This window comes from Escherichia sp. MOD1-EC6162, from assembly GCF_002965125.1.
Classification (GTDB): domain Bacteria; phylum Pseudomonadota; class Gammaproteobacteria; order Enterobacterales; family Enterobacteriaceae; genus Escherichia; species Escherichia marmotae.
Window position 1 is genome coordinate 1 of sequence record NZ_PTSB01000027.1, and the last position, 57,671, is coordinate 57,671.

Genomic DNA, 57,671 nt, shown 5'->3' on the forward strand with positions numbered 1-57,671 from the left:
CCTCAGCGTCATTAATCCCCACGCGGGTCACCTGCACGGGCGTGTGGTGCAGTTCCCTGACCTGCTTTTCTAACTTTTTCATTTGCTGTTCAACCTGAGAGGCTAATTCGTCTCCTTCCTGCATCTGGCCCCGGCTGATAATGAGTGCGGCGTCGGGATTGCTGAGCCGCAACATATTAATGGTACTGTCCTGAATAATATTCCCGGTGAAAGTTATAACTGTCTCATTGAGGTAATATTCTGTCATAATGGCATGAGTCCTTTTTAATAAACGAATTATTTTTTGATGGGTTTTTATTTATTTTTTAGTCATGAAGGTGACGTCTATTGCCGTCTGAAGGGCTGTTTTCTCTAATGCTCCAGGCGGAGGTATATTTGCCGCTCTGTCATTCATGTTTAAATCAAGCTGCCCTGATTGTGTATTTATTTTTCCGTTCTCTGTTGCTGTAATATTAAAATTCTTACAGGTTATATTAAATATTCCGTCACTGGTCATTTGCAGGATAGTTTCTCCGCAGCTAAGAATAATGGAATCTCCCGCAGCAAGGCGTAAATTCTGCACTGTCTGAATTGTTTTATCCCCGCCGGCGAGAGAGATATCATCTGTCTGGACTGTTAGAGAACGTTTCTCACCAATAATCGCAGTTTCTGTTTTATCAATAACTTTAAGGCGATTATTGCCCACCCAATGGCTTTCATTATTATTTACTTCAATGCGTTGATCTTTCTCGGCATGCAACCAGACTTCTTCTCCGCCAGTTTTATCCTCAAAACGCAGGGCGTTAGCATTGGTTGGGCCGCCGCCGATGGTGTGGCTGTAAAACCCGCTTTGCGTCGCTGCGCCCGGTAGTCCCCACGGAGGCATGGTGTCCTGGTTGTATGTCCGCCCCACGATAATGGGTAAATCCGGGTCACCGTTTTTGAAATCCACTAGAACTTCCTGACCAATGCGCGGGATCTGAATGCCACCGAATCCTTTACCCGCCCACGGATAACTGACACGGATCCAGCAGGAGCTGTTTTCGTCATTCTTACCGTAACGATCCCAGCCAAACTGAACTTTCACCCGGCCATATTTATCCGTCCAGATTTCCTGCCCCGCCGGGCCAGTCACGATGGCGCTCTGCGGGCCTTTGGTATGGGGTTTGCTCAGAGTTCGCTGCGGACGGTAAACTTCATTGGTGGGATGCAACTCAAAGCTGGTTGAGTAAGAGAAGTGCTGCTCCTGGCCGCTGTGTTGCGCATTGTCCTGTATAAATAGTGTGGTCTGTGCCAGCAGATATTCCCGGTTCACTTCGGCTGTTGGATAGTTTTCCAGGATGAAGGTAAAACCTGTCATCAGGGTACGAATATTGCCACTGCCCTGTACCCGACTACCGGGGCTACGCTGTTCTTCCATGCGGATGCGTGTCAGCATTTCACCTTCACTCTTTGTGAAGTAGTCTCCCGGCCATTCGTAGTGCTCATATTCAGCAAGGCCGGTTTCACGTGGATTAGCCACGGTGCTCTTCAGCAGTGAACGCGGCTTCATAAAGTCGAAATCATTCAGCACCCACTGTCCGCTGCGCAGGCTTTCATTTGCTGTGATGGTATGGATAAACTCCTTGTCCAGTTTCAGCCCTTTCTGGTAATAACACACCAGCGGCGAATCTGCGCATGTCTTGTGGACATTAATGGCATCAGCCAGCACTAACGTGTGACTGTTCTCGCTGTGCTCAAACCACCAGTAGATACCCCACTCCTGCATCAGGCGCTGAATAAAATCAAAATCTGTTTCACCGTACTGCACCTGCCAGGTGCGAGTCGGATAATTTTCCACCAGTCGTTTTTCCACTGGCCAGGGGTACTCATCCAGTACCTCATCCAGGATGTCCACCACGTTTTTATTCTGAAACGCTTTGTAGTCACTCGTGTGGGTCAATATTTTTAACCACGGTTCGATCCGCAGTTCATACACCACCGAACGTCCTTGATGACCAGCCACGCGCGCCGCCGTCACCAGCCCGCTGATATACCGTTTTCCGCCGCCATCCAATTCGATATGGACGCACAGATCTTTGCCTACCATCGATTTGAGCTGCAGGTTGGCTGCGGGGGAAACATAGCCTATGTTCAGGGTGTCAGGAGTTTTTAATTTAATAGAATAAGTAAATAGTTCCCCTACTGTTTCTGTACCACCTAAGCTTGCGAACAGTAACATTCCATCAGGAACAGCGCTGCCGCTCAAAGTCACGTTATGCTTACCCGATCCAATTAGTGTGCCGGATGGGTAATCTGTAGCTGTAAAACTCATAATTAATCCTTTTAACTAGGAATGGCTAAGTGCTAATAAGAAATCTTACAGAGAAGAAAATATATAAAATATTCGTCGTTGGCATAAAACACCTCAATACTTATGAGTGCTACTGAAGGTACTATCAACCATATATACCATGAAGAATGCACAGTCATGTTACCCTGGCGAAAATATTCACCTGAAGCACATTAATAAAAGCAATGAAATTATTTAACTTGTCATTTGATATGATTATCATCAAGTCTTAAAATACGTCCCCCTGTTCTAATTATGCTAAAACCATAGTATTCTTTTTTACTTCCGGAAGAGAGCATATATTTTCCGATATAAATAACATCTGAAGATAGCTCATTTATGTCAATACATACGGGATCGAACTGACCAGTCACTCTTTTCAGTTTTATTGCATTACCATATTTACCTTCATATAAAATATAATTTGAAATCATATTCCCATCGTCTGGTTTTGAACAAACCCGTGCGTCTTGTAAATATATATTACCGGGCAACAATGGACGAACATAATCACCAACAGTGCATCCCGATAAAAAGAGCAACAAAAAGAATCTCTTCACATGACGCCCGCAGGAAATAAATTAAGCACCTTTTTGTATTTTTCCGATAGAGTATTCACTGGTTCAGTTGTATCTCCTGCATAGTTAACATTTGCCAAATCAGCTACCAACCCATAGTTAATCAATAGCCAATAATCAGCAACTATAGATGCTTGTTGTTCCATTGAATAAGAAGCAATTGAATGTAAATTAAGATCGTAATGATAATTTGCCGCCCAGGAAAACAAACCACGCAACTTAACTGAATACCCTTTCTGATATTGCCAAACATGCATCATTTCATGAATAAACAAGTGAGAAGCACCAGCTACTGTTTCACGATCGCCAGGCATTGCTTGCGATGAAAAATCTGAACTATAAACAGCATCAGGATAATACATTTCCCCGTTTGGGGTCATCGCTGTTCTTTCCCCTTGACCTGGCAAGTGTTTTTCATTGTGGATCCATACCTTGTTATAATCAATTGTATTCTCAAAAATCGATCTGGCTAATGTTAATTAACCAGATGTCATTCTCCTTAATGACATCTCATTCCTCCTGGGAATAATATTTTTCAGATAAAAAACAAACGCTCTTTTATTATTTATTAAATAGGGTTCTCTTTGATGTTCAACATTTCCACTTTATGCAGTGTTGATGACATCATCTTCATAGACAATGAAATCAAAGCAAGTTATCAAAGTTTCCCATTACGATTACTTAACATTAACTCTCAGTATCTTTGTTTATCTATCTTCAATATCAATAGTTGATACAAATGATTGCACGGATAACATAATCTTCATCAATTAATTAATATCTGTAAACGCTACCGCCCCACCCTGATATCATGATCTGCACGTGGCTATCTTAACGTGATGCTCCATACATTAGTAATGTAAATCATGAATTCGGAATATATCAAATTCACTTCATAAATTAATATCGAGAATGATATACATATTAAAATTATATTGAAGTAATGTTTTAAGAGTTGTATTCCCCTGAAACCAGTCATACGCCAGTCCCTCACTGTTCAGTGATAATCAGCGAAGGGATATGTTGGCGACCAACCACACTAGTGACCACTGAAACCACGGGCGTTCAGAGCGACGAACGAGGAACAAAAGATCTGGTCTGCAATCGAGTACCCTCAACGCAACAATAGTTGTATCAGTCATAATTTCACCAGATTGCTATTTTGTCGTCAGTCGCTTTTATACCCATACATTTAGAGCGGGATCATTTTGCATCGTTACACGATAACAGGTAGGATTCTGCGCCGACAGTTATACCCATAAAGAATAATGGTGAAGGCTGTCATTGCCACGGTGAATAAACAAACCATGTGGTGTCATATATAACCTTTTAGCGAGAAACTCAGGGAGCGCAATGAGTAAACACGACACAGATACTTCAGATCAACACGCCGCGAAACGCCGCTGGCTTAATGCCCACGAAGAGGGCTATCACAAAGCGATGGGTAATCGCCAGGTGCAGATGATCGCCATTGGTGGCGCGATTGGTACTGGTTTGTTTTTAGGCGCAGGTGCCCGACTACAAATGGCGGGACCAGCACTGGCACTGGTTTATTTAATCTGCGGCTTGTTTTCGTTTTTTATTTTGCGTGCGTTGGGTGAGTTGGTATTACATCGCCCTTCCAGTGGCAGTTTTGTCTCATATGCCCGTGAGTTTTTGGGTGAGAAAGCCGCTTATGTTGCTGGCTGGATGTACTTCATCAACTGGGCAATGACCGGGATTGTCGATATTACTGCAGTTGCACTGTATATGCATTACTGGGGCGCGTTTGGCGATATTCCACAATGGGTATTTGCGCTCGGGGCATTAACCATCGTCGGCACCATGAATATGATAGGTGTAAAATGGTTTGCAGAGATGGAGTTCTGGTTTGCGCTGATTAAAGTTCTCGCCATTGTTACCTTTCTGGTCGTGGGTACAGTGTTCCTCGGTAGCGGTCAGCCACTGGATGGCAACACCACAGGATTTCATTTAATTACCGATAATGGCGGTATCTTCCCCCACGGTTTATTGCCTGCACTGGTGTTGATTCAGGGCGTAGTATTTGCTTTCGCTTCCATTGAGATGGTGGGAACTGCCGCCGGAGAATGTAAAGATCCGCAGACCATGGTGCCTAAAGCCATTAACAGCGTGATTTGGCGTATTGGTCTGTTTTATGTCGGTTCCGTGTTGTTGCTGGTGATGTTATTGCCGTGGAGTGCGTATCAGGCGGGGCAAAGTCCGTTTGTGACGTTCTTCTCTAAACTTGGCGTGCCGTACATCGGCAGCATTATGAATATCGTGGTGCTGACCGCCGCACTCTCCAGCCTGAACTCTGGCCTGTACTGCACCGGACGTATTTTACGCTCAATGGCAATGGGCGGTTCTGCACCAAGTTTTATGGCGAAAATGAGTCGCCAGCATGTTCCGTATGCCGGGATTCTGGCGACGCTGGTCGTGTATGTTGTCGGCGTATTCCTCAATTATCTGGTGCCGTCGCGCGTTTTTGAGATTGTGTTGAACTTTGCGTCGCTGGGAATTATCGCTTCGTGGGCGTTTATCATTGTTTGCCAGATGCGCCTGCGTAAAGCGATTAAAGAAGGTAAAGCGCAGGAAGTCAGTTTTAAACTCCCCGGCGCGCCCTTCACTTCCTGGCTGACTTTACTGTTTTTGCTGTGCGTCCTGGTGCTGATGGCGTTCGATTATCCGAACGGGACTTATACCATCGCGGCACTGCCGGTTATCGGTATTCTGCTGGTTGTGGGTTGGTTTGGTGTGCGTAAACGCGTTGCCGAAGTTCACAGCACTGCGCCAGTCATCGAGGAAGATGAAGAAAAACAGGAAATTGTGTTTAAGCCTGAAACGGCGAGTTAATTGCAAAATTGCCCGGTTTAAAGCCGGATGCGGCGTAAATGCCTTATCCGGCTAACAAACTATAAATAAATCAAATAATTATGCGTGTTGTAGGCCTGGTAAGACGCGACAGCGTTGCATCAGGCATTGTGCTCCGCTTGCCGGATGCGGCGCTAGCGCCTTATCAGGCCTACGAAAGACAAACTCCCCTGTGTCGATTACAGCGCAATACGAATCACATCGTCCGGCTGGGTAGCTTCCTGCTGTTTAGTGGATTTTTGTTTAACACTGACATACAGCGTTTTGCCATCGGCAGACAGCGCCAGGCTGTTCGGATGGGTCGGCGTATCGAACGTTTTCACTACCTTGTAGGTTTTCGCGTCAATCACACTGACTTTACCTGCCTGACGATGTGTCACATAGGCTTCATTACGCGCCGGGTTAAACAGCACAGCCAGTGATTCCGGTGCCGCTACCTTCGCCAGAATATTGCCTTCACGAGTATCAACCACCAGCACTTCCGCAGCTTTGGAGTCGGTGATAAACGCACGCTGGTTGGCGGTATCGAGACTAATGTTGATAAAGAAGTGCTCTTTGCCATCATCCAGCAACTTTTTACGGCTCAAAATTTTGTTGTCGGTGGTGTCGATAGTAATCAATTCACCGTCAGCGTTGGTGGTATAGAGACGTTTGCCTTTGCTATCCAACGCCAGGCCAGTGCTCATTTTACCGGTGTTCTGGATGGCAGTTTTCAGTTTGATATTCTCACCGTCAATCACCCAGACCACGCTCTCCTTCCCAATACCGCTGATGTAAACGGTATTCGTGGCATCATCTGCTACCAGTTCACGCGGCTGCAGCGGGCGCACCTCTTCCGTGCGCTTACGATCATCCAGCACCAGACGCCCTTTCACTTCGCCCGTTTTGGCATCGATCGCCGTGACCGCGCTGTTTACGGTGTTACCAAACCACAACGTCTGGGTGGCATTGTTAATGGTGGCGCCAAACGGTTTGAGATCATTATGAATCACCTGAGTCACTTCCAGAGTGACCGGATCGAGACGATAAACCACCCCGCCTTTATCCAGTTTGCGGCTTTGCGATGTAGCGAGCCACAGCGCATTTTCCTGCTGGCTATAAGCCATTTCGTAAGCGCCTTTACCTACCGCTTTACGCAGCATTTCTTCCGCTGCCTGCGTGCTGAACGATGAAGCAACGAGCAATGAACCTAACAGTAATGAACCACGCAGACGCGATGAGAACAGATGACGTAAATGCATGACGACTCCCTTTGATGAACCGATATTTTTGCTGCTTCACAATGCTTCGCTGAGCGTAATCTTCGTTACACCCTTGTTATAAATGGGAATGGTAATCATTATTTTCTCAAATGTGGAGTATTTCTTGCTGTTACGACTACAATTTTCTCAATTGGTTAACGTATCGTGCCGTTTTGTTTTCTATAAATTTACAAATTTATTACCATAGCGATGTTTTTCCATTCTTAACCTGGCTTTTTTCATGAAGATTTTTTCCGTCCGACAGACTGTTTTATCTGCGCTGATTGTCCTTTCCCCATCCGTTTTTGCCGCTAATGAACAAACCATGATTGTGAGTGCCACACCACAGGTGGTTTCAGAGCTGGATACCCCAGCGGCGGTCAGTGTGGTTGATGGCGAAGAGATGCGCCTGGCAACACCGCGCATTAACTTGTCTGAATCACTGACCAGCGTGCCTGGTTTACAGGTACAAAACCGGCAGAACTATGCGCAGGATTTACAGTTGTCGATTCGTGGATTTGGTTCCCGCTCTACTTACGGGATCCGCGGGATTCGCCTGTATGTGGACGGCATTCCCGCCACCATGCCCGACGGGCAAGGACAAACGTCTAATATCGATTTAAGTAGCGTGCAAAACGTGGAAGTACTGCGTGGCCCCTTTTCCGCCCTCTATGGCAACGCTTCCGGTGGGGTGATGAATGTCACCACACAAACGGGGCAACAACCGTCAGGCATTGAAGCCAGCAGTTACTATGGCAGTTTTGGTAGCTGGCGTTACGGGTTGAAGGCAACGGGAGCAATGGGTGACGGCACACAGGCTGGCGATGTCGATTACACCGTTTCGACCACACGTTTTACGACCCACGGCTACCGTGACCATAGTGGTGCACAGAAAAATTTAGCCAATGCCAAATTGGGCGTACGTATTGATGATGCCAGCAAATTAAGCCTGATTTTTAATAGTGTGGATATCAAAGCAAACGACCCTGGTGGGTTGACCGAAGCAGAATGGAAAGCGGATCCGCAACAAGCTCCTCGCGCTGAACAGTACGATACACGGAAAACCATCAAGCAAACTCAGGCTGGAGTGCGTTATGAGCGTAGTCTTAGCGCCAGCGATGAGATGAGCGTGATGATGTACGCGGGTGAGCGTGAAACGACCCAGTACCAGTCAATCCCGATGGCACCACAACTTACCCCGTCACACGCAGGCGGCGTGATTACGCTGCAACGCCATTATCAGGGAATAGACAGTCGCTGGACACACCGCGGCGAACTGGGTGTTCCGTTCACTTTAACCACCGGTTTAAACTATGAAAACATGAGTGAAAACCGCAAGGGCTACAATAACTTCCGCTTGAATTACGGCATACCAGAATACGGGCAAAAAGGTGATTTGCGCCGCGACGAGCGTAATCTGATGTGGAACGTCGATCCCTATTTACAGACCCAGTGGCAACTGACTGACAAACTGTCACTGGATGCTGGCGTGCGCTATAGCTCAGTATGGTTTGATTCCAACGATTATTACATTACTCCCGGTAACGGCGATGACAGCGGAGATGCCAGTTATCACAAATGGCTGCCAGCCGGATCGTTAAAATACGCCATCACCGATGCCTGGAATATCTATCTGGCAGCGGGACGCGGCTTTGAAACGCCGACCATTAATGAACTTTCATACCGTGCCGATGGGCAAAGCGGGATGAACTTTGGTTTAAAACCGTCCACCAACGATACAATCGAAATCGGCAGTAAAACGCGTATTGGCGATGGTCTGTTTAGCCTCGCAGTGTTCCAGACCGATACTCATGATGAAATCGTTGTCGATAGCAGTAGCGGTGGGCGTACCACTTATAAAAATGCCGGGAAGACGCGTCGTCAGGGAGCCGAGCTGGCGTGGGATCAACGTTTCGCCGGAGATTTCCGCGTAAAAGCGTCGTGGACCTGGCTTGATGCAACATATCGCAGCAACGTTTGTAACGATCAGAACTGTAATGGTAACCGGATGCCAGGGATCGCCCGCAATATGGGCTTTGCGTCTTTAGGTTACGTACCAGAAGAAGGCTGGTATGCCGGTACAGAAGCGCGATATATGGGCGATATTATGGCTGATGACGAAAACACGGCAAAAGCGCCCTCTTATACTCTCGTTGGTTTGTTTACCGGCTATAAATATAATTACCGCAATATGACGGTGGATTTATTTGGTCGGGTCGATAATTTATTCGACAAAGAATATGTCGGATCGGTGATTGTTAATGAATCCAATGGCCGATATTACGAGCCAGCACCTGGACGGAATTATGGTATTGGCGTAAATCTCGCATGGCGGTTTGAATAATATTACGTGGTGGCGGTATAACACCGCCACCTGTTTTGTTAATTGTCATCCGCCACACGAATAACGACTTTGCCGAAGTTTTTACCTTCTAACAGGCCAATAAAAGTCTGTGGGGCATTTTCTAAACCGTCGGTCATTTGCTCGCGATAATGGATTTTCCCCTCTTTCACCCATTGCCCCATCTCCTGCTGGAACTCATGGATCCGGTGCCCATAATCCTGGCTGATAATAAAGCCTTGCAGACGAATACGTTTTTTCAGCACCGTGGCCATCAGCAACGGTAAACGATCCGGACCAGATGGCAATTCCGTCGCATTATAGCCGCTCACTAAGCCGCAGACAGGAATGCGCGCGGATGTATTGAGCAACGGCAACACGGCATCAAACACTTTACCGCCCACATTTTCATAATAGATATCAACACCTTTCGGACACGCCTTCGTCAGTTGCTCAGCAAAATCATCCGCATGGTGATCAAGGCAAACATCGAAACCCAGTACATCAGTAGCATGGCGGCATTTTTCAGCGCCACCGGCAACACCCACCACCCGACAGCCTTTCAGTTTGCCGATTTGCCCCACCGTTGCGCCAACAGGGCCGGTTGCAGCAGCAACCACCAGCGTTTCCCCCTTTTTAGGTTGACCGATATCCAGCAAGCCCATATAAGCGGTAAAACCAGGCATCCCCAGCACACCCAGCGACCACGAAGGGTTTTGTGGCTGATCGCCAAGTTTCACCAGTTCATCACCGCTGGATATGTCGTAGTCCTGCCAGCCGCTGTAGCCCAGCACCCAGTCGCCAGGCTGGTAGTCCGGATGATTTGATTCCACCACCCGGCTCACCGTGCCGCCAACCATCACGCCACCAATATCAACCGGTGGTGAATAGGATGGCTCATCGCTCATGCGCCCGCGCATATATGGGTCCAGCGACAGATAAACTGTGCGCAGTAACACCTGACCTTCACCTGGCGTGGCAACGTCATCTTCTTCCAGACGGAAATTCTCCGGAACCGGCGCTCCATGCGGACGCGAGGCCAGAACCCAACGGCGGTTACGCTGCTTTTGTTGCCCCATAATGATCTCCTGTGCTTTTGGCATGAATCCATCAATGGTAGCAGGCTCACGTGGTTAGATGTGTTTGTATGCATCACATTCGTCCAGCAACACACAATAATTTCATTATCGATTGCGTTGCTTCCGGCTGTTTTCGATAGTATTGATAGCATCATTACTATTCGATGTTTTATAGAGGCTCGACATGTCCATCCGTTTTGCCCGCAAAGCCGATTGTGCTGCAATTGCAGAAATTTATAACCACGCCGTGTTGTATACGGCGGCTATCTGGAACGACCAAACGGTGGATGCAGATAACCGAATCGCCTGGTTTGAAGCGCGAACATTATCCGGTTATCCGGTGCTGGTGAGCGAAGAAAATGGCGTTGTCACGGGGTATGCCTCATTTGGTGACTGGCGTAGTTTCGACGGTTTTCGCCATACAGTGGAACATTCGGTATATGTTCATCCGGATCATCAGGGCAAAGGTCTTGGGCGCAAATTGTTAAGCCGGTTGATTGATGAAGCGCGGGATTGCGGGAAGCATGTCATGGTTGCCGGGATCGAGTCGCAAAATCAGGCCTCGCTGCATCTACACCAGTCGCTGGGATTTGTCGTCACCGCACAAATGCCGCAGGTAGGCACTAAATTTGGTCGCTGGCTGGATCTCACCTTTATGCAGTTGCAACTCGACGAACGCAGTGAACCGGACGCTATCGGATGAATCAGTCGCTTACCCTTGCCTTTTTGATCGCCGCCGGGATTGGCCTGGTGGTGCAAAACACATTGATGGTGCGCATCACTCAGACCTCCTCCACCATTCTCATCGCCATGCTACTGAACTCACTGGTGGGAATTGTGCTGTTCGTGTCTATTTTGTGGTTTAAACAAGGGATGGCAGGGTTTGGCGAACTGGTGTCCAGCGTGCGTTGGTGGACTCTAATCCCTGGTTTGCTGGGATCATTTTTTGTCTTCGCCAGTATCAGCGGGTATCAAAATGTGGGGGCGGCAACGACCATTGCAGTACTGGTCGCCAGCCAACTTATTGGAGGTCTGGTACTGGATATTTTCCGCAGTCATGGCGTGCCACTTCGGGCGTTGATTGGTCCAATTTGCGGAGCGGTTTTATTGGTAGTTGGCGCCTGGTTGGTGGCCAGACGCACGTTTTAATCAGAGGATGGTGCCACCTTTCGTTAACTGTTCGTGGCGCGCTTCCATATCTTCTTTATGCTTGCGTCCGTGATGGGCGATTGCTGTGCGCAAACGCTGTTGCTGGGTGTAGCGATCTTCCCTGCTTAACTCTGCGTCATCGCTCAGGGCGATTAACAATTCGTTCATATGGGCAATGACGCTCTCCTCAATCGCGGCATCCACGCGCGCGATGACCTCATCCAGATGCGACATACTTTCTCCTTAGCCACTTGTGAAATTTATCGATTCACTCAAATGATATAAGTCTGCGTTGTGCCGTCAAGCCAGCGAGTAAGATTTAAAACAGTGAAAACAGTAGCGCCACTGGAAAACTCATCGGCCATGTGATCCCCACCAGAAAGGCGCTCAGAAAGCGAATGCTCTTCTTATCGTGGGAAAGAAACCAGGTAATAAGAAAGGCGATTACTGCCATAACAGCATAAAAAACAAGCAAACATTGAAAAAGAGACATGTACAGGCATCCAGCCAGGTGAATAAAACGCGCGCAAATATGCGTCATTTCTTGATGCGCATCAAGTTTTCAATCCATTTAAGATAAATTCAATAACCTACGGCATGCTCTTGTCCATCTTCAGAATGAGTATGATTGCGGATTTTCCCAACCCGTACTATACACATAGGGGCTATGACAAAAGGTGGCAAAAATGAACGTTTCCAGTAAAACTGTAGTGCTGATAAATCTCTTTGCTGCTGTTGGGTTGTTTACTCTTATCTCTATGAGATTTGGTTGGTTTATTTGATGTAGCGATATTGCACGCAGCACGTACTGTCAGAGAGAAATCAACTCTCTGACAGTAGGTTAGATCCTCTCACACTCTCCAGATTTACAACACTATCCTTAATGCTTAACCATTACGTGGCGTACTACGGTGTAATCTTCCAGCCCATAAAGTGACATATCTTTGCCATAACCTGAAAGTTTCTGCCCGCCGTGCGGCATTTCACTGACCAGCATGAAGTGGGTATTGACCCAGGTGCAGCCATATTGCAGACGAGCGCTCACACGATGCGCCCGACCGACATCTTTCGTCCACACCGAAGAGGCCAACCCGTACTGACTGTCATTCGCCCAGTTAACCACTTGCTCTTCGTTGTCGAAGGCCGTCACGCTCACTACCGGGCCAAATACCTCTCTTTGAACGATGGCATCTTCTTGTAACGCACCGGCCAGCAGTGTAGGCGCATAATAATAACCGTTACCCTGCCGTTTTTCACCGCCGGTGATCACCTTAATGTGTCCCGTCGCCTTCGCCTCTTCCACCGCCCTGCTGACGCGTTCGAGATGTGCCAGTGAGCTTAACGGCCCCAGCTCTGTGGCACCATCATCCGGTGCACCAGATTTTAACGTTGCCACTGCGGCACCGAGTTTTTCCACCAGCGCGTCGTAAATACCTTTTTGCGCGTAGATACGACAGGCAGCAGTGCAATCTTGTCCGGCATTGTAATAGCCAAAGGTGCGCACACCTTCGACCACTGCTTCAATATCTGCATCATCAAAGACAATCACTGGTGCTTTACCGCCCAGTTCCATGTGGGTGCGCTTTATGGATGGTGCTGTATGGCTGATGATGTGCTCACCGGTAGCGATAGACCCCGTCAGCGACACCATGCGCACTTTTGGATGTCCGGTCAGCGGATCACCCACCGTTTTACCTCTGCCAAACAGTACGTTGATCACGCCTGGCGGGAAGATATCTTTCGCCAGTTCTGCCAGTTTCAACGCAGTCAGCGGTGTAATTTCTGATGGTTTAAGCACTACGCAGTTCCCCGCCGCCAGCGCCGGAGCCAGTTTCCACGCTGCCATCATCAACGGGTAGTTCCAGGGGGCGATAGAGGCCACAACACCTAATGGATCGCGGCGAATCATTGATGTATGACCTTCAAGATATTCACCCGCCGCCAGACCATTCAGGCAGCGCGCAGCACCGGCGAAAAAGCGAAAGACATCGACAATCGCCGGAATCTCATCATTAAAAGCACTATGCAGCGGTTTGCCACAGTTACGGGACTCCAGTTCGGCAAAAACCTGACCGTTCTCTTCGATAACATCCGCCAGTTTCAGCAGGCATTCCGCACGCATTTTCGGCGTGGTTTGCCCCCACCCGACAAATGCGGCATCTGCCGCGCGAACAGCGGCATCAACCTGCTCTGCGGTTGCCTCGGCAATCTCCAGTAATACTTCTCCCGTTGCCGGATTATAGACAGGCTGTTTTTCCCCTTCGCCGCTGACCAGTTCTCCGTTAATCAGTAACTTATGTTGCATAGCATATTCCCATTTCAGTGGTTATTGACCCTTGTCGCCTTCACGGGTTAGCCACCAGGCCCCCAGGATCGGCAAGGTTGTTACCAACATAACCAGCAGTGCCACAACGTTGGTTACCGGTACATCACGCGGTCGCCCAAGCTGATTGAGCAACCACAGTGGTAACGTCCGTTCGTGACCCGCGGTAAAAGTCGTCACGATGATTTCATCGAACGACAAGGCAAACGCCAGCATTCCCCCCGCCAGTAACGCCGAACTGAGATTCGGCAACACCACGTAGCGGAAGGTTTGCCAGCCATTGGCTCCAAGATCCATTGACGCTTCCACCAGACTCCACGAGGTACGGCGAAAACGGGCGATGACATTGTTGAAGACGACCACCACGCAAAAAGTCGCATGACCAACCACGATAGTGAAAAAGCCTGGCTCCAGATTGATCGTTTTAAAGGCCGTTAATAGTGCGAGACCAGTGACAATGCCAGGCAATGCAATGGGTAACAGCAGTAACAGTGAAATGGCGCTTTTGCCGAAAAAGTCACGCCGCCAGAGCGCCGCGGCCGCCAGTGTTCCTAACACCAGCGCGATGAATGTCGCCAGCGTCGCCACTTTAAGTGACAGTGTCACAGCATCAAGAATATCGCTACGCTGTGCTGCTATGCTGAACCAGCGCAGCGTCAAGCCTTGTGGTGGAAAACTAAATGCGGCTTCCTCGGTGTTAAACGCATAGGCGGCGATAATCAAGATGGGAAAATGGAGAAAAAGCACGCCGCCCCAGGCCGCCAGTTTGAGGAACAACGGTGCGCGTTCAGAGTGCATCGAACGCCCCCATGCGTTTCACGAACGCCAGATACAGTGCGATAAGAACAATCGGCACCAGAGTGAAAGCTGCAGCCATCGGCATATTGCCAATCGCCCCTTGCTGGGAGTAGACCATGTTGCCGATAAAATACCCCGGCGGCCCCACCAATTGCGGAACGATAAAGTCGCCCAGCGTTAGCGAGAAGGTAAAGATAGAACCTGCGGCAATACCCGGGATCGCCAGCGGTAACACCACATAGCGGAAAGTTTGCCGTGGGCGCGCGCCGAGATCTGCCGATGCCTGCAGCAGTGACGGGGGTAAACGCTCCAGCGCTGCCTGCACAGGCAGGATCATGAACGGCAGCCAGATATAAAGAAACACCAGAAAACGCCCCAGCCCGGAAGTAGACAGTGTATTGCCGCCCACAGCCGGAAGTGTCAGGAACGCCGTCAGCAGTGGCTCCAGCCCCAGATGTTGCAAAAACCACTGCGCTACGCCATCTTTCGCCAGCAATAACGTCCAGGCATAGGCTTTAACAATGTAGCTCGCCCACATCGGTAACATCACCGCAATATAAAAAAACGCTTTCATTTTGCCGCTGGTGTAGCGCGCCATGTACCACGCCATCGGAAAGGCCAGAATAGCGCTGGCGATGGTCACCGCCACTGCCATCGTCAGTGTGCGGATGATGATGTCGTAATTAGCCGGGTTAAACAGTGCGCGTATATTCGCCAGCGTCAGTTCCGGCGTTACCGACATAGTGAAATCATCAAAGGTATAAAACCCCTGCCATAACAGTGTCAGCAGCGAGCCGAAATAGACGATGCCAAACCACATCAACGGGCCAAGCAGCAGTAAAAACAACCCAAGCCCCGGTTTACGCCAGAAAAAACCCGACATCTTCCCCATGCCGGGGCGCGCAGGTGACTGCAATACGTTCATCGCCATTCACCTCTCCTCAACCAGAGGCACCATCACATCGCGGGACCAGGAAACCATCACCTGTTGACCAGGCGTGAGCGTGGCGGGTAGTTCTTCGCCCGTCATGTTGCCCAGACTGACCAGCAGTTTTTCACCGCCACTAAGTTTCAGTTCAAAACGAGTCGTCGCCCCCTGATATTGCACCGCCTGGATCGTGCCATTGGCCTGCACTTCGCCAGGTGTATTGAGGCGGATATGTTCCGGGCGCAATGCAAAGCTCCCCATCATGCCGCAAAGTTTCTCCGCAATCAGCGGCGCAAAAACGTTGGATGTCCCGACAAATCCCGCGACAAATGGCGTACGCGGACGCATATAGAGATCGCGCGGTGAATCAACCTGCTCAATACGTCCATTATTGAAAACCGCCACGCGATCGGACATCGATAATGCTTCGCCCTGATCGTGGGTGACAAAGATAAAAGTGATTCCGAGGGATTGTTGCAGCTTTTTCAGCTCCAGTTGCATCTGCTCGCGCAGCTTAAGATCCAGTGCGCCGAGCGGCTCATCCAGTAGCAACACGCGCGGTTCGTTCACTAACGCTCTGGCGATGGCGACCCTCTGGCGTTGACCACCGGAAAGCTGTGACGGCTTACGTTGCAGCACGAAACCAAGCGCCACTTTTTCCAGCGCCTCTTGCGCCATGATGTAACGCTGTTTTTTATCAACGCCTTTGACCATCAACCCGTAGGCCACGTTATCGAGAATCGACATATGGGGAAACAGCGCGTAGTCCTGGAAAACGGTATTAACATCCCGCTCCCACGGTGGCAGATTGCTGGCGGGTTTACCAAAAATAGTAATTGCCCCGCCAGAAAGCTGTTCGAATCCAGCGATTAGCCGCAGACAGGTGGTTTTTCCGGAGCCGGACGGCCCCAGCATTGAAAAGAACTCACCATCTTTTATCGCAATACTGACGCCATCTACCGCGCGCACGTCACCGTACAACCGAGAAACGTTGTCAAACTCCACTGCGTACGTCATAAAACACCCCAGCGAAGTTAGCGGCCGCCCATAATGGCAATGTAATCCTGCGTCCAGCGGCTATATGGGACAAATTTTCCCCCTTCTGCGATGGGCGTTTTCCAGAAGGCGATTTTGTCGAAATAGTTAAATCCATTAGTTTCACAGCCTTTATCGCCCAGCAACGGACTGGCTTTACAGCCTTCCGGCACCACAGGCAGTGAGCCAAACCAGGCTGCCACATCACCCTGCACTTTTGGTGTTAATGACCAGTTCATCCATTTGTAGGCACAAACCGGATGTTTTGCTTCGCTATGCAGCATAGTGGTATCAGCCCAGCCGGTGACGCCCTCTTTAGGGAAGACGGTGGCGATCGGTTGTCCTTCGCCTTTCAATGCGTTGGCCTGATATGGCCATGCGCTGGAAGCTACCACGCCTTCATTTTTGAAATCGCTCATTTGTACAGAGGTGTCATGCCAGTAGCGATGGATCAAACCATGTTGATCGCGAAGTACTTTCAGCACCGCCTGATATTGATCTTCGGTCAGTTGGTACGGATCGCTGATGCCCAACTGCGGCTGAGTCGCTTTGACGAACAGCGCGGCATCGGCAATATAGATAGGGCCGTCATAAGCCTGTACGCGGCCTTTATTGCTCTTACCGTCCGGCAGTTCCTGTTCCACAAAGACAACCTGCCAGCTATCCGGTGGCGTCGGAAAGGTTTTGGTGTTGTACATCAGCAGGTTCGGCCCCCACTGATACGGCGTGCCATAAACTTTGCCGCCAACGTTAAACCAGTCGCCCTTTACTACGCGTGGGTCGAGTGTTTTCCAGTTGGGGATCAGTGCGGTATTAATCGGCTGCACACGTTTACCCATAATCAAACGCAGTGAAGCATCACCGGACGCCGTGACCAGATCGTAACCGCCTTTGGTCATCAGGCTGACCATTTCATCGGAAGTGGCGGCGGTTTTCACATTTACCGCGCAACCTGTTTCTTTTTCGAATTGCGTAACCCAGTCGTATTGTTTATCGGTTTGTCCACGTTCGATGTATCCCGGCCAGGCGATAATATCCAGTCGTCCTTCCGGTTTATCTAAATTAGTGAGGGGTTCGGCGGCGTGGGCGGTCATTAAAGTCATGGTTAGCGCACACAGGCTGCTGCGGGCAAATGTCTTGCTCATAGGTCTTACTCCTGTTGTCATTATTGTCAGCAGCCGTGCCGTAAAAATATCTCCCTGTTTAACCATAGACGGCGCATTGCAGGCGTACCCTCGCCCCTGAAAATATTTAGTCAGGTTGTGAGCTAACGCGCATTACGCAATTTTAGAGGCTATCTTCTGGAGTATAGACAAGGGGTTAAGGAATACTGGAGCTATTCGAATTTCCTATTGCTCAACCGGAGGGAAATTAAATTGGAATCTATTTCAACTGCTCTTGAATAAGTTTGCCTAATTGTTTTACCGCTTGTTCTTCGCGTTCTCCCCACTGCCATGCAGTATTAAAACGAAAAAAACGTGACCAGTTTTCGCCAGTAGAAAACATTTTACCAGGCGCAATACTGATGTGATGTGCCAGTGCCTGAACACTTAATTCTCCCGCATCTAACGGTTCGGGAAGTTCCAGCCAGAGAAAATAACCACTGTCGTTATGGTGTATTTTGACTTCCACAGGCAGATAACGCAGCAGCGCCTGCCAGGCGCGTTGTTTGCGTTCCGCAAGCTGTCGACGTAGACGACGCAGATGGGCATCGTAGCGGCGTGTCGAAAGGTAATCCACCAGCGCAAGTTGCATCGGTGAGCTGGTGGAAAGCGTACTCATCAATTGCAAGCGTTGGATTTTACGCGCATGTTTTCCTGCGGCGACCCAGCCGATACGAAAACCTGGCACCAGGCATTTAGAGAATGATGAGCAATGCAGCACACGATCATATTGATCCCAGGCTTTTGCAGGCAGCGGTTTTTCCCGCCCAAAGTACAACTCGCTGTAGACATCATCTTCAATCAGCATCACGTTGTACTGGTTGAGCAACTCTACCAACCGCGCTTTTTTCTGCGGCGTTAAGGTAAAACCGAGCGGATTCTGGCTGTTAGTCATTAACCAACACGCTTTCACCGGATACTCCTGTAACGCCAGTTCCAGCGCCTGAAGGTCAATCCCTTCGTTAACATCCGTCGCCACCGATAACGCTTTCAGCCGTAATCGTTCCAGCGCCTGCAACGCGCCGTAGAAACAAGGATTCTCTACTATCACCCAATCGCCCGGTTCTGTGACTGCTTGCAAACCGAGATTTAATGCCTCTAATGCACCGGCGGTAATGACGATTTCATCAGGCGAAATGGTGATACCCTGTAAGGCATAGCGGCGAGCAATAGCCTGGCGAAGCTCGGCATTCCCTGGCGGTAGGTTTTCGATCACGCTCATTGCCGTGGCGGTTTTGCTTACTTGCGCCAGCGAGCGGTTCAATTGTTGCAGTGGGAAAAGCCGCGGATCGGGAAAGGCTGAGGCAAACGGCACTACCGACGGATCGCGACTGGCCTGCAACATGTCAAAAATATAGGTATTAATATCGACAGCTTCATCACGTGTGACCGGAATGACTGGCGCTTTCTGCATTTTTATTGTCTGTGGCGCAACGTAATAACCCGACTGCGGCCGCGCAATAATATGTCCCTGACTTTCGAGCAACTGGTAGGCATGGCTGACGGTCATAAAGCTCACGCCAGAAAGCGCCACCTGTTCACGTAACGAAGGCAGACGATCGCCAGGCTGCCAGATGCCTGACGCAATTTGCTCGCGTAATTGTTCCGCCAGTTGCTGGTATTTTTTCATTTTTGAATCGTTATAGTGTGCAGGTGATCCGGCAGTCTATATCAGTTGTTAAAAATGACAACTTTGTGTTAACTGTAATTAAACCATCACCAGCGATAACTCTTTGCCAAGCGCCTTAGCCGCGAGCTGGACGGCGTCGATTTTTGTCGCATGGTGCAAATTAAATAGGCGAGTAATCTCCTGTTTAGGTTTGCCAATTCGTCTGGCTAACTCTTGCTGAGTGATTTCTGACTGTAAAAAAGCATTTAGCAGCAATACCTTAGAAGCAACACTTAAAGGTACTTCAATAAAGTGATCGTTGTTATTCAATGGCGAAGGTAACGGGATGAGTTCGTTATCTTCAAAATAAAAATCAAATGCGGTCAGTAAGGCATCTTTTGCTGCTTCCATCGCTTCAGCGACCGTTTCTCCCTGCGTCAACGCTTCGGGGATATCCACAAAAGAAACCATATAACCGCCTTCCGGCGCGGGTGTAAGAGTGACGGGATAACGCATAATTTCGACTGTCTCTCGCATGTCATTAACCTTTTTAATTGGCGATTAACTCAAACCGAGTTGTTTCAGAATTGCTTTACGCAATGGTTCTTTAATCTCTTCGCTGGGGTGACGCGGCATGACACTGCGCCTCCCGTGAAACCTGAGTTTTAAATGGTTGCTGCCATTCGCTACATCGACGCCCTGAGATTCGAGCCAACGTCTGAACTCGCTTTGTTTCACATCGCCTCCCTGCCGCTGAGTATATCAACAAAGTAAACATTATTGTTTACCTCCGTGTGTAATTTGCTCGAAAATAGCACTTAATCGCCGCAACGGCAGAATGCAATGCAAAATCAGGAAGGCAGATTCCAGAATTTCTTTGCGCTAATTTGCAAAACAGAATAATAACCTCAAGAAACTGTCGGCATCATAGCGGCAAAAGGTAAGAAAAAGGTGGCGGGATGTTTACGAAGGCGTTATCGGTAGTCTTATTAACCTGCGCGCTGTTCTCCGGGCAACTAATGGCAGGACACAAAGGACATGAGTTTTTATGGGTGAAAAATGTGGATCATCAACTGCGCCATGAAGCGGACAGCGATGAATTGCGCGCCGTTGCGGAAGAATCGGCAGAAGGCTTACGCGAGCATTTTTACTGGCAAAAATCACGTAAACCAGAAGCGGGTCAGAGTTGAGTCGTTTGTTGCCGGATGCGGCGTGAACGCCTTATCCGGCCAACAATATCATGCAGATTCAATGAGCTGTGAATAACCCTGAAAACTTGCGGTTTATCCTTTCCGCTTCGGCAATGTTTTCAGCAGATCATCCGGGCTTACGGATGCAACAACGCTTCCCGGTAACGGCATTTTCAGAATGTGATTTTTGATTTTGCCGATGACGTGCATCTCACATGGACGGCAATCAAACTTCAGCGTTAACACTTCATCGCCGTTAACCAGTTGCATTGGTGTTGCCTTCCAGCTTTTGATATTGCCTTTCGCCTGCTTCGGACACAGATTGAAAGCAAAGCGCAGACAATGCTTGGTGATCATCACCGGAACCTCGCCCTTCTCTTCATGTGCCTCATACGCCGCATCAATCAGTTGCACACCATAGCGATGATAAAATTCACGCGCTTTCTGGTTGTAAACATTCGCGAGGAAACTCAGATGCGTTTGCGGATAAACCGGCGCAGGATCAGCAACCGGTTTACGACTGCCGCGCTGGTAACTGGCAAGACGCGCGGCATCCAGCATTTCGGCGGCTTCACGACGGAACTGATTTAACAGGCTGTTTGGCACAAACAGCGCCCCCGGCAAGTTAATTTGTACATCACGAGCGTAATAGATAGTCTGCCCCAGCTTCGACAATCCCTCTTTCAGATTGGTGAGTGCTTTTTCGGCGTTATTCGCTTCGTCGAATTGCCCATCCAGGGTATGAGTGATGCTGACGCCCTCTTCGCTGGTTAACGTCAGAATGAGTTGTTCCTGCCAGCCGCCAAGTTCAATATCTACAGCGACCCGGCGCTCACTGGAGGTTTTGGTCAGCGCCTGTTGCCAGTTATGGTCAAGGTTACGGTTAAGCGGATGATGTGGACGAATTTTATGCAGCTCTGCTGGCATCTCATTTGGCCAGACGCGGTACTGGTTTTTCCCCGTTTTCTCTACCGTGTTGGCACGAAAGCCGACGACTTCACGTTTAATCATTACGTTCAGACCATCGCCGTTAGCCAGCGGTTCGGTGACCTCAACATCGAGATGATCTTTAGCAACGTTCAATACTTCACCCACTGGCAGGCCAATAAATTTCGGGGAATCGAACGCGCCAATGTCGCCTTTACGCGCGTTAACAAAGTAGTCTGTACTGCCACGATGGAAGGTTTTTTCCGTCGAAGGTACAAAAAAGTGCTCGGTACGACCAGATGAAGCACGTGCCAGATCGCCACGTTCTTCAATAATGGCATCCAACCTCTGGCGATAATGCGCGGTGATATTCTTCACGTAGCTCATATCTTTGTAACGCCCTTCAATCTTGAAGGAGCGCACACCTGCATCAATCAGAGCGCCAAGATTGGCAGTCTGATCATTATCTTTCATCGACAGCAGATGTTTTTCATAGGAAACCACCCGCCCCTGATCGTCTTTCAACGTGTATGGTAAACGGCACGCCTGTGAGCAATCGCCACGGTTGGCGCTACGCCCCGTTTGTGCATGAGAAATGTAGCACTGACCGGAATATGCCACGCACAGTGCACCATGAATAAAGAACTCAATGGTCGCGTCTGTGGCCTGATGAATCGCGCGGATCTGTTCCAGGTTAAGCTCACGCGCCAACACGATCTGCGTAAAGCCAACGTCAGAGAGGAACTTCGCTTTTTCCACCGTGCGAATATCACACTGCGTGCTGGCGTGCAGTTCAATCGGTGGAATATCAAGTTCCAGAATCCCCATATCCTGCACAATCAGTGCATCAACGCCGGTCTGATAAAGATCGGTAATCAACCGCTGCGCCGGTTCCAGTTCTTCGTCATGCAAAATGGTATTAAGGGTGACGAAAATTTTTGCGCCATAACGATGAGCAAATGGCACCAGTTCGGCAATATCTTTCAGGCTATTACTGGCGTTATGACGGGCACCAAAACCAGGGCCACCGATGTAAACAGCATCGGCACCGTGCAAAATAGCTTCGCGGGCAATGGCGGCATCGCGTGCCGGGCTTAACAGTTCAAGGCGATGAGAAGATACGGTCACTTTCTTATCCAGTAGCTGAAAAATGGCGGCTATTTTAGCCACAAGCGTGACGTTGCGAAATAGTTTTCCTGTTTAACTACGTGGGTAATGAATGAGGGAATGAAAATGCACGCTTTGCTCGTCACGGTTGCAATAGGCATGAGCGACATCGGCGGCAAAACGGATGCCTTCTCCACGATTAAGACTATGCCACGCGCCATCAACGCACAGTTCAAGCTGCCCTTCGATGACGACGACATGTTCAATCACCCCCTTTTCGTGTGGCGTCGATTCACTTATTGCGCCAGGAGCCATCAGGATCGAAAAGTGTTCAAAGCAGAGTTGTGGATCATAAGGAAACAACGAGGTGATCACCATCGCCTGCTGTTGTGGATCATAAACTGATGGTATAGCGTTCTGCGGCGGCGAAATAAACGTCGAAAACGGCACGTTCATTCCGGTGGCGATTTTCCATAATGTCGCGACCGTCGGGCTGGATTCATTACGTTCAATCTGCCCTAACATCGCTTTAGAAACGCCCGTAACTTCTGCCAGTCGAGAAAGACTCCAGCCTCGTTGCTGACGAAGATATTTAAGCGTGGCGGATAAATAGTGAGCGAGATTTTCCATGCGACTCCTCCTGCAAAACAGGAGTTTATCACTTGTGCGTTATAACGGACAAATGCTACGGTGCCTGTCCGCTATAACGCACGAGGTGATTATGCGTCTGTTTTCTGTTCCTCCACCTACATTACTGGCGGGATTTCTGGCGGTATTGATCGGCTACGCCAGTTCGGCGGCAATAATATGGCAGGCAGCGATTGTCGCGGGTGCCACCACTGCGCAAATCTCCGGTTGGATGACGGCACTGGGACTGGCAATGGGGTTCAGTACTCTTGCCCTGACATTGTGGTATCGCGTGCCGGTTCTGACCGCATGGTCAACGCCTGGCGCGGCTTTGTTAGTAACAGGATTGCAGGGACTCACGCTTAACGAAGCCATCGGCGTTTTTATGGTCACGAACGCGTTGATTGTCCTCTGTGGTGTGACGGGATTATTTGCCCGCCTGATGCGCATTATTCCGCATTCTCTTGCAGCAGCGATGCTGGCCGGGATTTTATTACGCTTTGGTTTACAGGCGTTTGCCAGCCTGGATGGTCAGTTTACGTTGTGCGGAAGTATGTTGCTGGTCTGGCTGGCGACGAAGGCTTTTGCGCCACGTTATGCCGTAATCGCGGCTATGGTTGTCGGAATTTTTGTGGTAATACTGCAAGGTGACATTGTCACAAAAAATGTTGTTTTTAAACCCGTTCTTCCTGCTTATATCGATCCAGAATTTTCGTTTTCTCACAGTTTAAGTGTTGCGCTACCACTTTTTCTGGTGACGATGGCGTCGCAAAACGCGCCGGGGATTGCAGCGATGAAAGCGGCTGGATATTCGGTTCCCGTTTCGCCGCTGATTGTCTTTACTGGACTACTGGCACTTCTATTTTCTCCGTTTGGCGTTTATTCCGTAGGGATTGCGGCAATTACTGCTGCTATTTGCCAAAGCCCGGAAGCGCACCCGGACAAAGATCACCGTTGGCTGGCCGCCGCCGCGGCTGGCGTCTTTTATTTACTGGCGGGTTTATTTGGCAGTGCCATTACGGGCATGATGGCTACCCTGCCCGTAAGTTGGATCCAGATGCTGGCGGGTCTGGCGCTGTTAAGTACCATTGGCGGCAGTTTGTATCAGGCGTTGCATAATGAACGTGAGCGCGACGCTGCTGTGGTAGCATTTCTGGTAACAGCGAGCGGACTGACATTGGTTGGGATTGGTTCAGCGTTTTGGGGATTAATTGCCGGTGGCGTCTGTTACGTGATGTTGAATTTAATGGCTGGTAGAAACCGATAATAAGAAGCGCCATCTTACGATGGCGCGACTGGTATTACTTTTTGTTAACGTCAAACATGGTGGCATCAGTCGCCATGTCATCAATAACTTGCTTAATGTTTTCGAAAGCCATTGGTGTACTTTCGTTATTCAGGTCTTTACCTTCGCCCTGGCGAACCACTTTAATCACCGGTTTGTTGGTAGCCGCGTCAATCAGCTCACCTTCAAAGTACAAGCGGGTATCCATGGTACGGTGGCCCGTCGCCATTTGCGTCCCCGCAACAACTAATGCGACAGGAACAACTTCATAGAACTGTAACCCTTCTTTGCTGGTATCAACACCGGTAATAGCACCACGGAAAATCAGACTACGTGGGCCAGCGGTAGTCACCAGTGGTTTACGCTGCGCAATCGCTTCTTTCATTTCGGTGTTGGTATAGCTCAAAATTTTATCCAGAACTTTCTGCCCTACCTGGGTAGAGGCTTTTGGCACTGGGTAATAGGTGATCGGATTCCAGACAATGCTGTCATATTTGCTTTGATCAAAATTTGGATCAACCCAGCGCAATACCGGTTTGCCCGTTGCTGACGTTGTTTCTTGAAGGTTGGAGTAATTGTTTAAAAAACCAGAATATTTATCCGGCTGGGTGATTTTAGAGGCACAACCAGACAGAGCCAACAAACCGCATAAAGCCGCAACTTTCGCAATCGATGTGGTACGCATGAATAATTTCCTGAGATAATTATATTACTTTTTAAGTTATAGCAAAAAGCGCCGCTTCGTGTTGTGGCAAAAAAAGTGTTGTTGAAAATAAATTTTCCAGCCCCTTTTCTGACAATATAGTCAATGACGAAAAGGGGGCTGAGTCAATCATCAGTTGTTAATCTTCAGGATGTTAAGCTAATAAAAAACTTCGCTTCTTGTGATTTATTTCACACCATATTGATAAAAAACATGCCTACCGAAAAGAACAGCCGTTAATCATCTCTACGCGAAGCATTTCCATACGCATTGTCCTTTTCTGATTATTTTTTGCGCGACAACATAGTAGCAAAACGTAGTTTAATACGATTACCGTTGGCGTCGGTTCGGTGTAGTTCACCAACGTCTTCATTGTATTTCAGCATCTCCCAGCCTTCGTAATATCGACGCAACTCCCCCTCTTTGAAGGCAAATGGGAAGCCGACAGTACATGGGAAATCAGCGGTATCCATTGCCGCCACAATCAGGTTGTAACCGCCGGGTTTTGTGCAGCGCTGCATATTCGCAATCAGCCCTGGGATGGTTTTCGCCTCCAGGAACATCAGCACCACAGTAGAAAGAATAAAATCGTACTGTCCATCAAACGTGAGGCTATTCAGATCGACAACCTGAGTACGTAAATTTTCCAGATTTTCAATGGTTTTAATGCGCTCAACGTTGGCAATGCTCATAGCATTTTTATCCCATGCGTCAACATCAAAACCATTAGCTGCAAGGTAAAGGCTATTACGACCATTGCCACAGCCCAGATCCAGCGTTTTACCCGGTTTAACCACTTTCACGGCTTCCAGAACTTCGGAATGTGTGCGGGTTAATTCATATTTATCAGTAAAGTAGTTTTCATCACGAATGATCATTCTTTGTCCTCGGATTTCATTAAAACGGCGCGCTCAGTTCTGATTAATAATTTCCCCTGCATCAGAAGCGCGAAAGTACGGATGAGCAGTAATGCGATAATAAAATTGGTAAAGATAAATAGCGGCACCGCCAGCGTATGGAAAAAACCATTATCGCTGCCGCTACCCAGATGCAAACCGGTGGTTGCCAACGCGGATACGCCGAACGAGAAACTCCAGAATGAGGCATTAAACGGTTGCGAGAGATACCACGGCATCAGGCGCAACATGAACAGTAGTTGCAGCAGCCCATAACCGAAAAGCATTTTCGCCAGTGTGTCACCCTCGCCACCGTTAACGCTTAACCAGGCGCTACAAGCGACCAGCGCAGGGGCAAGCTGAATACCGAGCGATGTCCGCAGCGCCGTGGGTAACTCACCCGAACTACGCAGCCGTTGAAGGATCACCGGTTCAAGACTCAACCAGGAGAAGACGCCAGCGCCTAAAAAAACCAGACCGGCATCAGTGTAACCTAACGCACCACAGGCCATTGCGCTGATAAAGTTATTGGCAACAGTCGGCAAATAAAGCCCCGGTGTCGTCGCTTCTTCAGGGTGAGAACCGCGCCATAATCCGGCAGTTTGCCAGGCGGCGTAAACCAGTTGAATCACTACGCCAACGCTGAACAGACACACTGCCAACGGGCGATACCACGGCACGAAACCAATTGCTACCAGCATCGTCGTTGCCGGAAACAAACTAACAAAACTGCTCATCACCGGATGGCGCACTTCTGCCAGCACACTGTGCGGAAAGCGCACCAGCCGGGTGATAAATGCCGTGGTCAGTAATCCCCAAATGATCATCGCCAGGATCACCAGACCATCACCTAACCAGTGACTGACCTGCCAAACCTGGCTGGCATAGCGCCAGGCAAACCCCATCCCTATCGTTCCCAACACAATGCCAAAGTAGCCAGCCGGTAAATTGAGCACTTTATCGCTCTGTATCTTCTTACTCATTTTGTTTAATTTATAAAGTATATTTTAAATGCATTTTATGGAAATTTCTCAAACATAGCCAGAGTCGCAGAATTTGCTACGGTTATAGTAAGTCACCTGCGGGAAAACGCTATGCGCAAATATCGTCTCAGTGAAGAACAGCGAGCCTTTAGTTATCAGGAAGATGGCGATAAAAAGAGTGTGTTATTACGGCAGATTATTGCCGTAGCCGATTTTAACGATGTGATAACGGGAACCGCTGGCGGCTGGATCGATAGCGAAACGGCGCTGGCACAGGAGGGAAATTGCTGGATTTACGACCAGAATACCATTGCTTTCGGCGGAACGGTTGTTTCCGGTAATACGCGTATCACCGGTAGTTGCGTGCTGCGGGGAGAGGTCTACGCAACGGATAACACCTGGATCGATAATAGTGAAATCAGCCAGGGTGCACATATAAGTGACAACGTCACGATTAAAGACTCATTAATATGTGGTCAGTGTAGAATTTTTGGTCATGCCTGTATCGATCAACATTCAATGATCGTCGCCACGCAAGGGCTAACGCCCGACCACCATCTTCTGCTGCAAATTTATGATCGCGCCAGGGTTAGCACCTCGCGAGTTGTCCATCAGGCGCAAATTTATGGCGATGCCGTCGTCCGGTATGCATTTATTGAGCATCGCGCCGAAGTTTTTGATTTTGCCCGTATTGAAGGCAATGAAGAAAACAACGTCTGGCTGTGCGACTGTGCGAAAGTCTACGGTCATGCACGTGTGATTGCCGGGACAGGAGAAGATGCCATTCCCACCCTTCACTACAGTTCCCAGGTAGCGGAACATGCCACGGTAGAAGGTAATTGTGTGTTAAAGCATCATGTTCTGGTTGGTGGTAACGCCATTGTGCGTGGTGGTCCGATTCTGCTCGACGAGCACGTTATCATACAAGGTGACAGTTGCATTACAGGCGCGGTAATGATTGAAAACCATGTGGAGATAACCGACCACGCCGTCGTCGAAGCCTTTGATGGCGACGCTATTCATGTACGTGGTCCAAAAGTTATTAACGGCGAGGAACGTATTACACGAACGCCTCTGGCGGGATTATTGTGAATCGATAATGCGCGCGTATATATTCACATCATCGTAAGCATCGTTAAGGAATTCAGCCTGTTTCAGACAACCTTCCAGTGTAAAACCATTACGCACGGCTACCTTGTTGCTTTGCGGATTGTCCACCCGACATTTGATCACGAAGCGTCGTAGCTCACCAATCCGGGCATAATGATGAATAAACGCCTGCAGCGCCTGAGAAATAATCCCCTGTCCCTGATGGGACTCGTCCAGCCAGTAGCCGATTTCCGCCGTTTTATTCAGCGGTTCTATACGATTAAATGAGATAACGCCGACGAGTTCATCTTCTTTGAAAATCATGAACATTTTGGCATAGCCGCGTTGATGCAACATCATATTGCCCTGCACCGTTTTTCGCGTGTCCTCTTCGCTGTGCACAAACTGCGGCCAGTTTAACGATTGTTGTAACCAGGTTTTGTTTTTACAGGTTAATTGATACAGCGGTGTGACGTGTCTTTCTTCAACGGCACGTAATTCAAGTGATTCACTCACTTTAATCGTCTCGGTCATAATCCTTACATCAGTTTAAAAAGCCGCCCTGCTGGCGGCTTAGAAAGTTTACATCTCTTTGACGCTTTCCTGCTGCAGGATTTTAAGCATCTCATCCTTTAACTGTAACTTTTGTTTTTTCATGCGAACCACTTCCGCATTGTACCCTCGACCGTCAGAACCTTCCTTTCTGGCAATTTCATGATCAAGTTTATTGTGTTTATCGAACAAGGACATAAAGCGAGGATTTTCGTTTTTCAGACGGGATATTAAATCTCGGTATTCTGGAAACATACGCACTCCCTGTTAGTGGCTGACAAGGTGTATCTGAAATACACACCATCAGATTACTCATTTAACGTAAGGAAAAATGCGATGTTTAACCAGACGGCACCCTCCGGAAGAAGGTGCCGAAGAAAAGACGATTAATTCATCACGCGATCGTCAACATACTGACGTTTATCCGGTGCTGGTGGGAAATATTGATACAGCCATGTTTCACTGATGGCATCGCCCTGACAACGTAGATACATCCGCATATCAACCGGTTCGGTAGAGTCCGAGGTCGGATACCAGTCAAACTGAATACGGTAACCATCTATTGGTTCAATGTAGAGAATTTCGATTTGCTTCGCTTCACCACTGGAAAGCGTGATGACCGGTTCAATCCCTTTCGGCGCTGCTGCTTTCAGATCACCACCGACAAAATCGACGGCGAAACGACGCGCCCATTTTTCCGGATAGTGTTCACCTGGTGCCCAGCCTTCCGGAAAACCACCCATGCCGGTACGCGTCGCCATAACTCGCGCTAATGGACAATGAACAGGAGGTTGCGCACTCCAGTACAGACGATACTGGAACGCCAGTTCGTCGCCCGCTTTAATTGCTTTCTCCGGTTGCCAGAAACAGACAATGTTATCCAGCGTTTCCCCAGTTGTCGGGATCTCCATCAAACCGATAGTGCCTTTCCCCCACTGGTTACGTGGCTCCACCCACAGACTTGGGCGTTTGTTGTACCAGCCCATGATGTCCTGATAATGGGAGAAGTCGCGATCCAGTTGCAATAAACCAAACCCTTTGGGGTTGTTGTCGGTATAGGCATTGAACTGCAATTTTTGCGGGTTATTCAGCGGACGGCAGATCCACTCACCATTGCCCCGCCACATGGAAAGACGGTCGGAGTCATGGATTTGCGGATGGATGGTGTCACACATCCGACGTTCGTTAGTACCACAACTGAACATGCTGGTCATCGGCGCAATGCCCAGTTGTTTAATGTCTTTGCGCGCATACAGGTGATTCTCAACATCCATAATCACCTGGCTCTTCTCACAATGGATGGTGAACTTATAGGCACCGGTAATGCTGGCACTATCGAGCAACGCATAAACGGTAAAGGTGGTTGCACCCGGTTTTACCGTATCGAACCAGAAAGCGGTAAAGTCGGGGAACTCTTCTTTGCTGTCGGTATAAGTGTCGATCGCAAGACCACGCGCCGACAAACCATATTGATAAGTGTCATCAACAGCACGGAAATAACTGGCACCGAGGAAAGAAACTACGTCGCGGCGCGCCAGTTCTGGCGCTTTAAACACTCGGAACCCCGCAAAGCCGAGATCGCTTTGCCCTTCCAGTTGTTTGGTATCGACACCCGCATCGTTGTATTTGAATAACTCCGGGCGGAAGTGAATTTCGCGCGCCAGATGAGTTGCCGGATCGACAGAGAACATGCGCACGCGGCGACGGAATCCCATTCCCATATGGAAGAACTGAGCGTCAAGCTGGCGATTTTCAACGTTATGCCATAACGATTTTTCGGCGTCGTATTGAATGCTGTTATAGGCCTGAGGCGTCATTGTCGCCAGCGTATCGGGTAACGGACGCGGCGCGCCTCGCCACGTTTTTTGCGCTAAATCATGCGCCATTGACTGTAAAATAGAGAAGTCAAAACGCTGAGTTTGCCCGTCGGCAATGTCCGATTCTGCTGCGAACGCAGCCTGAGAAAAAAGAGAAGCAATGCCGCTAGTCCCGCACACGGCGGCCATAGCCATTGAACCTTTAATAAATCGTCTACGATCCATACCTGAAAGTGAGTCCTTCTGGTGTAGTGAATGGTCCCGCGCTGGTCGTATTCAGCGGCAAGAAAATGCTTGTTTATAACCGCTCACTCTAGACAATATTTATTAATAATCCAATTGTTAGACACAGAGAATCTGCACAAATTGGCATTTTTTTTCTGTCGATGGGAAGAGCCTGATTCGTTTGTAAAATCAGGCAAATTTTTGCAAAGTCGGATGCACCGAATTTTAAAGCAAACCACAGCGACGTTTACTGCGTTCTTCCGCTTCCTGATAGAGCTGAAACTCATCAAACACCGGACACCCCAGCGCCTGTTCAAAAGCTTCCCGGCTGGCATTGCCGCGACTGCGCATTTGCGTTTCATTGCCCAGATTCGACTGGAAGATCCCCGCAGCACTAACCGGCAGAAAATCCTCATAAGTAATAGGTTGCGCTACGACCCAACCACGTTCGATCAAAGGTTGAGGATCATCACCGGGATGAATCGCCCGACGATGTGCCTCACCCGACGGCGTCAGGCGATAACGAAACCATGCCAATCCATGCTGTCGCATCAGAAATTCACTGTCCGGAAAGGCACTAAAGGTTTCCTGCAGATGAAGTTGGTGAGTGAGATTATCCTGTCCTGTTCCGGCATTACGCAGAAGTACATCATACAGTTGCCGTCCTTTCGGCGTTAACGCCACACCGCGTTGCTCTATCTCGCCAAAGCGCGCGGTATGCGTCCCCTGCTTTTGCCCTGCAAACATGACCGACTCTTCCAGCGCCTTAAAGCTGGTCTGGCGCAGTAAAATCGGCACCTCGCGGCGCGGCGGTCCTTCGATCAGAATTTTGGGTTCGATACCGCATTCGGGCATCATCGACTGAACTCTGTCGATATCCAGGGTACGTGGCGTCAGGTGGTTAATATGGCAGCCGTGAAAACAGACCACATCAGCAATTAGTCGATGTTCGTTATGCAATGCGCGATAGGTTTCTTCATCCACCGTTGCCGATTGATGCCAGCGAAACGTCTCCAGAGCTTCCTGCACAAACTCCCGTGCCTGTGCTTCGCTAAAGCCACCTTCCTGATCATATTCATCTAACAGTTGTCGACAACGCGGGGTAAAGATATCGCGCTGATGCAAAATCTCCGCCGCCCTCTGGCGCAAGGTTTCGTTTTCGATAAGCTCAAGGCGAAGTAATGAGGTAAAAACCCGGAAAGGATTACGCGCCAGCGAGGCATCATCGATAGGACGAAATGCCGTGGAATGTACCGGCACGCCCGCCTGCGAGAGATCGTAATAGCTCACCGGATACATCCCCATAATGGCGAATATCCGCCGTAATGTAGCAAGCTCCTGCGCAGTTCCCACACGTATCGCGCCATGACGTTCAACGTTAAGTCGCGCCAGCTCATCCGCATTAACCATTTTTTCATGCAGTTGGGGATTGTTTTCCAGCACAGCCAGATTTACATCAGCTACCAGTTCCAGCAACGTACCGTACTGTGGAACTTCTTGCTGATACATGGCAGACATTGCCTGCGAAAACTGTTCCCGAATCTCATCCGCCGTGATGCTGTTCGCCATAATATCTGCCTCCAGTGGTCGATAATCTGGAGTGTAGGTAACTGCATTCACTCTGGTGTGAAGAATTTACAAACTGTGATCTCCCCGCGAAATCAGCAAAGCTGGACATTCCAAGGTAACAAAATTGCTTTAAATGTTAATAATATTTTGCAATCAGGTTATCATAATTAAACAACTTCACTTGTCAGCGGCACCGCTTCGTTTTTAACATCGCTTATGGAAAAAAATAGTCTGTTTAGTCAGCGCATCCGTTTGCGCCACCTTCATACATTCGTAGCTGTCGCACAACAAGGAACTTTGGGGCGCGCGGCTGAAACCCTTAATCTGAGCCAACCTGCGCTCTCTAAGACACTGAATGAACTGGAGCAATTGACGGGCGCTCGCTTATTTGACCGTGGACGTCAGGGCGCACAACTTACCTTACCCGGCGAGCAATTTTTAACCCATGCAGTCAGAGTGCTTGACGCCATCAACACCGCTGGTCAGGCGCTTAATCGTAAAGAAGGACTTAACAATGATGTTGTAAGAGTTGGTGCATTACCTACTGCTGCGCTGGGGATCTTGCCTTCCGTTATCGGTCAGTTTCATCAACAACAAAAAGAGACCACTCTGCAAGTCGCCACCATGAGTAACACCATGATTCTGGCCGGATTAAAAACAGGAGAAATCGATATCGGTATTGGCCGGATGTCAGATCCTGAACTGATGACCGGGCTTAATTATGAATTGCTGTTTCTCGAATCACTGAAACTGGTTGTCCGGCCTAATCACCCACTCCTGCAGGAAAACGTGACGCTAAGTCGGGTACTGGAATGGCCTGTTGTCGTATCACCGGAAGGCACTGCACCACGCCAACATTCAGATGCGCTAGTACAGAGCCAGGGTTGTAAAATTCCTTCGGGTTGTATCGAAACGCTTTCAGCCTCTCTTTCACATCAGCTTACGGTTGAATATGACTATGTATGGTTTGTCCCTTCTGGCGCAGTAAAAGACGATCTGCGTCATGCCACGCTGGTGGCGCTGCCTGTTTCGGGACAGGGTGCTGGCGAACCTATTGGAATACTAACACGCGTAGATGCGACGCTCTCTTCCGGCTGTCAGCTAATGATTAACGCCATTCGGAAATCAATGCCGTTCTGAAAGGTAAAGGGATCTTGAGATCCCTCCTTTAATCTTTTCACGCCGTTACCAGACTAACTGAATCCCCCGCCACTCGTTGAGCTGCCGGCGCAGATTGTTTCGTCAGACGGAATACATCTACCGCTTCAGTTAATCGCGCCGCCTGCTCTTCAAGGGATACCGCCGCCGCAGAAGCCTCTTCCACCAGTGAGGCATTCTGTTGCGTCACTTTATCCATTTCAGAAATCGCCTGACTGACTTGCGTTATGCCCCTGCTTTGCTCATCCGACGCAGCAGCTATTTCCTGCATGATATGCGTGACGCTCGCCACAGCGTCCATTATGGCACTCATGGTTTTCCCTGCTGTCGTCACCTCATTAGCTCCTTGCCCAATTAATCTGACTGATTCACTGATCAGGCCTTCAATTTCTTTCGCTGCCTGAGCGCTACGGCTGGCGAGTGTACGCACTTCACTGGCAACGACAGCAAATCCGCGCCCTTGCTCACCGGCCCGCGCGGCTTCAACGGCTGCATTGAGCGCCAGAATATTTGTCTGGAAGGCAATACTGTTGATCACGGCGGTAATTTCGGAAATTTTCTTTGAACTGCTGGAGATATCCCCCATCGTTTTCACCACGCCGGAGACCGTCTGCCCACCATCGCTGGCTTTAATGGAAGCCTCTTGCGCCAGACGGCTTGCGTAGTGGGCATTATCCGCATTCTGTTTGACTGTCACAGTGAGTTGCTCCATGCTGGCAGCGGTTTGTTCAATCGCCGCGGCCTGTTCTTCAGTGCGCGAAGAAAGGTCGGCATTGCCAGCGGAAATTTCGCTGGTGCCGCGATAAATCTCCTCCGCCCCCTGACGTACCGTCCCGACAGTCATCACCAGCGAATGCTGCATTTGCTGCAAATGACGGCTTAAACGGCCAATTTCACTGCGCCCAGAAGGTTCGTCAGCCATTGTCAGATTGCCACTGGCAATTTGTTCAATGCGTTGCGCAGCATGCTGCAGAGGTCGAATCACTATCCGACGCAAAACCATAAAGGTCATCAGCGTCATGACCAGGGCAAGCACAAACGCACCAATCATAAACATCACCCCCAGTCGAGTGCGCTGATGCGCCTGCTCCGTCAGATGATTTGCTCTGGCGCTACGTATTTCAACAGCGTTGTTTAAAATCTGGCTATAAACATTATCCAGCGATCGGATCTGCTCACTTTCATGATTAATAATCGCTTCGAACATGCCATTTTTGGCATATTTCAACATGGGTTGCAGACCTGTTATATAAGCCTGAAAACGTTGATTTAATTCAGCATCCAGAACTTCATCATCACGTGTTTTCACACGGCGATTCTGGTAAGCGCGATAACCTTGCTGCGACTGTTTAATCTGCAATTCTGCTTGTGCAATATTTTTTTTCATCTCTTCCATTTCTGCGATCCGACTCGCCGCCCCGGCCTGAATCATATTGATTCGGGCTGAACGCAAAAAATCAGAGCTATTTGCTAACCCCGTGCGAATCTGGATCTCGGCGGTGACATCTCGCTGATCGCGGTCAGCCTGCCAGAGAAAATATCCAGCCAGGGCTGAACTCAAAGCAAAAAGAAATAATATGCCGCCAAGAATGCAGGCAAATAACGGAACCAATCTGATGTGATGTAAAAAGCCTGAGCGGTGTGAGGATGTTGTATTCATGACCGTGGTCTCTCTTCCAGGTTTACTCCCGATAGAGGGTCATCGGCAATTGACGGTAATTGCTTACTGCCAAAAACCTGTTCATATCACATTTTTACAACAATTATTGCGATGAGAGATTATTACCGCCGGAATGAAGAAACCGGGAATCAGAAGGACGAAGGCCCCGATCGATAATGCTATCAACCGAGGCCAACGAATGAACCACACAATTCGGATGTTAGCCTCTTACCCGCCATCCGGCAAAGAGAAAGGCTATGAAGCGCCCCCTGGTGGCGTGTCTGCTCATTATTTGTTTCACAATACTGGCATTCACACTCCTGACCCGACAAACGCTCTATGAACTGCGGTTCCGGGACGGTGAAAAGGAGGTGGCAGCCCTCATGGCCTGCACGTCCAGGTAAGGGCAGTCCAGGGAGTTTTCCCCGCGTATCTGGCTGGCAGGTTCATTTTCTCATGGCACCCCTTTTTACTTTTCAGTTAGTGCACGTTTTTTTCGATGCGCTGATAGAACCATCGTTACAGACAAATTTGCCGCCAGCAGTGCAGTGAGAGATCCCCCCTTTCGAACCGGAACAAGGTTTTCGCCCTGCATCAGCATAAAAAGACATCAGTAATCCTATCAGTAAAATAAATGACAACTTCTTCATATAACCTCCATGGTTTGCCGAATCTTATGTTCGGTACAAAAGTTATACGCCGGACAGTTTTTATTTCACTTAGGGAGATCAAAGATTGGATTGGAGGAAATTGAGTAACGCTCTTAATAGAAAGATAATTTGATTAAATATTGGCCAGGCAAACATATAAACACGAATTCTGGTTTTATTTGTCATACAAATAAATATAATAGGTGCTTCCGATGTAGACCCGTATTCTTCGCCTGTACCACGGGTCTGGTTTAGTACAGGCGTTTTCTTTTACTGTTGTCAGGAACGCTTACGCGGCATCATGCGCAGAAGCGTATTGTCCTTCCAGAAATAGTGGTGCGCCAATGCAGCAGCGGCATGCAACCCAATAACGAAATACCCCAGATTTGCCAGCGTTTCATGCCACGATTTTAAGGTATCTACCAGATCGAAATTGGCCTCTGATGCATGAGGCATCATCACACCAAACGCAAACCACGGATTGCCACGGTTATACATCATCACCATGCCAATTATCGGCAGTGCGATAAACAGCAAGTAAATGACCAGATGCCCGAGATGCGCAAGCCCCGTCATCATTGGCTTTGGTTTAGGCACAATTGGTGGCGTTGGATATTTCAGTCTTAGCACGAGACGAAGCACCATCAGTACGAAAATCGAAATGCCACAGGAAACATGGATCATGTTGATAACCGGTCGATCGGCTCGCGGGAAAAATCCACGAAACTCCATCGCACAGTAAGCTGCGATAACCAGTAAAAAGACCAGCCAGTGAATACCGATTTGTAACTTTGAGTATTTATTTTCCATAACATTTCCTGATTTAAAACAATTTATTGTTAACATAACCAGCTTTTCTCAAAATTTCATTAAATATTGTTCACCCATTTTCAGTAGGTTACGTTTCACTGCGAGAATGTAGATTGCTCATCCCACCATCCTGGTCTAAGCCTGGAAAGGATTAATTTTCACCCACGAGTTCCTGACAGGAGAAAACCATGAGTAAAGTTGGTATTAACGGTTTTGGTCGTATCGGTCGACTGGTATTGCGTCGATTACTGGAGGTCAAAAGCAATATAGATGTTGTCGCCATTAATGATCTCACATCCCCGAAAATTCTCGCCTACTTGCTAAAACACGATTCAAACTACGGCCCGTTCCCCTGGAGCGTTGATTTCACTGAAGATTCACTTATTGTCGATGGCAAAAGTATTGCGGTTTACGCCGAAAAAGAGGCGAAAAATATTCCGTGGAAAGCGAAAGGTGCAGAAATCATTGTTGAATGTACCGGCTTTTATACATCCGCAGAGAAATCGCAGGCACATCTGGATGCTGGCGCGAAGAAGGTGTTAATTTCCGCCCCTGCCGGTGAAATGAAAACCATCGTTTATAACGTCAATGACAACACGCTGGATGGCAACGACACCATTGTTTCCGTGGCGTCCTGCACCACCAACTGTCTTGCGCCGATGGCCAAAGCACTCCATGACAATTTTGGAATAGAAGTCGGCACGATGACGACGATTCATGCCTATACCGGCACCCAGTCACTGGTGGATGGTCCGCGTGGTAAAGATCTACGCGCTTCACGTGCGGCGGCAGAAAATATTATTCCCCATACAACGGGCGCAGCAAAAGCTATTGGTCTGGTGATCCCGGAACTGAGCGGTAAACTGAAAGGCCATGCACAGCGTGTACCGGTAAAAACGGGTTCTGTCACCGAGTTGGTGTCTATTCTCGGTAAAAAAGTGACTGCCGAAGAAGTGAACAATGCACTTAAAAAGGCGACAAACAATAACGAATCATTTGGTTATACCGATGAAGAAATAGTCTCTTCCGATATCATTGGTAGCCATTTTGGTTCGGTGTTTGATGCCACCCAAACGGAAATTACCGCCGTGGGCGATTTGCAACTGGTAAAAACAGTCGCCTGGTACGACAACGAATATGGCTTTGTCACCCAGCTTATTCGCACCCTGGAAAAATTCGCCAAACTCTGACAGATACAGGTGGAGGGAAATGCCTCCGCCTGTTTTACACATTACGACTGTAAATAAACGACCTGGGTTTGCAGGTATTCATGCAAACCATGTTTACCATCCGCACCGCCAATACCCGACTTACGCCATCCGGCGTGGAAACCTTGCATCGCTTCAAAGTTTTCACGATTGATGTAGGTTTCACCGAACTTCAACCCTTTGATGGCTTTCATCGCGACGTTCAGATTTTGAGTATAAATCGACGAGGTCAGGCCGTAATCGCTGTCGTTAGCCATGGCGATAGCGTGTTCCAGCGTATCGAAAGCGACAACAGGCAGCACCGGGCCAAAGGTTTCTTCGTGCATAATTGACATTTCCTGGCGAACATCCAGCAATATTGTCGGCGGATAATAGTACCCTTTCCCCGCTACCGCTTTGCCACCAAGCGCCACTCTCGCGCCCTCTTCTACAGCACGAGCCACTTTCTGCTCAACCTTTTCCAACGCCGCGGCGTTAATCAACGGCCCCATTGCAATGTCGTTGCGTTCAGAAGGATTGCCAAACTGCACCGCCTGCATCGCTTCACCAAGTCGGTTAACAAACTGATCATAAATGCCTTTCTGTACATAAACACGTTCAGCACAGTTGCACACTTGCCCACTATTAATGACTCGTGAATCAACGATGGCTTTGACTGCCAGTTCAATATCAGCGTCATCCATCACAATAGCGGGCGCTTTGCCGCCCAGTTCCAGACACACTTTGGTGATATTTTTCGCCGCAGTTGCCATGATTTTCTCCCCGGCGGCGACGCTGCCCGTCATACTGACCATTGCGACCTTCGGGTTACCCGCCAGTTCCTGACCCACTGTTTCACCGCGCCCCAGCACAAGGTTAAACACGCCGCGTGGAAGGCCAATTTCATCGACGATTTTGGCGAAAGCAATTGCGTTATTTGGTGTAAATTCGCTCGGTTTAATGACGATGGTATTGCCGGTGAGCAGAGCGGGTGCCATTTTGCGGGCAATCAGGAAGAACGGGAAATTCCACGGCAGAATACCGGTGGTCACGCCAAGCGCACGTTTAAAAAGAAGAATATTCTCTCCCGGGCGATCGCTTTGAATAATCTCACCCTCGTAGCGCCGCGCCCACTCCGCCATATAATCAATATAGTCCGCCGTGAAAGCCACTTCGACTTCAGCCAGTTGCTGGACTTTGCCCCCTTCCTCGACAATCAGTGCACTGATTTCACTGGCGCGTTCACGGATCCCGGCAGCGATTTTGCGTAACCAACTGGCGCGCTCAATGGCAGGCAATGCTTCCCATTCTGGTTGGGCACGTTCTGCAGCATCGATTGCCTTACGGGCATCCTCAGCCTGACCATCAGGAATACGGGAAATAACCGTCTCTGTTGCAGGGTTTACAACATCAATCCATGCATCTCCATGCCAGGTAACAAACTGTCCATCGATATACATAGGATGTTGAACGGGTACTGACATGGGCGACTCCTGTGATTATTGTGTTTTTATTTAGTGAATATATTGTTAATAAACATCAATCATTGCGGAAACGGCATCGTGGAAGGACGAATCTGTGAAGGGCTTCATAAAAACAGGTGTGAAAGGAATAAAAGGCAGAAGTAAAAGTAAAGAATCATGCCCGTTTGCCAACGGTTTTTCACAAACGGGCAATTTTTAACGTAGCGAACGACTTTCCATCGCTTCAATAAGTACAGCGTCGTGTTTCAGCGTCTGCCATGCCTGGGCGACTTCTGCAGGAAAATCAACGTGAACGATAAAATCACGTCCGCGGGGGCCATAACCGTCGCTATCATCACGCAAACGTGGTAGCTCACCAGTAAGTAGCGATAAATAACGTTCAACTGGCCATAATCCTTCCAGTTGATTAACAAATGTGACACTGTCTGCGTTATTCCCCACTTGTGGTACGAATCCTGGATAACTTAACCAGCGAGGTGCATCGGGATTATCAGCAGTAATACGGCGGAACGTCGCCATCGTGCGCCGCTGCATGGTGGGATCCTGCACAACGATAGCCGTGTGAATGCGCTCTGTGGCCTGATTCAATAACGCGACGCTGAAGCGGGCGTTTTCACCGCAGTTCGTTGACTGGTCTTCAATCCAGATTTTTTCATGGGGAATATGCCAGAACTGATGGGCAATATCTGCAAGGATGGTGGCTTCTGCCCTGCCCGTGGTACGAATGATGTTGTAATGTGGATGCTGTGCGACAGCACTATATAAAAAGGTTGTCGAGTGACCGATACCACCGCTGATCAGTAATGGAATTTGCTGATCGCGGGCAATCTTGCATGCAGCGTCGATAGTGGGAATAACAGCGTTACCTGCGAGGATCACGCAATCAGCCTGATACGGCATCTCACCAGAGAAATCATCCTGCGCCAGCCATCGACCAATAACGTTTATGGCATCTATAGTTGTCGCTGAAAGCGTCGGAAACGGGTTAATGTTCATGGTCCCTCCTTCTCGTTCCCTTAAGAATACTGCGTGAGATAATAATGAGAAGCGGAGCACTCTGAAAGGAAGACGTTGTATTTTCTCTATCCTCCTTCGTAAGCCTGATATTTGTTTTACTCATACTGTATTTGAGGAAAGACTGTTGATAAAAATTCAGCAAAATCGTTCAATGTTGCGATAGAGTGAATCCTTCAGATCTTATAAAAAAAAAACCGGCAGCACACGCTTACCGGGTTTTAGATTCATCAGCCAAATAACAGCCGTTAACCGCTAATCTGCTCCATCGCCTGCAAAATACGTTTATCCGATATCGGATACGGCGTACCAAGTTGTTGGGCGAAGTAACTGACGCGCAGTTCTTCAATCATCCAACGGATCTCTTTCACGTCTTCATCCTCACGACGCGCTGGCGGCAGTTTGTTGAACCATTGTTGCCATGCCTGCTGGACGTTTTCGACTTTCAGCATTTGGGCACGGTCGCGATGCGGATCAACCGCCAGTTTTTCCAGGCGTTTTTCAATCGCCTGCAAATAGCGCAGCGTATCGCCCAGCCGTTTGAAGCCGTTACTGGTGACAAAACCGCGATACACCAGACCGCCCATTTGTGCTTTGATGTCAGAAAGCCCCAGCGCCATCGTCATATCAACACGCCCTTTCAGACGTTTGTTGATGTTGAACACTGCCGTGAGGATTTGCTCGACCTGCTTCGCAATATCCACCACGGTATCGTTCAGTTCGGCACGCACTTTTTCATGTAGCGCAGTAAAACCCTCTTCCGTCCAGACCGGGCCACCGTTGGCGTCGATTAATTTATCCACACCGCAGGAGATACAGTCATCGATCAGCTCCAGCACTTTGCCATACGGGTTAAAGTACAGCCCCAGCTTGGCTTTATTCGGCAACTTCTCATGCAGATATTTGATCGGTGAAGGAATATTCAGCAACAGTAGACGGCGCAGACCGTTCCACATTGCTTGCTTCTGCTCCAGTGGATTATCAAACAATTTGATCGCCACGCTGTCACGTTCATCCACCAGCGCAGGCCACGCTTTCACTTTGTAATTGCCGCGCTTCTGCTCGTAGCTTTCCGGCAATTGACCAAAGCTCCAGATATGCAGGCCGCTCTGCTCGATACCGTCATCAGCGACCGCAGACAGTGTTTCCTGCACTTTGCCTTTCAGCGCCTCTTTCAGTTCCTGTAATGAGCGCCCTTCTTTCAACTTCTTGTTTTTGTCGTCCACCACGCGGAAAGTAATTTTCAGGTGATCGGGCACCTGATCCCAGTGCCAGTCTTCGCGGTCAACGGTAACGCCGGTCATGCGGCGCAATTCACGTTCAAGACTGTCGAGCAACGGTAGTTCCAGTGGCGTCACGCGGCCTAAAAACGCTTCGGCGTAGTTTGGCGCAGGCACAAAATTACGACGTACCGGTTTTGGCAGCGATTTAATCAGCGCAATCACCAGTTCACGACGTAATCCAGGAATTTGCCATTCAAAGCCGCGCTCTTCCACCTGGTTGAGCAACGGCAGCGGAATATGCACGGTCACGCCATCAGCGTCCGCACCTGGCTCAAACTGATAACTTAAACGCAGCTTGAGATTGCCCTGATGCCAGAAGTTCGGGTAATCCAGCTTGCTGATTTTTTCCGCACCTTCTTTGATCAACATGCTCTTTTCAAAGTTGAGCAAATCAGGCGTTTCGCGGCTAACCTTTTTCCACCAGTTGTCGAAGTGGCGCGAAGAGATCACATCATGGCTAATGCGCTGGTCGTAAAATTCAAACAGCGTCTCGTCATCTACCAGAATATCGCGACGACGTGATTTGTGTTCCAGCTCTTCCACTTCTGCCCGCAGTTTCAGGTTTTCACGGAAGAAAGCGTGACGTGTCTGCCAGTCACCTTCTACAAGTGCATGGCGGATAAAGAGTTCACGGCACAACGCAGGATCAATCTGGCTGTAGTTAACCTTACGCGCGGCGACAATCGGCAACCCATAAACGGTGACTTTTTCCGTCGCCATCACTGCGCCCTGCGCCCGTTCCCAGTGCGGTTCACTGTAGGTGCGTTTGATCAAATGTTGGGCAACCGGCTCTACCCATTCCGGATCGATGCGTGCCGCAATGCGCCCCCACAGGCGGCTGGTTTCTACCAGTTCCGCCACCATCACCCACTTTGGCGGCTTTTTGAATAAACCAGAACCAGGGAAGATAGAGAAACGCGCGTTACGTGCGCCGGTATATTCCTGTTTATCCGCATCTTTCATGCCGATATGTGAAAGCAAACCGGTCAGTAATGCGATATGAATTTCGCGATACTCCGCCGGTTCACTGTTTACCGGAATGCCGAGTTCTTTCACCACCTGGCGCAACTGAGTGTAGATGTCCTGCCATTCGCGCACGCGCAGATAGTTGAGATATTCAGTGCGGCACAAGCGACGGAAGGCGTTTGAAGAGAGCGCCTTTTGCTGCTCACCGAGATAATTCCACAAATTCACAAACGCCAGGAAGTCGGACTCTTTATCGTGGAAACGACGATGTTTTTCATCCGATGCCTGTTGTTTGTCCATCGGGCGTTCACGAGGGTCCTGAATGGAGAGCGCGGAAGTGATAATCATCGCTTCCCTTACACAGCCATGTTTCTGCGCTTCCAGCACCATGCGTGCCAGACGCGGGTCAACCGGTAACTGTGATAACTGACGACCAAGTGGTGTCAGTTTATATGCGGTTTGCTGTTCGTCGGTGGTGATTGCACCTAACTCCTCCAGCAGGCGCACACCATCCTGAATATTGCGTTTATCCGGCGCTTCAACAAACGGAAACGCAGCGATATCGCCCAGCCCCAGTGCGGTCATCTGTAAGATAACCGACGCCAGGTTGGTACGCAGAATTTCCGGATCGGTAAACTCCGGACGAGAAAGGAAATCGTCTTCCGAATAAAGACGAATACAGATCCCTTCTGATACGCGTCCGCAACGGCCTTTACGCTGATTGGCTGAAGCCTGCGAAATTGGCTCAATCGGTAGACGCTGCACTTTGGTGCGATAGCTGTAGCGGCTGATGCGCGCCGTACCTGGGTCGATCACGTATTTAATACCCGGCACAGTCAGCGAGGTTTCCGCGACGTTAGTCGCCAGCACAATGCGCCGCCCGCTGTGTGACTGGAAGACGCGATTTTGTTCGCTGTTTGAAAGCCGCGCATAAAGCGGCAATATTTCCGTATGGCGTAAGTTCAGCTTGTTCAGCGCATCGGCGGTATCGCGAATTTCCCGCTCGCCGCTCATAAAGATCAAAATGTCGCCGGGGCTTTCCTGGCTCAATTCGTCTACGGCATCGAAAATCGCCTGTAACTGGTCGCGCTCGGTATCATCCGCTTCTTCAACTATTGGTCGATAACGCACTTCTACCGGATAAGTTCGACCCGAAACTTCGATAATCGGCGCATTGTTAAAGTGGCGAGAGAAGCGTTCCGGATCGATGGTCGCGGAAGTGATGATGACTTTCAGATCCGGGCGACGTGGCAACAGCTCTTTCAAATAACCGAGCAGGAAATCAATGTTCAGGCTGCGTTCGTGCGCTTCGTCAATGATGATGGTGTCGTACTGCATCAGCAGGCGATCCTGCTGGATTTCCGCCAGCAGAATACCGTCGGTCATCAGCTTGACCATCGTGTTATCACTGACGTGATCGCTGAAACGGACTTTATAACCGATGCAACCACCCGGTTCGGTCTGCAACTCTTCCGCAATACGGTTCGCCACGGTACGGGCTGCCAGTCGACGAGGCTGGGTATGGCCAATCAGCCCTTTAATCCCGCGCCCCAGTTCCATACAGATTTTCGGCAACTGCGTCGTTTTACCGGAACCTGTTTCTCCGGCGACAATCACCACCTGGTGGTCACGGATCGCTTCGAGAATGTCCTGTTTTTTCTGGCTAACCGGCAAATTGTCCGGATAAGTAATCTCCGGACGCGCCGCTTCACGTAGCAGGACTTTCCCTGCCGCCTGGTCAATTTCTTTTGCCATCTCCTGGAAAATGGCCTGTTGTGCATCAGGATTTTTAACCTTCTTCACCCCATGCAGACGGCGGGAAAAACGCAGTCTGTCACGCAGCATTAACGAATCCAACCGCTGCTGTAAGGCGTTAAAGGTCAATTTTTGTTGTTCTGTCATAACGTTAAAGGGCAGCGTTGTGCCTGATTAATTTTCTTTTAAATGATAGATATAGAGTACCACATCGCGGCTTTTTATGTGTTGTTCAATAAATTCGAACATAGACTTCGATATATTGCGCTATCTCTGTGGCAGGATTGTGAATAAAGTGTCAACAAGCAACAGGGCATCGCCCATTCAAACATCTATAAGGAAACACCATGAGCAAGGTATTAGTTCTTAAATCCAGCATCCTGGCAGGGTACTCTCAGTCTGGTCAGTTGTCTGATTATTTTGTTGAACAATGGCGTGAAAAGCACACTGCTGATGAAATCACCGTCCGCGACCTGGCTGCAAATCCGGTTCCGGTGCTGGATGGCGAACTGGTTGGTGCTCTGCGTCCGAGTGACGCGCCGCTGACTCCGCGCCAGCAGGAAGCCCTGACACTGTCTGATGAACTGATTGCCGAGTTGAAAGCGCATGACGTTATCGTGATTGCCGCACCGATGTACAACTTCAACATCTCTACTCAGTTGAAAAACTATTTTGACCTGGTTGCGCGTGCAGGCGTTACTTTCCGCTACACCGAGAACGGTCCTGAAGGTCTGGTAACCGGTAAAAAAGCCATTGTTATTACCAGCCGTGGCGGTATCCATAAGGATGGGCCTACAGACCTGGTGACCCCGTATCTTTCTACGTTCCTTGGCTTTATCGGCATTACTGACGTGAACTTTGTCTTTGCTGAAGGTATCGCTTACGGGCCGGAAATGGCAGCAAAAGCGCAGGCAGACGCTAAAGCGGCAATTGACGCAATTGTTGCAGCATAAGTTTTAAGAAGCCTACCGCGAGTGCGGGAGGCTTTTTTACTTAACTCGCCTTTTTCGCAATACTGTCCAGCGTTGCCAACACATCATCAGGTAGCGCTAATTCCCCCACTGCCATATTCTCCCGTAAATGCGCAACGGAAGACGTTCCCGGGATCAGCAAAATATTCGGTGAACGTTGCAACAGCCACGCCAGCGCCACCTGCATCGGTGTCGCATTAAGACTTGCTGCGACATCAGAGAGCGTGGAGGATTGCAGTGGCGTAAAGCCCCCGAGCGGGAAGAACGGCACATATGCAATGCCATCGCGAGCCAAAGAATCAATTAATTCGTCATCCGCACGATGGGCAATGTTGTATTCGTTTTGCACGCAAACAATTTCTGTAATCTTGCGCGCCTCTGCAACCTGCGTTGGTGTTACGTTGCTCAGGCCAATATGTTTTACCAGCCCTTGTTGTTGCATCTCAGCCAGCACGATCAGGCTGGCTTCAATCGACCCTTCCGCCGGGCCATGTCCATCGTCAGGCATCACCCGCAGGTTCACCACATCCAGCACGTCCACCCCCAGATTTCGCAGGTTATCGTGCACCGCTTTTTTCAGTTCTGCTGGAGAGAATGCCGGCAACCAGGAGGCGTCCTCACCGCGGCGAGCGCCAATTTTGGTGACGATAGTCAGGTCATCGGAATAAGGATGTAACGCTTCGCGGATAATCTGATTGGTAACGTGTGGACCATAAAAGTCGCTGGTATCAATGTGATTGACGCCCAATGCCAGTGCCTCACGCAGCACGGTAATCGCGACATGGCGATCTTTCGGTGGGCCGAATACACCAGGTCCTGCCAGTTGCATCGCGCCGTAACCGAGACGGTTAACGGATTTTGTACCGAGAGTAAATGTGTTGCTGCTCATAACACCCTGCCCTGTAATAAAGCGGATTAAGAAAAATCAGTATAGAAATGAACGGAAAGTGAATAAATGACTATTGAATGCGGATGCGTAAAAACGAGCGCCAACAAGCAAAAACAGCGCCGCAATCAATCTGGCGGAGGTCTGTAGGTATAATTTGTACCGTTTTGAACGGTAACTGATCTTTCTGAATACGAAATTAATTACCGCTGCTTTACGTTTTTTATTTTTGCAGCCATTTCCCATTAATCCCCTGCACATATTCTCCCGGTTTAGCGCGAGCGACCAGTTTCTGCCCTGCCAGTTTTGCAATCTCCTCAGTTGAGACATTATTTTGTCTGGCCAGTTGCTGATAACTCAGCGCACGAGCTTTATTAATATCGTTTACCAATGCCTGCGTTTCGTCATCCGTTTTCAGTGCCATCAGATAACCATTAAATGTTTCGCCTACCCGCCCCTGACTTCTGGCTTCATTCAGGGTTAACGCCATCGCACTGCTGCTCATCAGGCAAACAGTCCACACCATTATCAGTAATGCTCTTTTCATCATTACCTCAAAAAAGATCGCTACGGGTTTTGAGCAAGTCTTCAACGTCCTTATCTGCTTTGATGATGATCTCATGCTCAATTTTAACGTTCATATTAATGGTGATTGGCTCTTTCGGCGCAGCCACTTCAATGCGCGGCGTGCAACCAAGCAACATAAAAGAGGACGCGAACGCGGTTATCATTATTTTCATTATTTTTCCTCACACTCATTTCCTGATGGGCAACCCGTTTTCGGGAGTCGGGCATTCTGTTCCAGCCACGCCTGGAGATTATCGCCAAAGCGTAAGCTGCGCCATAACGTAAAAATATTCTCTTCGTGGCTGTAATTAAGATTCACCGTGCCCGTTTTACCATCAACCCGGCTATTACCGCTGATCGTTGCCTGCATGGTTAACACACCGAGATTATCCAGATTAATTTTTGTCGATGAACGGCTAATTTCCATATAGCGCAACCAGTTGATTGCAGTCCCTGCGGTCATATTGTCTTTTGCTACTGCATCCGCCGTGTCTTTATCCAGGCGCAAGGTCATGGGGCCTGCGTTTGCCAGCCAGCCATCTTTCACAATCCATTTTTCATTATTAAGCCATAGCGGCAATGCCCCACTGAATGCCCCTGACATAGCGAATTGCTTTGGATTGATGGCGCTAACCAGTTCACTGGAAGAGAGATTATTCAGCCGTAACAGCGCCGGATCGTGCTGCGGCATACGTAATTGTTTCATTAGCACGTTACCACCTAAAACATCAACACTCACATCAGTCAGTAGCAAGGGTTCGTATTCGGTCCACGGATAACGCCCCTGAAGATCGGCAGTAATATTTTTTGCCGTCACCAGGTTAACCACTTCAGCAATACGTAATGACACAGGTCGCCGCGTTCCCAGGTGCCACGCACCGTCGGCAAAACGGAACGGTAGTACAAAGTCGACACCGTTGACCTGGTTATCTGGCATCCACGCGCTGCCACCTTTCAACACGCCATGCCCCCCTGCACGGAAGCCCTGCTCAGGCGCGGCAGAAAACGCCACCTGGGCATACAGTTCACCATCGCGTAGATTCATCTTCCAGTCTGGCGGGATCAGCGGCTGGAATACGGTCAGCGATTGTTTAGGCCACCAGGCATTGCCGCGCAGGCGAATACCGTCCCAGCGGCCATTCACCCGTACCGGGCCAATCTCACCAGCATGTAAATCCCCTTTGAAGAGGAAATACGTCGGATCGCGTCCATCGACACTAAATTTTAAGGTTGATGGCGGTAACACACTACCGCCTGTGAAAAGCGTTTGTCCTGCATCCAGCGAAAGCGCACCACTAAAAGACGGATTCTGGGCGTCACGCACCCAGATAACGGGTTTATCAAGAATTAAGCGCGGCGTTTCTACTGTCATCGTGCCATATTGCAACTGATCGAACCCGGTCGAGAGGTCGGTAAGCGTAATCGTGCTGTTATGCCACTCACCTTTTCCTGCGACATCCCAGGTGGCATTCATCGGGGTAAAACTGCCTTTGCCCCAGTAACGCCACTGCCAACGCCCTGCATCCGGGAGAAAATCATTCGCCTGACCATCCATATGCAGCACAAAGTCGCCCAGTTCATTTTCATGGGCCTGCAAAATGGCCTGCAAGCGACCGTCAACACCACGTTGAGTGACTTTTACCCCCGCTAAAGGCCAGCGAATTTCATCGATGTCCAGTGAATCGATGATTCTTCCCTTTGAACGTAATAACGCGCCTGGTTCAAAGGCCAGCGTTGGGTCAGTCAGACTTCCGCTTAGCTGTGCCGGTAAGCGGGCATACAGAATGAGATCAGCCTGTTTTGCTTCACCGGTCAGTTGCAGTGGCATCTGACTGTTATCCATGCTCAATTTTCCTGGGCCAAAATTAAGCACCGCATTGCCTTTCCCTGCTTGCCCCTGGGTCAGCACACTCAGGCGTCCACTGACCAACGCGTTCTCAAGCCCGGCCTGCCAGTTCTCGACTTTAACACCCAATCGCCCACTCAGGGGAAAACCTTCATACGGCCAGCTCCAGCGACCATCGCTGACCGTCAATTGCTGACGGGTAATTTGCCACGGCAAATCGAGCAATGGATCGCCGTTATCCCGTGTCATCACAAGCAATTGCCCGCTATTTTCCTGCCACTCCAGTTCAGCATCCACCAGTGACGGTTCCTGTGGCAAGTTCAAGGTCGCGGTAGCATGGCCACTGACAGGAAGCCCATCCGGCACCAGCGGCATGGTAAATTCCCCTACCAGTTTTACCGGCGGCTGATTTTCAAACGCGGCGACATCCAGTTCGCTGACTGTAAGTTGTTGCCCTTTAAGCTGGCCTTGAAATTTAACTTTTTCGCCCTGATAACGCAGTTGCTGGATATCAGAGGTCAACGAGAGAGAGAGTTTTCCCTGCCATTCCTGCCAGGGCGAAAGGATCAGTTTATCAATATTGATCCAGGTGTTAGGCAGCATGGATTGCCACTGCGCAAGGGTTTTCGGCGCTGCCGGAGAGGGCTCTTCCTGTGGCAATTTTGCCAGGCAAGCAGAGTCAAGCTCCACTGTGCCAACGTTCAATAACCAGCGGCTGGGATGTGAAAGGCTGGCGTTGGTGATATGCGCCAACTGGCAATCCGCCACCAGATAACGGAGATCGGGAATAATTAAACCTTTACGCGTGATGCGCGGGCTTTCATCTAATGCAATGCGTGTACCGAGCGGCAGCCAGATACCCGCCAGCGTAGGAACCCACAGCCCGAGCGTCATCAGCAGCGTTAAGGGCACAAGAATAATCAGTAATAACAGCGCGAGAACGGCTTTATATTTACCCAACATGGGTAGTTAATATCCTGATTTAGCGAAAAATTAAGCATTCAATACCGGTATTGTGGCATGTTTAACCGTTCAGTTGAAGGTTGCGCCTACACTAAGCATAGTTGTTGATGGATTTTTCAATATCACCACAGCTTTCAATTATATTTTAATTTTTGTAAAATATTTTTAGTAGCTTAAACGTGATTCAACATCACTGGAGAAAGTCTTATGAAACTCGCCGTATATAGCACAAAACAGTACGACAAGAAGTACCTGCAACAGGTGAACGAGTCCTTTGGCTTTGAGCTGGAATTTTTTGACTTTCTGCTGACAGAAAAAACCGCCAAAACCGCCAATGGCTGCGAAGCGGTATGTATTTTCGTAAATGATGACGGCAGCCGCCCGGTGCTGGAAGAACTGAAAAAGCACGGCGTTAAATATATCGCCCTGCGCTGTGCCGGTTTCAACAACGTTGACCTCGACGCGGCAAAAGAGCTGGGGCTGAAAGTAGTCCGTGTTCCAGCCTACGATCCGGAAGCCGTCGCTGAACACGCTATCGGTATGATGATGACGTTGAACCGCCGTATTCACCGCGCGTATCAGCGTACCCGTGACGCCAACTTCTCTCTGGAAGGCCTGACTGGCTTTACCATGTATGGCAAAACGGCAGGTGTTATCGGCACCGGTAAAATCGGCGTAGCGATGCTGCGTATTCTGAAAGGTTTCGGTATGCGTCTGCTGGCGTTCGATCCATACCCAAGTGCGGCGGCGCTGGAGCTCGGCGTGGAATATGTCGATCTGCCGACCCTGTTCTCTGAATCAGACGTTATCTCCCTGCACTGCCCGCTGACGCCGGAGAACTACCACCTGCTGAATGAGGCGGCGTTTGATCAGATGAAAAACGGCGTAATGATCGTCAACACCAGTCGTGGCGCATTGATTGATTCCCAGGCGGCAATTGAAGCGCTGAAAAACCAGAAAATTGGCTCGCTGGGGATGGACGTGTATGAGAACGAACGCGATCTGTTCTTTGAAGATAAATCCAACGATGTGATTCAGGATGACGTGTTCCGTCGTCTGTCTGCCTGCCATAACGTACTGTTTACCGGGCACCAGGCTTTCCTGACGGCAGAAGCTCTGACCAGTATTTCCCAGACTACGCTGCAAAACTTGAGCAATCTGGAAAAAGGCGAATCCTGCCCGAACGAACTGGTTTAAACATGCAGCTCCCCTGCAAATCAGGGGAGCTTATTCAGATAATCCCCAAAGATCTTTCATCCGCTATTCTTACAATAAGTTCTGTTGAACGGATAAGACGCCCCAGCGTTGCATCCGGCAATCAGCACCTGATTTATACCTTAAGTTGAGAACTAAAATGAAGAAAGTTGCCGCGCTAGTCGCACTAAGCCTGCTGATGGCGGGATGTGTAAGTAATGACAAAATTGCTGTAACGCCAGAACAGTTACAGCATCACCGGTTTGTACTGGAAAGTGTTAACGGTCAACCTGTTGCCAGCGATAAAAACCCGCCAGAAATCAGCTTTGGGGAAAAGATGATGATTTCCGGCAACATGTGTAACCGCTTTAGCGGAGAGGGTAAACTTTCGGGCGGAGAACTGAAAGTTAAAGGACTGGCAATGACCCGCATGATGTGTGCCAACCCACAGCTTAACGAACTCGATCACACCATCAGCGAAATGCTGAAAGAAGGTGCGCAGGTAGATCTGACCGCCAACCAGTTGACGCTGGCAACCGCGAAACAGACATTAACTTATAAACTGGCAGATTTGGTCAATTAGTAGCTGCCACAGCGTCCGGCGGCAAGCGACTGTTCGCTGCAGCGTTTGCCGTTAGGTAATGCACACATCCCAATAGCCGTTCCGTCAAGTTGACGGGCAACGGATAGCGAACCACCAATCATTGCGCAATTTGCTTCACCGCTACTGGACATGGACGCTTTTAAACCAGGCGCCACATGCGCCGCGGTTGCCTGCTGAACAGGTTCACTACTACACGCAGACAACAATAAAGCGGCACACCCTACCCACAACGCTGCTCGCATCTTTACTTCCTCTAATCTTTAAGCCAAACGACACCGCCCTAAATAATAGGCAGCCCAGGCGGTTACGTCGAGAACTACTATGTGTGTTGCAACGCATTGTTACTTTTTTATCGCTATTTTTTGCCCGGTGCTTGATCGAAACATTCATTATGCGGATATGGGGGACACAAAAGCGAAAATGCAACAGAAAGCCATTTGCTAAAATTGAGAGATAACTACTGGGCGCGCAGCTTTTTCGTGTGCCCCTCATTTGCGCAATGTAAGGGTGTCGTATGATCACAATTGACGGTAATGGCGCGGTAGCTTCGGTGGCATTTCGCACCAGTGAAGTTATCGCCATCTACCCTATTACCCCGAGTTCCACGATGGCAGAACAGGCTGATGCCTGGGCCGGAAACGGCTTGAAAAACGTGTGGGGAGATACACCTCGCGTAGTTGAAATGCAGTCCGAAGCTGGTGCTATCGCGACTGTGCATGGCGCTTTGCAAACGGGCGCACTCTCTACATCGTTTACATCATCGCAGGGTTTGTTGCTGATGATTCCGACATTGTACAAACTGGCGGGCGAACTGACACCGTTTGTACTGCATGTGGCGGCGCGAACCGTCGCTACTCATGCGCTCTCTATTTTTGGCGATCATTCAGATGTGATGGCGGTGCGCCAGACCGGTTGCGCCATGTTGTGTGCGGCAAACGTTCAGGAAGCGCAAGATTTCGCCCTCATTTCGCAAATCGCGACACTAAAAAGCCGTGTGCCATTTATTCATTTCTTTGATGGTTTCCGTACTTCCCACGAGATCAACAAAATCGTTCCACTGGCCGACGACACTATTCTTGAACTGATACCGCAGGCAGAAATTGATGCTCATCGCGCCCGTGCGCTGAATCCGGAACATCCGGTGATCCGCGGTACATCCGCCAATCCTGACACTTACTTCCAGTCTCGTGAAGCAACTAACCCATGGTACAACGCAGTTTACGACCATGTTGAACAGGCAATGAATGATTTCGCCGCCGCTACGGGTCGTCAGTATCAGCCTTTTGAGTATTACGGTCATCCACAGGCAGAACGGGTGATAATCCTGATGGGTTCTGCTATTGGCACCTGTGAAGAAGTGGTAGACGAATTGCTGACCCGTGGCGAAAAAGTTGGGGTGCTGAAAGTTCGACTATATCGTCCGTTTTCCGCCAAACACTTACTACAAGCACTACCGGAGTCCGTACGCAGCGTAGCGGTGTTGGATCGCACCAAAGAGCCGGGTGCCCAGGCAGAACCACTCTATTTGGATGTGATGACCGCGCTGGCAGAAGCCTTTAATAATGGCGAGCGTGAGGCATTGCCTCGCGTCATTGGTGGGCGCTATGGTCTGTCTTCCAAAGAGTTTGGCCCGGACTGTGTGCTGGCAGTATTTGCCGAACTTAACACAGCCAAACCAAAACCACGATTTACCGTGGGTATTTATGATGATGTGACCAATCTGTCACTGCCATTGCCAGAAAATACCCTGCCAAACTCCGCGAAGCTGGAAGCCCTGTTTTACGGTCTGGGCAGTGACGGCAGCGTTTCCGCGACCAAAAACAATATCAAGATTATCGGTAATTCCACCCCGTGGTATGCACAGGGGTATTTTGTATACGATTCCAAAAAGGCCGGTGGTCTGACAGTTTCTCACCTGCGTGTGAGCGAGCATCCAATTCGATCCGCGTATCTGATTTCACAAGCTGACTTTGTTGGCTGCCACCAGTTGCAGTTTATCGACAAATATCAGATGGCAGAACGCCTGAAACCTGGCGGTATTTTCCTGCTTAATACTCCGTACAGTGCCGAAGAAGTCTGGTCGCGGCTGCCGCAAGAAGTTCAGGCGGTGTTGAATCAGAAGAAAGCTCGCTTTTATGTGATTAATGCAGCGAAAATTGCCCGTGAATGTGGACTGGCAGCGCGCATTAACACCGTAATGCAGATGGCCTTTTTCCACCTGACGCAAATTCTGCCTGGCGACAGTGCCCTGGCTGAATTGCAGGGCGCAATTGCCAAAAGCTACAGCAGCAAAGGTCAGGATCTGGTGGAACGCAACTGGCAGGCACTGGCGCTGGCGCGTGAATCCGTGGAAGAAGTCCCGTTGCAACCGGTAAATCCGCACAGTGCGAATCGGCCACCGGTGGTTTCCGATGCAGCGCCTGATTTCGTTAAAACCGTCACCGCTGCAATGCTCGCCGGACTTGGCGATGCCCTCCCCGTTTCGGCGCTACCACCAGACGGCACATGGCCAATGGGCACAACGCGTTGGGAAAAACGCAATATTGCCGAAGAGATCCCCATCTGGAAAGAGGAACTCTGTACCCAATGTAACCACTGTGTCGCCGCCTGCCCACACTCCGCTATTCGCGCAAAAGTGGTTCCGCCGGAAGCAATGGAAAACGCCCCTGCCAGCCTGCATTCGCTGGATGTGAAATCGCGCGATATGCGCGGGCAGAAATATGTGTTGCAGGTCGCACCGGAAGATTGCACCGGCTGTAATCTGTGCGTTGAAGTTTGCCCGGCGAAAGACCGTCAGGATCCTGATATCAAAGCCATCAATATGATGTCGCGTCTGGAGCATGTGGAAGAAGAGAAAATCAATTATGACTTCTTCCTCAACTTACCAGAAATCGACCGCAGTAAACTGGAACGTATTGATATTCGTACATCGCAATTGATCACACCGCTGTTTGAATATTCTGGTGCTTGTTCCGGTTGTGGCGAGACGCCGTATATCAAATTGCTTACTCAGCTCTATGGCGATCGAATGTTGATCGCTAACGCCACCGGATGTTCGTCGATTTATGGCGGTAACCTGCCATCCACACCGTATACCACTGATGCAAACGGTCGTGGTCCGGCCTGGGCGAACTCACTGTTTGAAGATAATGCCGAATTTGGCCTGGGCTTCCGCCTGACGGTCGATCAGCATCGTGTCCGTGTTTTGCGTCTGCTGGATCAGTTTGCCGATAAAATCCCGGCGGAGTTACTGGCAGCGTTGAAATCAGATGCCACGCCAGAGGTTCGTCGCGAACAGGTTGCCGCGTTGCGCCAGCAACTAAAGGATATCGCTGAAGCTCATGAACTGCTGCGCGACGCTGATGCGCTGGTGGAAAAATCAATATGGCTGATTGGTGGCGACGGCTGGGCTTACGATATCGGCTTCGGTGGTTTGGATCATGTATTAAGTCTGACGGAAAACGTCAACATTCTGGTACTGGATACGCAATGCTATTCCAATACCGGCGGTCAGGCGTCGAAAGCAACCCCTCTTGGTGCAGTAACGAAGTTTGGTGAACACGGCAAACGCAAAGCGCGTAAAGACCTCGGCGTCAGTATGATGATGTACGGTCATGTTTATGTGGCGCAGATTTCTCTCGGTGCGCAACTGAACCAGACAGTGAAAGCGATTCAGGAAGCGGAAGCGTATCCAGGGCCGTCACTGATCATTGCTTACAGTCCATGTGAAGAGCACGGTTATGACCTGGCATTGAGTCACGACCAGATGCGCCAACTCACCGCAACCGGCTTCTGGCCGCTGTATCGCTTTGATCCACGTCGTGCCGATGAAGGCAAACTGCCACTGGCGCTGGATTCACGTCCACCATCAGAGGCTCTGGAAGAAACATTGCTCCATGAACAACGTTTCCGCCGTCTGAATTCGCAACAGCCAGAAGTGGCGAAACAGTTATGGAAAGATGCCGCAGCCGATCTGCAAAAACGCTATGATTTCCTCGCGCAAATGGCGGGGAAAACGGATAAAAGTGGCACCGAGTAGAGTAACAGGGTAAGGATTATCCTGAACAAAAAAAAGCCCGAATGAAAGTTCGGGCTTGTCTTTTTATTTGTTGGGAAATAAGTAATCGTAGCAATGCCCCAACAGAAAATAATATCTGTGACAATAAAGGCATATAACCCGCGCAGAATAACGCATCACTTTTTAAATGTATAATTTTTATTTTATATATATCACCACTAAAACATTCATCAAACTTATTGTCATTTCTCAAGAATTATTTGATTAAGGTTTTACTTAAGACGTAACAAATGACACTTATCGGCTAATGGAACTTTTCCTTTAGGATGTTTTCACTTCCCGAACAGGGAAAGAAAGGCAAATAAAATAACTAAAGGATTTTTTCAATGAAAAGCAAAGTACTGGCACTCTTAATTCCTGCCCTGCTCTCCGCAGGAGCTGCTCATGCGGCAGAAATTTATAATAAAGACGGCAATAAATTGGATCTTTATGGCAAAGTTGATGGTCTACATTATTTTTCTGATAGTTCAGCGAAAGATGGCGATCAGAGCTATGCACGTCTTGGTTTTAAAGGCGAAACACAAATTAACGATCAACTCACTGGTTATGGTCAGTGGGAATACAATATTCAGGCAAACAATACTGAATCCTCAAAAAATCAATCCTGGACTCGTCTGGCATTCGCCGGGTTGAAATTTGCTGATTACGGTTCTTTCGATTACGGACGTAATTACGGCGTAATGTACGATATAGAAGGCTGGACCGATATGCTGCCAGAATTTGGCGGTGACTCCTACACGAATGCGGACAACTTTATGACCGGTCGTGCTAATGGCGTAGCAACTTATCGTAATTCTGATTTCTTCGGTCTGGTTAATGGACTGAACTTCGCTTTGCAATATCAGGGTAACAACGAAGGCGCGAGCAATGGTCAGGAAGGTACGAATAACGGACGTGATGTTCGTCATGAAAATGGCGACGGCTGGGGTCTTTCCACAACCTACGATTTAGGTATGGGCTTTAGTGCGGGTGCAGCATACACCTCCTCAGACCGCACCAATGATCAGGTTAATCATACTGTGGCGGGTGGCGATAAAGCCGATGCGTGGACTGCCGGGTTAAAATATGATGCTAACAACATCTACCTGGCAACTATGTATTCCGAAACACGTAATATGACGCCATTTGGCAACAGTGATTACGCCGTTGCGAACAAGACCCAGAACTTTGAAGTCACCGCCCAATATCAGTTTGACTTTGGCCTGCGTCCGGCAGTGTCTTTCCTGATGTCTAAAGGGCGTGACCTGAACGCTGCTGGTGGTGTTGATAATCCAGCCGGTGTTGACGATAAAGATCTGGTCAAATACGCAGATGTTGGCGCGACATATTATTTCAACAAAAATATGTCAACCTATGTTGACTATAAAATTAACCTGTTGGATGAAGATGACAGCTTCTACGCTGCCAACGGTATCTCTACCGATGATATTGTCGCTTTAGGTCTGGTTTATCAGTTCTAATCCTGCCTGCCCGCCTCTCTGGCGGGCTTTTTCTACTTATTGAATCCTGCTTAATCTAAATTAAAAATGTGAACTCCGTCATTACACAAAAAGTGTCATCTGGCGTTACACTTTATGCGGATACTAAAACAGGAGGTTTTATGAACAGAACGATTCTTGTCCCTATCGATATTTCCGACTCAGAATTAACTCAACGCGTGATTAGTCACGTTGAAGCCGAGGCAAAAATTGATGATGCAGAGGTTCATTTCCTGACGGTAATACCTTCGCTGCCCTACTATGCCTCTCTGGGTTTAGCGTATTCCGCAGAGTTACCGGCAATGGATGACCTGAAAGCGGAAGCCAAATCGCAACTGGAAGAAGTCATTAAAAAATTCAAACTGCCGACTGACAGAGTGCATATCCATGTTGAAGAAGGTTCGCCAAAAGACCGCATTCTGGAAATGGCGAAAAAGATCCCTGCTCATATGATCATCATTGCCTCCCATCGACCGGATATTACCACCTACCTGCTCGGCTCTAACGCCGCTGCCGTAGTACGTCATGCAGAGTGTTCAGTGCTGGTCGTGCGCTAATAACTAACGCCCGCACGTCGCTGCGGGCTTTTTGATTCATTTCGCAAATGTGCTGACATTTTCCCCTCTAATCCGTACCATACACGCCACTGTTTTTATATCAGACTTCTGCTGTCGGATATCCCGGCATGATGCATACTCTTCTGATGCCATATAATGAATTG

The 57,671-nt window shown here is 49.2% G+C and carries 54 protein-coding genes; 18 read left to right on the forward strand and 36 right to left on the reverse strand.

What is annotated here, in order from left to right; all coding sequences use genetic code 11:
- The 4 genes from A9587_RS18790 to A9587_RS18805 all read right to left on the reverse strand — a co-directional run.
- A partial coding sequence (locus A9587_RS18790) for a DcrB-related protein (protein ID WP_123057719.1) occupies positions 1-247 on the reverse strand: 247 nt, incomplete at its 3' end.
- 51 nt (positions 248-298) lie between these two features.
- Positions 299-2,293, reverse strand: coding sequence for a type VI secretion system Vgr family protein (locus A9587_RS18795; RefSeq protein ID WP_001516408.1), 1,995 nt, complete (start codon positions 2,291-2,293; stop codon positions 299-301).
- 221 nt (positions 2,294-2,514) lie between these two features.
- Positions 2,515-2,871 (reverse strand): hypothetical protein, encoded by a 357-nt coding sequence (locus tag A9587_RS18800; protein ID WP_000819261.1) that lies wholly within the window; start codon positions 2,869-2,871, stop codon positions 2,515-2,517.
- Positions 2,868-3,350, reverse strand: coding sequence for a type IV secretion protein Rhs (locus tag A9587_RS18805; protein WP_236942002.1), 483 nt, complete (start codon positions 3,348-3,350; stop codon positions 2,868-2,870). The genes A9587_RS18800 and A9587_RS18805 overlap by 4 nt, the downstream gene beginning before the upstream one ends.
- Positions 3,351-4,242: 892 nt before the next feature.
- Here A9587_RS18805 and ansP point away from each other — a divergent pair.
- Positions 4,243-5,742: an L-asparagine permease gene (gene ansP, locus A9587_RS18815; RefSeq protein WP_001516412.1), complete on the forward strand. Its 1,500-nt coding sequence runs from the start codon at positions 4,243-4,245 to the stop codon at positions 5,740-5,742.
- A gap of 197 nt (positions 5,743-5,939) precedes the next feature.
- On the opposite strand, the gene yncE is transcribed toward ansP, so the two are convergent.
- Positions 5,940-7,001 (reverse strand): 7-bladed beta-propeller protein YncE, encoded by a 1,062-nt coding sequence (gene yncE / locus A9587_RS18820; protein ID WP_038355804.1) that lies wholly within the window; start codon positions 6,999-7,001, stop codon positions 5,940-5,942.
- 241 nt (positions 7,002-7,242) lie between these two features.
- On the opposite strand from yncE, the gene pqqU reads away from it, so the two are divergent.
- Complete coding sequence (pqqU, locus tag A9587_RS18830; protein ID WP_000689392.1) at positions 7,243-9,345, forward strand: TonB-dependent receptor PqqU; 2,103 nt, start codon at positions 7,243-7,245, stop codon at positions 9,343-9,345.
- A 38-nt stretch (positions 9,346-9,383) separates the two neighbouring features.
- Here pqqU and curA read toward each other — a convergent pair whose 3' ends face one another.
- Entirely contained in the window at positions 9,384-10,421 is a 1,038-nt protein-coding gene (gene curA / locus A9587_RS18835; RefSeq protein WP_016248713.1) for an NADPH-dependent curcumin/dihydrocurcumin reductase, read from the reverse strand.
- Between the two features lie 184 nt (positions 10,422-10,605).
- Here curA and A9587_RS18840 point away from each other — a divergent pair, with 184 nt between their 5' ends.
- Positions 10,606-11,124 (forward strand): GNAT family N-acetyltransferase, encoded by a 519-nt coding sequence (locus tag A9587_RS18840; protein WP_001516415.1) that lies wholly within the window; start codon positions 10,606-10,608, stop codon positions 11,122-11,124.
- Entirely contained in the window at positions 11,121-11,570 is a 450-nt protein-coding gene (locus A9587_RS18845) for a DMT family transporter (RefSeq protein WP_001076542.1), read from the forward strand. The genes A9587_RS18840 and A9587_RS18845 overlap by 4 nt, the downstream gene beginning before the upstream one ends.
- Here A9587_RS18845 and ydcY read toward each other — a convergent pair whose 3' ends face one another.
- Positions 11,571-11,804 (reverse strand): DUF2526 family protein YdcY, encoded by a 234-nt coding sequence (gene ydcY, locus A9587_RS18850; protein ID WP_000018633.1) that lies wholly within the window; start codon positions 11,802-11,804, stop codon positions 11,571-11,573. It lies immediately after the preceding gene.
- 85 nt (positions 11,805-11,889) lie between these two features.
- Positions 11,890-12,063, reverse strand: coding sequence for a GhoT/OrtT family toxin (locus tag A9587_RS18855; protein WP_001516416.1), 174 nt, complete (start codon positions 12,061-12,063; stop codon positions 11,890-11,892).
- Between the two features lie 193 nt (positions 12,064-12,256).
- Between A9587_RS18855 and yncL the strand changes: the two genes are divergently transcribed.
- Positions 12,257-12,352 carry a stress response membrane protein YncL gene (yncL, locus tag A9587_RS18860; RefSeq protein ID WP_071985532.1) on the forward strand — a complete coding sequence of 32 codons (96 nt, stop codon included), beginning with the start codon at positions 12,257-12,259 and terminating at the stop codon, positions 12,350-12,352.
- A 98-nt stretch (positions 12,353-12,450) separates the two neighbouring features.
- Here yncL and patD read toward each other — a convergent pair whose 3' ends face one another.
- From patD to hicA, 8 genes are all read right to left on the reverse strand, one after another.
- Positions 12,451-13,875, reverse strand: coding sequence for an aminobutyraldehyde dehydrogenase (gene patD, locus A9587_RS18865; protein WP_001163919.1), 1,425 nt, complete (start codon positions 13,873-13,875; stop codon positions 12,451-12,453).
- A gap of 21 nt (positions 13,876-13,896) precedes the next feature.
- Positions 13,897-14,691, reverse strand: a complete 795-nt coding sequence (locus tag A9587_RS18870; RefSeq protein WP_000555487.1) for an ABC transporter permease — start codon at positions 14,689-14,691, stop codon at positions 13,897-13,899.
- Positions 14,681-15,622, reverse strand: a complete 942-nt coding sequence (locus A9587_RS18875; protein ID WP_001516417.1) for an ABC transporter permease — start codon at positions 15,620-15,622, stop codon at positions 14,681-14,683. Before A9587_RS18875 ends, A9587_RS18870 begins: the two co-directional genes overlap by 11 nt.
- Positions 15,623-16,636: an ABC transporter ATP-binding protein gene (locus A9587_RS18880; protein ID WP_001516418.1), complete on the reverse strand. Its 1,014-nt coding sequence runs from the start codon at positions 16,634-16,636 to the stop codon at positions 15,623-15,625. It lies immediately after the preceding gene.
- Positions 16,637-16,653: 17 nt separating this feature from the next.
- On the reverse strand, positions 16,654-17,799 hold the full coding sequence (ydcS, locus tag A9587_RS18885) for a putative ABC transporter substrate-binding protein YdcS (protein ID WP_000047463.1): 1,146 nt from the start codon (positions 17,797-17,799) through the stop codon (positions 16,654-16,656).
- Positions 17,800-18,037: 238 nt separating this feature from the next.
- Positions 18,038-19,447: an aminotransferase-like domain-containing protein gene (locus tag A9587_RS18890; RefSeq protein WP_061091001.1), complete on the reverse strand. Its 1,410-nt coding sequence runs from the start codon at positions 19,445-19,447 to the stop codon at positions 18,038-18,040.
- Between the two features lie 78 nt (positions 19,448-19,525).
- Complete coding sequence (gene hicB, locus A9587_RS18895) at positions 19,526-19,942, reverse strand: type II toxin-antitoxin system antitoxin HicB (RefSeq protein WP_077627724.1); 417 nt, start codon at positions 19,940-19,942, stop codon at positions 19,526-19,528.
- 45 nt (positions 19,943-19,987) lie between these two features.
- Positions 19,988-20,164 (reverse strand): type II toxin-antitoxin system mRNA interferase toxin HicA, encoded by a 177-nt coding sequence (gene hicA / locus A9587_RS18900; protein ID WP_000813795.1) that lies wholly within the window; start codon positions 20,162-20,164, stop codon positions 19,988-19,990.
- A 221-nt stretch (positions 20,165-20,385) separates the two neighbouring features.
- On the opposite strand from hicA, the gene A9587_RS18905 reads away from it, so the two are divergent.
- Positions 20,386-20,616 carry a DUF2554 family protein gene (locus A9587_RS18905; RefSeq protein ID WP_000494240.1) on the forward strand — a complete coding sequence of 77 codons (231 nt, stop codon included), beginning with the start codon at positions 20,386-20,388 and terminating at the stop codon, positions 20,614-20,616.
- 93 nt (positions 20,617-20,709) lie between these two features.
- Here A9587_RS18905 and rlhA read toward each other — a convergent pair whose 3' ends face one another.
- Positions 20,710-22,671 carry a 23S rRNA 5-hydroxycytidine C2501 synthase gene (rlhA, locus tag A9587_RS18910; RefSeq protein ID WP_024193578.1) on the reverse strand — a complete coding sequence of 654 codons (1,962 nt, stop codon included), beginning with the start codon at positions 22,669-22,671 and terminating at the stop codon, positions 20,710-20,712.
- 72 nt (positions 22,672-22,743) lie between these two features.
- Positions 22,744-23,280 (reverse strand): helix-turn-helix domain-containing protein, encoded by a 537-nt coding sequence (locus A9587_RS18915; RefSeq protein ID WP_000429073.1) that lies wholly within the window; start codon positions 23,278-23,280, stop codon positions 22,744-22,746.
- Positions 23,281-23,332: 52 nt separating this feature from the next.
- Between A9587_RS18915 and A9587_RS18920 the strand changes: the two genes are divergently transcribed.
- Entirely contained in the window at positions 23,333-24,544 is a 1,212-nt protein-coding gene (locus A9587_RS18920) for a benzoate/H(+) symporter BenE family transporter (protein ID WP_105263700.1), read from the forward strand.
- Between the two features lie 34 nt (positions 24,545-24,578).
- On the opposite strand, the gene A9587_RS18925 is transcribed toward A9587_RS18920, so the two are convergent.
- The 3 genes from A9587_RS18925 to tehA form a co-directional block, all read right to left on the reverse strand.
- Positions 24,579-25,247, reverse strand: a complete 669-nt coding sequence (locus A9587_RS18925) for a DUF3313 domain-containing protein (protein ID WP_001261035.1) — start codon at positions 25,245-25,247, stop codon at positions 24,579-24,581.
- Positions 25,248-25,549: 302 nt separating this feature from the next.
- Positions 25,550-26,143, reverse strand: coding sequence for a tellurite resistance methyltransferase TehB (gene tehB, locus A9587_RS18930; RefSeq protein WP_105263691.1), 594 nt, complete (start codon positions 26,141-26,143; stop codon positions 25,550-25,552).
- A complete protein-coding gene (gene tehA / locus A9587_RS18935) occupies positions 26,140-27,132 on the reverse strand; it encodes a dicarboxylate transporter/tellurite-resistance protein TehA (protein ID WP_024191883.1) in 993 nt (330 codons plus the stop codon). Before tehA ends, tehB begins: the two co-directional genes overlap by 4 nt.
- Positions 27,133-27,255: 123 nt before the next feature.
- Here tehA and ydcK point away from each other — a divergent pair, with 123 nt between their 5' ends.
- Positions 27,256-28,236, forward strand: a complete 981-nt coding sequence (gene ydcK, locus A9587_RS18940) for a YdcK family protein (RefSeq protein WP_105224566.1) — start codon at positions 27,256-27,258, stop codon at positions 28,234-28,236.
- On the opposite strand, the gene rimL is transcribed toward ydcK, so the two are convergent.
- The 4 genes from rimL to hglS form a co-directional block, all read right to left on the reverse strand.
- Entirely contained in the window at positions 28,228-28,767 is a 540-nt protein-coding gene (gene rimL, locus A9587_RS18945; protein WP_001516425.1) for a 50S ribosomal protein L7/L12-serine acetyltransferase, read from the reverse strand. The two genes, ydcK and rimL, sit on opposite strands and share 9 nt — an antisense overlap.
- 48 nt (positions 28,768-28,815) lie before the next feature.
- A complete protein-coding gene (locus tag A9587_RS18950; protein WP_001516426.1) occupies positions 28,816-29,040 on the reverse strand; it encodes a YdcH family protein in 225 nt (74 codons plus the stop codon).
- A 131-nt stretch (positions 29,041-29,171) separates the two neighbouring features.
- Positions 29,172-30,827 carry a glucan biosynthesis protein OpgD gene (gene opgD, locus A9587_RS18960; protein ID WP_061090526.1) on the reverse strand — a complete coding sequence of 552 codons (1,656 nt, stop codon included), beginning with the start codon at positions 30,825-30,827 and terminating at the stop codon, positions 29,172-29,174.
- A 225-nt stretch (positions 30,828-31,052) separates the two neighbouring features.
- Positions 31,053-32,396, reverse strand: a complete 1,344-nt coding sequence (hglS, locus tag A9587_RS18970; RefSeq protein ID WP_001516428.1) for a 2-oxoadipate dioxygenase/decarboxylase HglS — start codon at positions 32,394-32,396, stop codon at positions 31,053-31,055.
- 216 nt (positions 32,397-32,612) lie between these two features.
- Here hglS and A9587_RS18975 point away from each other — a divergent pair, with 216 nt between their 5' ends.
- The gene (locus tag A9587_RS18975; protein ID WP_105263692.1) at positions 32,613-33,536 is read left to right on the forward strand and encodes a LysR substrate-binding domain-containing protein; all 924 of its coding nucleotides are present in this window, start codon (positions 32,613-32,615) and stop codon (positions 33,534-33,536) included.
- A gap of 37 nt (positions 33,537-33,573) precedes the next feature.
- Here A9587_RS18975 and A9587_RS18980 read toward each other — a convergent pair whose 3' ends face one another.
- The gene (locus tag A9587_RS18980; RefSeq protein WP_105263693.1) at positions 33,574-35,214 is read right to left on the reverse strand and encodes a methyl-accepting chemotaxis protein; all 1,641 of its coding nucleotides are present in this window, start codon (positions 35,212-35,214) and stop codon (positions 33,574-33,576) included.
- Positions 35,215-35,413: 199 nt separating this feature from the next.
- On the opposite strand from A9587_RS18980, the gene A9587_RS25130 reads away from it, so the two are divergent.
- Together A9587_RS25130 and A9587_RS18985 are read left to right on the forward strand one after the other, a co-directional pair.
- Complete coding sequence (locus A9587_RS25130) at positions 35,414-35,557, forward strand: hypothetical protein (protein WP_228929205.1); 144 nt, start codon at positions 35,414-35,416, stop codon at positions 35,555-35,557.
- Complete coding sequence (locus A9587_RS18985) at positions 35,505-35,618, forward strand: Hok/Gef family protein (protein WP_236942003.1); 114 nt, start codon at positions 35,505-35,507, stop codon at positions 35,616-35,618. Before A9587_RS25130 ends, A9587_RS18985 begins: the two co-directional genes overlap by 53 nt.
- A gap of 72 nt (positions 35,619-35,690) precedes the next feature.
- Here the strand turns inward: A9587_RS18985 and A9587_RS18990 are convergent, their stop codons facing one another.
- Together A9587_RS18990 and cybB are read right to left on the reverse strand one after the other, a co-directional pair.
- Positions 35,691-35,864, reverse strand: coding sequence for a hypothetical protein (locus A9587_RS18990; protein ID WP_000736410.1), 174 nt, complete (start codon positions 35,862-35,864; stop codon positions 35,691-35,693).
- Positions 35,865-36,143: 279 nt separating this feature from the next.
- Entirely contained in the window at positions 36,144-36,674 is a 531-nt protein-coding gene (cybB, locus tag A9587_RS18995) for a cytochrome b561 (RefSeq protein ID WP_000428995.1), read from the reverse strand.
- 188 nt (positions 36,675-36,862) lie between these two features.
- Between cybB and gap the strand changes: the two genes are divergently transcribed.
- Positions 36,863-37,864 (forward strand): type I glyceraldehyde-3-phosphate dehydrogenase, encoded by a 1,002-nt coding sequence (gene gap, locus A9587_RS19000; protein ID WP_000048676.1) that lies wholly within the window; start codon positions 36,863-36,865, stop codon positions 37,862-37,864.
- A gap of 41 nt (positions 37,865-37,905) precedes the next feature.
- On the opposite strand, the gene aldA is transcribed toward gap, so the two are convergent.
- From aldA to hrpA, 3 genes are all read right to left on the reverse strand, one after another.
- The gene (aldA, locus tag A9587_RS19005; RefSeq protein ID WP_001516431.1) at positions 37,906-39,345 is read right to left on the reverse strand and encodes an aldehyde dehydrogenase; all 1,440 of its coding nucleotides are present in this window, start codon (positions 39,343-39,345) and stop codon (positions 37,906-37,908) included.
- A gap of 195 nt (positions 39,346-39,540) precedes the next feature.
- A complete protein-coding gene (ydcF, locus tag A9587_RS19010) occupies positions 39,541-40,341 on the reverse strand; it encodes a DUF218 domain-containing protein YdcF (protein ID WP_105263694.1) in 801 nt (266 codons plus the stop codon).
- A gap of 266 nt (positions 40,342-40,607) precedes the next feature.
- Positions 40,608-44,510, reverse strand: coding sequence for an ATP-dependent RNA helicase HrpA (hrpA, locus tag A9587_RS19015; protein WP_105263695.1), 3,903 nt, complete (start codon positions 44,508-44,510; stop codon positions 40,608-40,610).
- A 200-nt stretch (positions 44,511-44,710) separates the two neighbouring features.
- On the opposite strand from hrpA, the gene azoR reads away from it, so the two are divergent.
- Positions 44,711-45,316 carry an FMN-dependent NADH-azoreductase gene (azoR, locus tag A9587_RS19020; protein WP_105263696.1) on the forward strand — a complete coding sequence of 202 codons (606 nt, stop codon included), beginning with the start codon at positions 44,711-44,713 and terminating at the stop codon, positions 45,314-45,316.
- Between the two features lie 40 nt (positions 45,317-45,356).
- Here azoR and A9587_RS19025 read toward each other — a convergent pair whose 3' ends face one another.
- The 4 genes from A9587_RS19025 to A9587_RS19045 form a co-directional block, all read right to left on the reverse strand.
- Positions 45,357-46,223, reverse strand: coding sequence for an aldo/keto reductase family oxidoreductase (locus tag A9587_RS19025; protein WP_085448971.1), 867 nt, complete (start codon positions 46,221-46,223; stop codon positions 45,357-45,359).
- A 220-nt stretch (positions 46,224-46,443) separates the two neighbouring features.
- Positions 46,444-46,767 (reverse strand): YdbL family protein, encoded by a 324-nt coding sequence (locus A9587_RS19035; RefSeq protein WP_001516435.1) that lies wholly within the window; start codon positions 46,765-46,767, stop codon positions 46,444-46,446.
- A 7-nt stretch (positions 46,768-46,774) separates the two neighbouring features.
- Complete coding sequence (locus A9587_RS19040) at positions 46,775-46,960, reverse strand: YnbE family lipoprotein (RefSeq protein ID WP_000699961.1); 186 nt, start codon at positions 46,958-46,960, stop codon at positions 46,775-46,777.
- Positions 46,960-49,596, reverse strand: a complete 2,637-nt coding sequence (locus tag A9587_RS19045) for a YdbH family protein (protein WP_105263697.1) — start codon at positions 49,594-49,596, stop codon at positions 46,960-46,962. The genes A9587_RS19040 and A9587_RS19045 overlap by 1 nt, the downstream gene beginning before the upstream one ends.
- 207 nt (positions 49,597-49,803) lie before the next feature.
- On the opposite strand from A9587_RS19045, the gene ldhA reads away from it, so the two are divergent.
- Positions 49,804-50,793, forward strand: coding sequence for a D-lactate dehydrogenase (ldhA, locus tag A9587_RS19050; protein ID WP_000762228.1), 990 nt, complete (start codon positions 49,804-49,806; stop codon positions 50,791-50,793).
- A gap of 157 nt (positions 50,794-50,950) precedes the next feature.
- On the forward strand, positions 50,951-51,373 hold the full coding sequence (gene hslJ / locus A9587_RS19055; protein WP_001516437.1) for a heat shock protein HslJ: 423 nt from the start codon (positions 50,951-50,953) through the stop codon (positions 51,371-51,373).
- On the opposite strand, the gene A9587_RS19060 is transcribed toward hslJ, so the two are convergent.
- Positions 51,370-51,636, reverse strand: coding sequence for a putative hemolysin (locus A9587_RS19060; RefSeq protein ID WP_105263698.1), 267 nt, complete (start codon positions 51,634-51,636; stop codon positions 51,370-51,372). The genes hslJ and A9587_RS19060 overlap by 4 nt on opposite strands.
- A 272-nt stretch (positions 51,637-51,908) precedes the next feature.
- Here A9587_RS19060 and nifJ point away from each other — a divergent pair, with 272 nt between their 5' ends.
- The 3 genes from nifJ (at position 51,909) to uspF (ending at position 57,507) form a co-directional block, all read left to right on the forward strand.
- Positions 51,909-55,433, forward strand: coding sequence for a pyruvate:ferredoxin (flavodoxin) oxidoreductase (gene nifJ, locus A9587_RS19065; protein WP_105263699.1), 3,525 nt, complete (start codon positions 51,909-51,911; stop codon positions 55,431-55,433).
- 365 nt (positions 55,434-55,798) lie between these two features.
- Entirely contained in the window at positions 55,799-56,932 is a 1,134-nt protein-coding gene (gene ompN / locus A9587_RS19070) for a porin OmpN (protein ID WP_000837952.1), read from the forward strand.
- Positions 56,933-57,072: 140 nt separating this feature from the next.
- Positions 57,073-57,507 carry a universal stress protein UspF gene (gene uspF, locus A9587_RS19075; RefSeq protein WP_010376343.1) on the forward strand — a complete coding sequence of 145 codons (435 nt, stop codon included), beginning with the start codon at positions 57,073-57,075 and terminating at the stop codon, positions 57,505-57,507.
- Positions 57,508-57,671: the final 164 nt, after the last annotated feature.

Excerpts from the sequence above, each read along its gene's own strand:
- A9587_RS18795 (WP_001516408.1), bottom strand. The coding sequence starts at position 2,293 with ATGAGTTTTACAGCTACAGATTACCCATCCGGCACACTAATTGGATCG.
- ansP (WP_001516412.1), top strand. The coding sequence starts at position 4,243 with ATGAGTAAACACGACACAGATACTTCAGATCAACACGCCGCGAAACGC.
- yncE (WP_038355804.1), bottom strand. The coding sequence starts at position 7,001 with ATGCATTTACGTCATCTGTTCTCATCGCGTCTGCGTGGTTCATTACTG.
- pqqU (WP_000689392.1), top strand. The coding sequence starts at position 7,243 with ATGAAGATTTTTTCCGTCCGACAGACTGTTTTATCTGCGCTGATTGTC.
- curA (WP_016248713.1), bottom strand. The coding sequence starts at position 10,421 with ATGGGGCAACAAAAGCAGCGTAACCGCCGTTGGGTTCTGGCCTCGCGT.
- A9587_RS18840 (WP_001516415.1), top strand. The coding sequence starts at position 10,606 with ATGTCCATCCGTTTTGCCCGCAAAGCCGATTGTGCTGCAATTGCAGAA.
- A9587_RS18845 (WP_001076542.1), top strand. The coding sequence starts at position 11,121 with ATGAATCAGTCGCTTACCCTTGCCTTTTTGATCGCCGCCGGGATTGGC.
- ydcY (WP_000018633.1), bottom strand. The coding sequence starts at position 11,804 with ATGTCGCATCTGGATGAGGTCATCGCGCGCGTGGATGCCGCGATTGAG.
- A9587_RS18855 (WP_001516416.1), bottom strand. The coding sequence starts at position 12,063 with ATGTCTCTTTTTCAATGTTTGCTTGTTTTTTATGCTGTTATGGCAGTA.
- yncL (WP_071985532.1), top strand. The coding sequence starts at position 12,257 with ATGAACGTTTCCAGTAAAACTGTAGTGCTGATAAATCTCTTTGCTGCT.
- patD (WP_001163919.1), bottom strand. The coding sequence starts at position 13,875 with ATGCAACATAAGTTACTGATTAACGGAGAACTGGTCAGCGGCGAAGGG.
- A9587_RS18870 (WP_000555487.1), bottom strand. The coding sequence starts at position 14,691 with ATGCACTCTGAACGCGCACCGTTGTTCCTCAAACTGGCGGCCTGGGGC.
- A9587_RS18875 (WP_001516417.1), bottom strand. The coding sequence starts at position 15,622 with ATGGCGATGAACGTATTGCAGTCACCTGCGCGCCCCGGCATGGGGAAG.
- A9587_RS18880 (WP_001516418.1), bottom strand. The coding sequence starts at position 16,636 with ATGACGTACGCAGTGGAGTTTGACAACGTTTCTCGGTTGTACGGTGAC.
- ydcS (WP_000047463.1), bottom strand. The coding sequence starts at position 17,799 with ATGAGCAAGACATTTGCCCGCAGCAGCCTGTGTGCGCTAACCATGACT.
- A9587_RS18890 (WP_061091001.1), bottom strand. The coding sequence starts at position 19,447 with ATGAAAAAATACCAGCAACTGGCGGAACAATTACGCGAGCAAATTGCG.
- hicB (WP_077627724.1), bottom strand. The coding sequence starts at position 19,942 with ATGCGTTATCCCGTCACTCTTACACCCGCGCCGGAAGGCGGTTATATG.
- A9587_RS18905 (WP_000494240.1), top strand. The coding sequence starts at position 20,386 with ATGTTTACGAAGGCGTTATCGGTAGTCTTATTAACCTGCGCGCTGTTC.
- A9587_RS18915 (WP_000429073.1), bottom strand. The coding sequence starts at position 23,280 with ATGGAAAATCTCGCTCACTATTTATCCGCCACGCTTAAATATCTTCGT.
- A9587_RS18920 (WP_105263700.1), top strand. The coding sequence starts at position 23,333 with ATGCTACGGTGCCTGTCCGCTATAACGCACGAGGTGATTATGCGTCTG.
- A9587_RS18925 (WP_001261035.1), bottom strand. The coding sequence starts at position 25,247 with ATGCGTACCACATCGATTGCGAAAGTTGCGGCTTTATGCGGTTTGTTG.
- tehB (WP_105263691.1), bottom strand. The coding sequence starts at position 26,143 with ATGATCATTCGTGATGAAAACTACTTTACTGATAAATATGAATTAACC.
- ydcK (WP_105224566.1), top strand. The coding sequence starts at position 27,256 with ATGCGCAAATATCGTCTCAGTGAAGAACAGCGAGCCTTTAGTTATCAG.
- rimL (WP_001516425.1), bottom strand. The coding sequence starts at position 28,767 with ATGACCGAGACGATTAAAGTGAGTGAATCACTTGAATTACGTGCCGTT.
- A9587_RS18950 (WP_001516426.1), bottom strand. The coding sequence starts at position 29,040 with ATGTTTCCAGAATACCGAGATTTAATATCCCGTCTGAAAAACGAAAAT.
- opgD (WP_061090526.1), bottom strand. The coding sequence starts at position 30,827 with ATGGATCGTAGACGATTTATTAAAGGTTCAATGGCTATGGCCGCCGTG.
- hglS (WP_001516428.1), bottom strand. The coding sequence starts at position 32,396 with ATGGCGAACAGCATCACGGCGGATGAGATTCGGGAACAGTTTTCGCAG.
- A9587_RS18975 (WP_105263692.1), top strand. The coding sequence starts at position 32,613 with ATGGAAAAAAATAGTCTGTTTAGTCAGCGCATCCGTTTGCGCCACCTT.
- A9587_RS18980 (WP_105263693.1), bottom strand. The coding sequence starts at position 35,214 with ATGAATACAACATCCTCACACCGCTCAGGCTTTTTACATCACATCAGA.
- A9587_RS25130 (WP_228929205.1), top strand. The coding sequence starts at position 35,414 with ATGAACCACACAATTCGGATGTTAGCCTCTTACCCGCCATCCGGCAAA.
- A9587_RS18990 (WP_000736410.1), bottom strand. The coding sequence starts at position 35,864 with ATGAAGAAGTTGTCATTTATTTTACTGATAGGATTACTGATGTCTTTT.
- cybB (WP_000428995.1), bottom strand. The coding sequence starts at position 36,674 with ATGGAAAATAAATACTCAAAGTTACAAATCGGTATTCACTGGCTGGTC.
- gap (WP_000048676.1), top strand. The coding sequence starts at position 36,863 with ATGAGTAAAGTTGGTATTAACGGTTTTGGTCGTATCGGTCGACTGGTA.
- aldA (WP_001516431.1), bottom strand. The coding sequence starts at position 39,345 with ATGTCAGTACCCGTTCAACATCCTATGTATATCGATGGACAGTTTGTT.
- ydcF (WP_105263694.1), bottom strand. The coding sequence starts at position 40,341 with ATGAACATTAACCCGTTTCCGACGCTTTCAGCGACAACTATAGATGCC.
- hrpA (WP_105263695.1), bottom strand. The coding sequence starts at position 44,510 with ATGACAGAACAACAAAAATTGACCTTTAACGCCTTACAGCAGCGGTTG.
- azoR (WP_105263696.1), top strand. The coding sequence starts at position 44,711 with ATGAGCAAGGTATTAGTTCTTAAATCCAGCATCCTGGCAGGGTACTCT.
- A9587_RS19025 (WP_085448971.1), bottom strand. The coding sequence starts at position 46,223 with ATGAGCAGCAACACATTTACTCTCGGTACAAAATCCGTTAACCGTCTC.
- A9587_RS19035 (WP_001516435.1), bottom strand. The coding sequence starts at position 46,767 with ATGAAAAGAGCATTACTGATAATGGTGTGGACTGTTTGCCTGATGAGC.
- A9587_RS19040 (WP_000699961.1), bottom strand. The coding sequence starts at position 46,960 with ATGAAAATAATGATAACCGCGTTCGCGTCCTCTTTTATGTTGCTTGGT.
- A9587_RS19045 (WP_105263697.1), bottom strand. The coding sequence starts at position 49,596 with ATGTTGGGTAAATATAAAGCCGTTCTCGCGCTGTTATTACTGATTATT.
- ldhA (WP_000762228.1), top strand. The coding sequence starts at position 49,804 with ATGAAACTCGCCGTATATAGCACAAAACAGTACGACAAGAAGTACCTG.
- hslJ (WP_001516437.1), top strand. The coding sequence starts at position 50,951 with ATGAAGAAAGTTGCCGCGCTAGTCGCACTAAGCCTGCTGATGGCGGGA.
- A9587_RS19060 (WP_105263698.1), bottom strand. The coding sequence starts at position 51,636 with ATGCGAGCAGCGTTGTGGGTAGGGTGTGCCGCTTTATTGTTGTCTGCG.
- nifJ (WP_105263699.1), top strand. The coding sequence starts at position 51,909 with ATGATCACAATTGACGGTAATGGCGCGGTAGCTTCGGTGGCATTTCGC.
- ompN (WP_000837952.1), top strand. The coding sequence starts at position 55,799 with ATGAAAAGCAAAGTACTGGCACTCTTAATTCCTGCCCTGCTCTCCGCA.
- uspF (WP_010376343.1), top strand. The coding sequence starts at position 57,073 with ATGAACAGAACGATTCTTGTCCCTATCGATATTTCCGACTCAGAATTA.